Below are 57,554 nucleotides of genomic sequence, written 5' to 3' on the forward strand. Positions count from 1 at the left end.
TCGGTGATTCAACCGTCGGTGGTAATTTGGGTGTAACGGGTAATACTTCCCTGGCTGGTGATGCCGGTGTGGGCGGTAACCTGGGTGTTACCGGTGATTCAACCGTCGGTGGTGATTTGGGTGTAACGGGTAATACTTCCCTGGCTGGTGATGCCGGTGTGGGCGGTAACCTGGGTGTTACCGGTGATTCAAACGTCGGTGGTGATTTTGGCGTGGCGGGTAATACTTCCCTGGGCGGTAATTTGGGAGTCATTGGTAACGGCAATATTGGTGGAACACTGGATGTGGCTGGTCTTGCAACTTTTGCCAACTCAGTCCAGGCAGACAGCCTGACCGTAATTAACAGCGCCACTATTGGTGGTGATTTGGGTGTGATTGGTGACGTAACGGCAAATCGCCTTACTACCGGTGATACTGTTATGGATACCAATGGGGTTAAAGTTTATAGCGCAACTGGTGGTGTTACTGTACTGAATGGTAATGGCTTGTCGTTCCAGAATATAGCGGGGGCACAGGTTGGTCCAAGTATTTCTGCCAATGGTATTGATGCCGGTGGTCAGCGGATTACCAATGTAGCCGCTGGTGTTGCTGATACCGATGCGGTTAACATGGGTCAGCTGAACAGCGTGTCTAGCCGTATTGATTCAATACGCAGTGACATGAATCGTCTTGATAAAGATAACCGTGCGGGTTCTGCGGCTGCAGGTGCATTGGCTAGCTTGCCACAGGCTTCTACCCCAGGTAAAAGTGTAGTGAGTTTAGGTACGGCCGGTTACCGTGGTGAACAAGGTTATGCTGTCGGCTTGTCTACAAGGTCTACAAGTGGTGACTGGATATTTAAAGGTGGTGTCAGTGGTAACTCTCGTGGTCACTTTATGTATGGTGCCAGTGTTGGGTATGAGTGGTAATTGTTAAATGAGTAGCAGTGCCAGCCTGGTATCAGGTTGGTGCTGTTAAAGAAGCTTATACTTGCCACTTAAATAAAAACGCTGCATATTCAAAAGATATGCAGCGTTTTTTTATGGGCTACGCTATGGCAGTGGCATCACCAAACGCATTCCTGCGCGTGGGAACCGAATGCACGTGTCACTCCGCTTTTTTGCTTTTGTCTTCTTGCGGCATTTCAATTTTGACTTCAAGTACTTCAAGGGTATCTTTGCGATCCAGTTGAACCTTGATGTCATCAGCGTTGATTTTGATGTATTTGGAGATGACTTCAATCAGTTCCTTTTGCAAAGCGGGCAGGAAGTCGGGCTCGGTGCTGCCCGGGCTTCGTTCACGTGCAAGAATGATTTGCAGGCGGTCTTTCGCAACGCTGGCCGAGGACTTTTTTTCTCCAAGAAAAAACTTTAGGAATGACATATTATTTTCCTCCGAAGAGCCGTTTCAGCAAGCCCGGTTTTTCGTATTCGGTAAAGCGCAGGGGTTTTTCTTCGCCCAGGTAACGGGCGACGATATCCTGGTAGGCTTCAGCCACGTCGGTGTCTTTCAGGTGAATGGCTGGCATACCTGCATTGGATGCCTGAAGCACCGCTTCGGACTCTGGCACCACACCAATCAGCTTGATACGCAGGATGTCTTCAATGTCTTGCAGTGAAAGCATTTCGCCATCTTCGACACGTTTGGGGTTGTAGCGGGTAAGTACCAGGAATTCCTTGACGGGCTCTTGTGACTCTTCGGCACGTTTTGATTTGGAAGATAAAATGCCCAGAATACGGTCAGAGTCACGTACGGATGAGACTTCGGGGTTGGTAACAACCAGGGCGTCATCGGCAAAATAGGCGGACATCAATGCACCGGTTTCAATGCCGGCGGGAGAGTCGCACACAATGTATTCAAACCCCATTTTTGCCAGGTCTTCAAGCACTTTGCCTACGCCTTCTTTGGTAAGCGCGTCTTTGTCACGGGTTTGGGAGGCAGGAAGAATAAACAGATTTTCAAGCTGTTTGTCTTTGATGAGGGCCTGGTTGAGGGTAGCTTCTTCGTGAATGACATTGACGAAGTCGTAAACAACGCGGCGTTCGCAACCCATGATCAGGTCCAGGTTGCGCAGGCCGACGTCGAAATCGATCACAACGGTTTTGTGGCCACGCATGGCCAAGCCTGCAGAAAAACTGGCGCTGGTGGTGGTTTTGCCCACACCGCCTTTACCTGATGTAACGACAATAATACGTGCCATGAAAAGATATTCCTGTAATCTTTAAGTGGTCATTATCTTACCGCATAATGACCTTGTTCAACTGTAAAAAAAATTAAAATTTCCCGCTGTTACTTATGCTCATTGTTGACAATGAAGCTGAGTGATTCATTTTCCAGTTCTACGATAACCGATTGCCTGATCAGGTTCTGGTTGAAGTCGGCGTCAATAAGGCGGTAAATGCCTGCAATCGCCAACAGCTCTGCATCCAGATGGGTGGTGAAGATCCTGGCTTGCGTGTTTCCCCGGGCACCCGCGATGGCTTTGCCTCGTAAAGGGCCGTACACATGGATATTGCCATCGGCAATAATTTCGGCCCCCCGGCCAACGGCACCAATAACAATCAGGTCGCTGTTGCGGGCATACACGCGTTGTCCCGAGCGTAGCTGTCGCTTGATGACCAAGGCGGGTTCGGTTTGTGGAGCCTCCGGGGCCGGTTTGGGTTCAGGCTTTGCAGGTGCTGCTTGCGGTATGGGGGCTGGCGGTGGTTCGTCTGGCACGCGGTTGGCGTTGGAGGGGGTGGATAGCGTAACTGGCACCAGTCCGGCTTTGCGGGCGCTGTCCAGAACGGCGCCCTCGGCCATGACACCAATGACCGGCAAGTGGTTGGCCTGCAAGTGGGGGATCAGGGCGGCCCAGTCGGGGGCTTCGCTGATCCGGGTCGCATCAAGCACGACCGCCTCGTCCTTGAACAGGCTGCCGGCTTCTGTCATTTTCCGGCTAATGGCCTCTTTAAGGGTAGCAGTATCGCTGCTATTAAGCACAATGCGTAATGCAAACAGGGAAGCACTTTTGAAGATGAGTGCGTTAGTTGTATTGGCTTTGCTTGTCACAGTAATGCCTGTTTCGGAAAAAAGTTAAATCCATGAGTCACGCAGGGTTACGCTGCGGTTGATAACAGGTATTTCACCTGAGTCCGGATCTACGGTAAAGTAGCCCAGTCGCTCAAATTGCCAGTGCGCACCCGGTGTGGTTTGGGTGCCTGGCTCCAGCCAACCCTGCACGGTTTGCATCGAGTTGGGGTTGATGCACGCCAGGAAGTCCTTGTCGTGGCCGTCGGGATGGGCATCGGTAAACAGTCGGTCGTAGATGCGGAAGGTGGCAGGCTGGGCGAATTTGGCGCTGACCCAGGTAATATTGCCCTTGACTTTGACGCTATCTGCACCTGGGGTACCGCTTTTGGTGTCGGGCAGGTATTCGGCATGAACCTCGGTGATATTGCCTTGTTCATCTTTGACACAGCCGGTGCAGCGAACGACATAACCGTATTTCAGGCGTACCTGGTTGCCCGGGAACAGCCGGAAATATTTTTTGGGAGGCTCTTCCCTGAAATCATCGCGTTCAATCCAGAGTTCACGGGTAAACGGGAAAGAACGGCGACCCTGTTCCGGGTTGTGCGGGTTTTTAGGCGCACTGCATTCTTCCTGCTGGTTTTCAGGGTAATTGGTAATCACCAGTTTAAGCGGGTCGAGTACGGCTACGGCACGGTCGGCAACCGGATCAAGGCTGTCGCGCAGGGCCTGTTCAAGAACGCTGTAATCAATGCGTGAGTCTGATTTGGAAACACCGATGCGGTCACAGAACAAGCGCAGCGACTCTGGTGTGTAGCCACGGCGGCGCAGGCCAGCCAAAGTAGGCAGGCGTGGGTCATCCCAACCATTTACGTGATTTTCTTTAACCAGTTGCAGCAGTTTGCGTTTGCTGGTGACCACGTGGTTCAGGTTGAGGCGCGCAAATTCATATTGCCTTGGCAACGGCTCATTCAATTTACCCAGGGAAACCAGTTTTTCCAGGACCCATTCGTAGAAGGGGCGCTGGTCTTCGAATTCCAGGGTACAAATACTGTGGGTAATGGTTTCCAGCGCGTCTTCAATCGGATGGGCAAAAGTGTACATGGGGTAAATAGGCCACTGGTTGCCGGTGCGGTGGTGTTCAGCATGACGAATACGGTAAATAACCGGATCACGCATGTTGATATTGGGCGAAGCCATGTCTATTTTTGCCCTGAGGGCCATGCTGCCGTTGGGGTGCTTGCCTTCACGCATTTCAATAAACAGCTGCAGTGATTCTTCTGCGGGGCGGTCGCGCCATGGCGAGTTGGTGCCGGGCGAGGTCAGTGTGCCACGATTGGCCCGCATTTCCTCAGGGCTTTGCATGTCTATGTATGCGTAGCCGCCTTGTATGAGGGCTTGGGCAAAGTCATACATGTATTCAAAATAGTCGCTGGCGAAATACATGTTTTCCTGGCCGTTGTTGGTCCAGGAAAAACCCAGCCACTGCACGGTGTCCTTGATGGCATCAACGTATTCCTGTTCTTCTTTTTCGGGGTTGGTATCATCAAAGCGCAAATGGCAGATACCGCCATAATCCCGGGCCAGCCCGAAGTTAAGGCAGATGCTTTTGGCATGCCCAATGTGCAGGTAGCCGTTGGGTTCGGGCGGAAAACGGGTGCGGATTCTGGCGCTGTCTTTGGGCGCATTGGCCTGTACCGATGCAGGGCCGGGTACGCCTGCCCATTTTTTGGACTGGTAGCGTCCTGCACTCAGGTCATTTTCAATAATGGTTCGCAAAAAATTGGAAACGGGTACATCAGTTGAGAAATCAGTCATACAGAAATTTATCAATAAATCATGAAATAGCATACATTCTGCCACGTTCAGGGGTTAGACTCACGGTGAATAATCATAGTTAAACAAAATAGTTTGCGAATCGTTGCTTATGCTTGAAATTTCCCCGCTTCTGCTTGCTGAATGGCAGTTTTTTGGCTCTCTTGGGTTCTTGTCGGTATTTGTTGCCGTGCTGTTTGCTTCGGGCTGGATGTTGCTTTTTTTGAAGTTGACCTGGCACCGGACCGGGCAGGAAGCCTGGATAGGGGTTTACCGCTATTGGGTGCGGGTATTTGCCCTTGCCATGGTGGTCAGCGTGGCCGTTACCATTCCTTTGCTGATACAGGTTGGTACGCTATGGCCGGCACTGCTCATGAAAATAGCCGGTGTGGCCGGGCCATTGGCGTGTTTGGCTGTCTTGCTGGCTTTTGCCTGTAAATTGATTTTCCTTAACGGCATGCTTTACCACAAAGGAAAAATGAAAGAAGGGTGGCATACGGCATCAGTGTTGATGTCGGCATTGGGGGTGACTGCGATCATTTACCTGATGCTGGCCCTGCAGTCGTGGATGAATGCCCCTCAGGGAACCCTTAAGACAGAAAGCAATATGGTGGTCTATGACTGGACGGCCATTTTGTTGCACCATGAAATTGCCTGGCGGCTGCTGCTGGTTTTTGCCGGTTCTGGCCTGTGCCTGGGTTTCATGATGATGGGTGTCAGTGCGTGGCAAGCCCTTAAGCGGCCCCTGAGCCAGGCTGAAAACTTGAGTTTTCGGATTGGCTTGGTAATGGCTTTGTTTGGTTTGGGATGTGCTGTCCTGCCCGGATTTTTTGTTCAGGATAAGCTGTTTGTGCCTTTTGTGAACACCGGGTGGAGCAAGGTGTGGTGGGGCGTGATCCTGTTGCTAGGCCTTATGATGTCAGTGATGGCGGGTTCTTCTTTTTACCTGTGGTTCAAAAAACGGGAAATTGGCAAAACACCGGTTTTTTTCCAAAAATGGTGTTCCTGGATGACTTTTTCGGGGTGGCTGCTGGTCTTGTTAACAGGTGCCTTGACTTATTTTCGCAACTCGCCTTTTATTGTGCAGGGAGAAATTGCCCTGCAGGAAGTTTTCCGGCATTTAAGTGCCTACGCCTTGGTGCTGTCTTCATTGGCTTATCTGGCTGTTTACCTGGCGATTGCCGCCAGTTTTATACAAATGTTTTATCAGGCTGCCCGCTATGGTGTGGTACCCGTGCGTAAAACAATAGGGGCCGCCGCATGACTGAATTGGCGAATCTGTTAGGTCTAAGCACTTATGATCCGGTATTCTGGATGCCACTGGCCTGCATGGCGGCTTTTTTCCTGTTGGTACTTATGGGTGTTATTCTGGACGGCTTTGATCTGGGCGTTGCGTTGTTGTTGCCATTTGCCGGCGAGCACCGTAATCGCATGATTGGCTTGCTTGGTCCATGGCGTAACATCAATGAATTTTGGCTATTGCTGGGCATTGTGTTTTTCATGGCCATTTTTCCCAAAGCCTGGGCTTTTATTTTTGGTGTCCTGTATTGGCCAATGATAAGTATTGCGTTGGGCGTACTGGTGCGTAATATTGCTTACGAGTTTCGGCTGCGTTCAACCGGTTGGTTACGTCATTTCTGGACTTCCCTGTTTTTTACCGGTTCCTTATGCATGGTACTTGGGCAGGGCTGGATTGTAGGCAAATTCGCGGTTAATTTTCAGGAAGAACCCGGCTATGATTTGTTTGCGTTGGCTATCGCCCTGTGTGTTGTAGCCCTGTATGCCTTGTTGGGGTCGTTATGGCTGGTGATGCGGGTAAGTGCTTCGCAAGACTCCCTGCAGGCAATGGCCATTAAATGGGCACGTCGTACGGTCAGGCTGGGCGCAACCGGATTATTTGCCGTGATGGCTGCTCTTGGATTTAGTAATACTGGTATTTTTTATAAATGGGCGCTGTTTGATACGCTGGGTATTGTTTTACCGGGCTGGTTGCTGATATTAAGCTTGTTTGTGATGATTGAAATTCTGCTAAGACATGCACATAAAAATGATTGGTTGGGTCGCTTGCCATTTATATTGCTGGTGTTGGTGATCATGCTGGCGGTGGCGGGGTTTGCATACAGTTATTTCCCCTTCCTGGTTTATGATGAGTTAAGCCTGTGGGACAGTATCGATTCGGTCGCCACCATGCGTTTGCTGGTAGTGGGCATGGCCTTTGCCCTGCCGGTCATGTTGGTGTATTTTGGCTGGGTGTACGGGGATATTTTTGACAAGCTGCGTTAGTTGGTTTGAGTCAGGCATTTGCCAGGGGCAGGGTAATGTCTACCCGCAGTCCCCCCGTTTCACTGCTGCCTAGTTCCAGAAGTCCATGATGGGCTTTGGCTATCGTGTCAGCCAGTGCCAATCCCAGTCCCACACTGCCAGTTTTGGTGCGTGCCGAATCCAGCCGGGAAAATGCCCGCAGGGCTTCGGTACGGCGTTCAAGCGGAATTCCTTCACCATGGTCACAAACAGAGATCACCACATTTTTGTGATCGGTGCGTACATGCACTTCAACCGGGGGCTTGCCGTGTTTCAGGGCGTTGCTGATCAGGTTGTCCAGCAGGCGGCCCAATGCCAGGCCATCGGCATTGACAAAGATCTTGTGTGTTGGCATGGATTTCAGGAAAACGGGGCTACCTGCACCTTCCCAGGATGAAACCCGTTCGTCAATCCAGGTGTTCAGTTCAAGTTTGCTGAAAGTATACGTGCCAGGGTCCGAGCCCCGGACATAGCCAATGAACTGGTCTATCATGCGCTGCATGTCTTGCACGTCGTTGCGCATGCCTTCTTTCAGCGCCAGGTCGTCGGTCATTTCAAGCCTGAGCCACATGCGTGCCAGTGGACTTTTCAGGTCGTGCGGCAAGCCAGCCAGCAGTGTCTGCTGGACTAATTTTGATTCTTCAAGTGCATCAAGCATGGCATTGAAACGTTCGCCCAGCAAGCGGGTTTCGGTGGGGCCTGCCGGCGTTACCCTTTCCGGGTGGCCTTTGGCCAACTGGTCTGCGGCCCTGCTCAAGCGGGTGAGTGGACGGGTGATATGCCATGCAAAGCCGGCTGCCAGGGCAATCAGCAAAAGGTTAATGCTTAGCCATGCCATCATGATGGCCTGCATGTTGGGGGGTTCGATCCGGTCTAGCGGAATGACCAGCCATTCCCGAATCACGGTATTGTCAAATTCGTTTAGCTGGGGCATAAGCGAGATGTACATGCGTGGTTCTTCACCACGTGACAGACCTACCCGGGTGCCGTCATTCAGCTCACGGTTAAGGTGGGCAATCAGGTCGCGTAAGTTGTTGCGCAGGTCGCCTGAAGGGAAGTCGGTGGTTTTTTCCCTGCGAGGAAGGTTGGTGTCGTCCCGGCGTAAGGGTTGTGAAAACCGGGTATCCTGTGGCAGCTGGCGTGACCATAAACGCCATTTTTTTTGCGATGCCTCTTCAATAAAACTGGCCCTGTTTTCGACCGGGATCTGGGCAACTGCCGCCCTTAATGTGCGAATAGTGGTGGTAAGATAATTGACCACCACATCTTCTATGTAGCGTTCCCTAAGGTAATTGCCAACTGAAAGACTGCCGACCTGCACCAGAATGATCGTGCCCAGCATCATGAGAATCATTTGCAGTCGCAGGGAGCGGGGCCATAATTTGATTTTTTTCATGCATCAGGGGAAAACCGGTAGCCGATTCCCCATACCGTTTGGATCCAGCGTGGGTCTTTAGGGTCGTTCTCGATAGCCCGGCGCAAGCGCAGGATGGCAATGTCGATGGCGCGGTCATTGCGTTCACCTTCATCGTCATCGCGGGCCAATGCCAGCAGGCGTTCGCGGGACAGGGGTTTGCCCGGATTTTTTACCAGGGCCTCGAGCAGGTTGATTTCGCCGCCGGTAAGTTTAACGATAGCGTCATCCTTGAATAACTGGCGCCTTGCCGGATCAAAGGTAAATGGCCCAAAACTGATTGGCGTTTCCTTGACCAGTGCCGAAGGACCTTTTTTGCGGCGCAATACGGTTTCTATGCGGGCCAGCAATTCCCGTGGATCAAAGGGTTTGCCCAGGTAATCATCGGCCCCTGATTCAAGGCCAATAATGCGGTCAGCAGTTTCATCGCGGGCAGTCAGCAAAATAATCGGGATATCTTCATTCTGGCTGCGTAGCTTGCGGCAGGCATCAAGGCCATCTCCACCCGGTAGCATGCGATCAAGCACGATCAGGTCGGGTGAAAATTTGGTGATTCGCTGAGGCAAGTCTGTGGCATCCGGCGCCAGCAGGGTATCGTAGCCGTGCCGGTTAAGGTAATCGGCAAGCAATTGCCTAAGTGCCGGGTCGTCATCAACCACGAGAATTTTGATAAGCTGTTTTTCCATAATGTCCATATCTTGCCAAAATACCTGTCATTAGGCAAGCCTTGGAAATAAATTGAAATTGAAGGATGCCCGGAAATCAGCACCGCCCGCAAAATCAAGGGTTGAAATGGCTTACCTGATATTAAAAGTGCGGTTGGCCTGGGTTTTTTGATTGTCAGCACTGCGAACCCGGATCGTGACTTTTCTGGGTGTCAAGGTTGGCGGCAACTCGAGGCTGCCACTGACTTGCTGGAAGTTGGTGACGTTGATCTCGGTGGGGGGTATTTCAGCATAGCCGGTTTTGCCATTGCGGTATCTTCCCTCAACAATGAATTCCAGTTGTGCTTTGTAATCGGGCTCGGTGTCATCGCTTTTCATGATGAGCAGTTTGTAATCGAGCTTGCCCATTGTCGCTTCAAATTCGGCAGCACGGATGCCTAGCGGGTTGCCGCTTGGGTCGGCAGGAATGGCTTTTTTGATGAGTTCAAGATCGGCTGTTAGCTGCTGGATGCGTTCCTGGCTGCTTTGCAGGGTGTTGCCTTGGGCAGAATTGCTTTTTTTCAGGGCATCAAGATCCAGGGTGGTTTTTTCAAGTTCGGCTTGCAGGCGTTGCTTGTCCTGTGTCAGCAGGCTGATTTCATTGGTCAGGTTATTGGATTCTTCCACGCTAAGACGTTTGGGACCATAGTTGGTTTGCAGAAACCAGAACCCGCCTGCGCCAATAATTACACCAGTAAAAAGGATGACAAGCCAGCGTGGCATGCGTTTGCCGCGTCGGCTGCTACTGCTTTCATAAACAGATGGTTTGAAAACGGCTCTTTTTGAAGATCCAAACATTACTGAACTATCCTTTGGTTACGAAATGAAGTGAATTCATTAGGGTTGAATGGAGGCAGCGGGGGCTTTGTGATCACATTGTAACTGTTGGTCAAGCATTGCAAGCCTTTGGGGCGTTCCAACATCGATCCATTGCCCGGTATGCAGGGCGCCTTCAACAAGATGGCTTTGCATGGCCAAACGCAACAGAGGGGCCAGTGGCATTGACTGTTGTGGATTGACGCCCCTGAAAAAGGACGGATGATAAACGCCAATCCCGGCGAAAGTGTGGTTAAGGCCGGCCGCGATTTTATTGTGCAATAAACCCTGGTTATCCAGATGGAAATCCCCTTCTGGATGATGGGGAGGATTATCTACCATGAGCAACCAGGCTTGTGTTGATGCATTATGCAAATGGTTAACAACTGTAACAGCCTGCATGGGGTTCCAGTCACACCAGATGTCACCATTGATGACCAGGAAAGGCTGCTCGCCCAACAGGGGCAGGGCATTGGCAATGCCACCCGCTGTTTCCAGGCCTTTTGGGGCTTCAGGAGAGTATTCGATGGCAACCCCAAACTGGTTGCCATTGCCCAAAGCTGCTTCTATTTTGTGACCTAGCCAGGCATGGTTGATGACAATGTCGGTAATGCCAACACTGGCCAGGCGCTCTATGTGCCACAAAATAAGGGGCTTGCCGCCTACCGGTAGTAGCGGCTTGGGAAGGGTGTCGGTAAGCGGGCGCATGCGCTCGCCACGTCCGGCTGCCAGAATCATGGCCTGGATCAAAATGTATACCCCACTTTGTGTTCGATGTTGTCAAGCCGGTCTAGCAGCCGCAGCAGGGGCTTGAAAACAAGATAGCGGTTGGCAACCTGTCGTACATAGGCATTGACGCGGGGAATATGCTGCAGGTAGTGGTCTTTGCCATCGCGGATGGAAAGTCTGGAAAATACGCCGAGAATGCGTAAATTGCGTTGCAGGCCCATGAATTCGTAGTCGATGTGGAAATTGGCAAAATCATCGGGGACGGGCAGTTTTGCCTCTTGTGCCATTTGCCAGTAGCGAATGGCCCAGTCCAGTTGCTGGGGCTCTTCCCAGGTGGTGCGGGCATCCATGATCAAGGAAGCCAGGTCGTAGGAAATGGGGCCATTGACGGCATCTTGGAAATCAATGATGCCCGGATTGGGACCATAGATGTCCTGGTCACACACCAGCAAATTGGGCGAGTGGTAATCACGGTGCACGAACACGGATGGTTGCTTGGCATTGTGGGCGACCAACAGGCCGAAGGTTTTTTCAAGCGCGTTTTTTTCGTCATCGCTTAGCTGGCTTTGGCAATGGCGGTTTACGTACCATTCGGTAAACAGTTCCAGTTCATCGCGCAGTCGCTGCGCATCATAAAGAGGCAGGTCCTGAACACTGGCCTGCTGCATGCCTACCAGTGCTTTAAGGGCATCCCGGTAGAGTGATTGCAAGGTAGTGTCATCGACGCCTTTTTGAATGCGCTGGTAATAGGTGTCATTGCCCAGGTCTGAAAGCAGAAGCCAGCCGTTTTCGAGGTCTTTTTCAAGAATGGCCGGAACATTCAGGCCGGCTTTGGCCAGTTTTTCGGCAATATCAATAAATGGTATGCAGTTTTCGTGCTGTGGTGGCGCATCCATGATGATAAGGGGGGTCTTGTTGGTGTCCACGCGGAAATAGCGTCTGAAACTGGCATCGCTGGATGCCGGGCGAAGGCTTTCAAGCTGGATGTTATGGGCATTTGCAATGCTGGCCAGCCATTGTTGCAAGGCATCTTTGCGGGGATCTGCTGAAACGTTTAAGGGCATAATTATAAAATATGAGTATTTCGCGACAAATGGGTGACGAAACCTGATTCCTGAATGTAAAATCGGTTTAATTTCAGTGAAAGAATTAAAAATAACGATTTATATTAAAGAGCAACTACTATAATTGGTCGTTTCGACTTGGCAATTACTCTGGAAAAAACCTATTTTAAGCTTTTAACCGGTTTTTGTCTTTTCTGCATCAATAAAATAGTCTGCAAAAGCAATGTCATGCGTAGTCGTTTGCAACCGGGAGTAAAAATGTCTGTGTTCCATATAAATAAAATCTTGAATGGATTTGCTTTTTGTGCGTAAAGTTCGTGCTTTTACTCTGCTAATGCTTGTTTCGCTGGCCAATACCGGTCATGCGCTGGCTGCACCTGGGATGCGTATTGATAAATACCCGACTTTGCTCGATTCTGCCCTGTTGGAGGTAACTCCCCAGGATAAAAACAGTATTGTTACCTTCACTGATAGTGCCAAGGCTGATTACAACAATAATAGCAGTGATATTACCTTGCATGGTTTGGCCCAAGTAAGGCGTACCGACGCTATCCTGAAAAGTGATCAAATCCGTTTCAATAACGATACCGGTAATTTGATGGCAACCGGGAACACCCGTTTCTTCAAGAATGGTACCCTGATTACCGGCACGGGACTGCAATACAACATTAATACTGACAGCGGCAAATTCTTTGAACCGGTTTTTAATCTGGCGGGAGGCGGAAGCGGTACGGCCAGCGAGGCAGAAGCCCTTGATGAGAATCACATGAGATTGAGGGAAGTGATTTATTCTGGTTGTGATTGCCCCGAAAAATTCTGGACCATCGAGTCTCCGCAGGTTGATATTTATGATGATGAGAACGAAGGGATTGCCAAAAACGGCGTGCTTTATATCAAGGGCGTGCCTGTACTATGGTCCCCTTACCTGACGTTTCCTGTCAGGGAAGAAAAGAAAACGGGGTTTTTGACGCCTACCTACGGTTATACATCACGCGGTGGGTATGATTTGGCCGTCCCTTATTTTTTCAATCTGGCGCCCAATTATGATGCAACCATAACTCCCCGCTATCTCAGTAAGCGGGGCTTGTTAATGGGCGGTGAATTCCGCTATCTGATGCCCGGATACAAAGGTTCGCTTGCGGGTACCTACATTAACAAGGATATGGATACACGCGATAAACGCTGGTCGTACTCCATTTTGCATGATCATCGCCTTGGGCAGTTCATGGGTCTGAATTTCAATCTGGACCTGGACTGGAACGGGGCTTCTGACGATAACTATTTTCGTGACTTTACCACGATGGGCCTGAATGAGGCCGATCAGACCTATTTGTCAAAACGGGCTACTTTAAGCTGGTCGGGCTATCAATACTGGAGCGGCTACTTAACGCTGCAAAAGTATCAAACCTTGCAAGACGAAACATTAGGCCGCTTATATGGCCAATATGAAAAAGTGCCCGAATTCAAGGTGCGTGGCCGTCGATATAACTGGAACGGGTTTGATGTCGAAACAGACAATACCCTGACCCGTTTTGAGTTCCCCACTTATTTTGGTGATATTGTTGACCTGTCCAAGACAGACGGTCATCAGGCTCCCGATGGAACCCGCTTCTCATCTTATAACAGCATCAGTTACCCTATTGTCCGTCCAGGTTGGTATGTCACACCCAAGGCCGGTTTGCATGTTTCCCACTATAAGACTGACTGGTACAAGGAATTTGGACAGTATGCTTTCAGGAGCCAGGCTGGTACCCAGGATCGCTCCATAAGCCGAACTTTGCCTATTTTTTCGGTCGATAGCGGGATGACATTCGAACGCAGCACTACCTTGTTTGGAAAACCGTCCCTGCAAACCCTTGAGCCACGATTATATTATTTGTACATTCCGTATAAAGACCAGTCGGATATTCCCGTTTATGACACCGCCCTTAGCCAGTTTGGTTTTGGTACTGCTTACGCGGAAAACCGTTATAGTGGTGGCTGGGATCGTATTAACAGTGCCAATCAGTTGACGATGGGAATAACCAGTCGCTGGCTGGATGAAGACAGCGGATTCGAGCGCCTGTCTTTGCAACTGGCGCAACGGTTTTATTTTGAAGACCAGAGGGTTACCTTGCCAGGTGAAGAAGCCCGTAAACAGTCCAAGTCGGATTATTTGGCTGGCTTGAGTGCAGCGCTTACCGATACCTTGAACACCGAATTGGCGGTGCAGGTGGACTCCGCCGACCGTAATGTGGTGCAGTCGTATGCCTCTTTACGCTGGAAGCCCAAGCGCCTGACCAGTATTTCCATGTCTTACCGTTACCAGCAGGATCCCTTGCTGGATGCAATGGGCAATCCACTGCGTTACCAGTTGAAGGGCAAGGAAACCACGAGCTTGTCAGCACAATGGCCGTTCACCGAAAATATATCTGGCGTTGGCCGCATTGATTACTCACTTCAAGACAAGCGCGTTACACAATCCATTCTTGGTTTTGAATACAAAGGCAACTGTTGCTGGACCGGCCGCGTAGTCATGCAGCGTTACGCCGTTTCAAAAGAAAAGGCAAATTCTGCTATATTCTTACAATTGGAATTATCCGGTCTTGGATCACTGGGTAGTGATCCAATGAGTCTGTTAAGAGAAAATGTGCCGGGTTATGAATCAACAACCGTCCCGGTCCCAGTAAAATCTACATTTGAAAGGTATGAATAATGCGTAGACTAAAACGCGTACGCCAATTCGCATTTGCAACCATTCCCGTTTTCTGCCTTGCTTTGCCAGTGGTGGCGCAGGCAGCACCGGGTATTGCCGGAAAAACTGCGAAAACACAAGCTCAGTTTGGTGATGGCATAGCCGCGGTAGTCAATACTGAAATCATCACCATACGGGAGCTGGACAATCGGATGGCATCCTTGCGGATTAGCGGGCAGGGAGGCGCAAGCCGTGATCAGGTACTTCAGTCCATGATCGATGAAAAGCTGATGAAGCAGGATGCTGAGCGCATGGGTGTCACGGTTAGTGATGCCCAGATGAATCAGGTGCTGGCTACGATTGCCCAGCGCAATAACATCTCTGTCGATCGCCTGAAAGAAGAAGTTGGCCGTTCTGGCATGAAGTGGGATGAATATCTGCAAAACCTGCGCAGTGAAGTGATGATGGAGCAGTTGCGCAATCGTATTATTCAAAGTCGTATCAGTGTGACCGAGGCTGATGTTGATGCCTTTTTGAAGCAGCACCCTACCGGTGTGCTCCCTAAAAAAGAAGTTGAGTATATTGCCCCCCCACCCCAGAAACAGGTGGTGATAGAGCGCTCATTTGAGCCCAAGGCGGTTGCCTTGCAACACATATATATTCGTGTTCCCGACAATGCTTCTGAAGATGTGGTGGAAGCCGCCCGCAAGAAAGCCAATGAGGCGATGGGTAAAATCAGGCGTGGCACCAGTTTTGCTGCGGTTGCCAAAGAGTATTCCGATGCTCCCGAGGCAGGTAATGGCGGGCAATTGGGTATTCGCCTCTTTGAAGACTGGCCTTCATTGTTCGTGAACGCTACTCGTAACGTGGCAGACGGGCGTACTACTGGCGTATTCAAGGCGCCCAACGGTTTTCATATTTTGAAAGTGCTTGAACGCCGTGGCCTGGTTAAAGAAAACAAGCGTGTTGTCAATGTGCAGCCGCCACCACCACCCAGGCCGCAGCTTTCTCCCATGGAGGTTGCTGCCAAGCAGGCAGGGCCGGTTAATATAACCGAATCCAACGTTCGCCACATTCTGGTAAAAACCAGTCCGGTGGTTTCTGACAAGCAGGCTTACGAACGAATCCAAAGCTTGCATAACCGCTTAAGCAATGGTGAGTCGTTCGAAGACGTGGCACGTAAATTCTCACAAGATTCTTCTGCTCCCTTGGGTGGAGAGATTGGCTGGCTTGCCCCGGGTGTGGCTGATCCCGAGTTTGAAAAAGCGGTGGCCAATTTGCAACCCGGACAAATCAGCAATCCGGTGCGCTCCGCTTTTGGTTGGCATATTATCGAAGTGCTTGATCGTCGTTCCGGAGACAAACAGCCTGAAATCCGTCGTACACTGGCTCGCCAGACATTGTATGAGCAGCGGGCAGAGCCCATATTTACCGATTGGCTGCAGCAACTGCGCTCACAGTCATTTATTGACAATCGCCTGAGCGGCTCTATCTCGGCCAGAAACTAGAATATGACAGCACATCAGGCAAGAAAGCGGTTTGGCCAGCATTTTCTGGTGGATGAAAGCGTAACAGAAGCGATTGTCCGTGCAGTGAATCCTGGCCGTGGTGACAAGGTGGTGGAAATCGGACCGGGGCTGTCAGCCCTGACGGCTCCTTTGATGGCCTGCCTTGATCACCTTACAGTAGTGGAAATTGACCGTGATCTCGCACAGCGGTTACGCAATACCTATAGCCCTAAAAAAATAACTGTCCATGAGGCAGACGCATTGACGGTGGATTTTAGCCAGTTTGGCTCACCCTTGAGGGTGGTGGGTAATTTGCCCTACAATATTTCCAGTCCGTTGCTGTTTCATTTGATGGATTTTGCCGATCAGGTGCAGGATCAGCATTTTATGCTGCAAAAAGAGGTTATAGACCGGATGGTGGCAAAGCCGGGCTCATCCGATTATGGTCGCTTGTCAGTGATGTTGCAGTCCCGTTATAAGATCCATTGGCTTTTTGATGTGCCACCCGAAGCATTTGATCCCCCTCCGCGGGTGATGTCGGCCGTGGTGCGCATGATTCCTTTGCCTGAATCCCGTCCTGCACCCAAACAATGGCGGGTTTTTGAACAGGTGGTCGCGCGTTCTTTCTCTCAACGGCGTAAAATGCTGCGTCGCTCTTTATCCGACTGGGAAATAGACTGGGAGGCGGTTGGCATCAAGGAAACTGCCCGTGCCGAGTCGTTGAGCGTGGCTGATTTTATTCGCCTTTCAGATTATTTGCTGGATAGTGGCAAAATATCCGTTCCAATGCTAGAGCGTGGGAACAAGTCAAACGATTCATAGCGATAAAATTAAACTGGCTTGAACCAATTAAAAACCCCATAAACTTGAACTATTCAAGCTTATGGGGTTTTTAATTGGTTCAAGCCTATGTCTTTAAATGCCTTTATCTGAAAGGCTAGCAAGAAAAACCTGCATAATATCCCGGCTGCGATCCTGTAGGAGGCAGGATGCGTTTTGCATGGCCTCTTGCAGGCTCATGGGACCATTGCACAGACTGAAGGCTGCGGTAATTCCTTTGTTGTACAGCGCCTGATAATTGTTGCCCAGCGTTCCAGCAATCGCAATAACCGGTACGTTATGTTGTTGTGCCAGGGCAGCTATGCCGGCAAGGGTTTTGCCCTGAAGGGTCTGCTCGTCAAGTTTTCCTTCACCCGTAATAACCAGATCGGCATTTTCAATAAGCTGCGCCAACCCAGCAAACTCGGCAACAATTTCCACCCCGGGACGAAACTGGGCCTTCAGGAAGCTCAGGCATGCAAAACCAAGTCCTCCTGCAGCGCCTGCACCTTGTTCATGACGCATATCTTTGCCAAGTGTGGCGGCGGTAATATCGGCATAATTCGCCATGACCTGGTCAAGGAACAGAACCTGCTCTGGCGTGGCCCCTTTTTGTGGACCAAAAATCGCAGCGGCACCATGGGGTCCGCACAAAGGATTATTGACATCGGATGCCAGGGTAAAGCTAATCTGCGACAGGCGTTGATCCATGCCGGAAAGATCAATTTTTTCAAGCCGAACCATCTCTTTGGGGTGGGGTTTCAGTAATGTGTTGTTTTTACCCATGAATTGAATGCCCAGAGCGGCTGCCATGCCAGCTCCGCCATCGTTGGTGGCTGATCCGCCCAGACCAAGTATGATGTGCCTGGCCTGTTGATTTAACGCTTCAAGAATAAGCTGGCCAACCCCAAATGTATTGGCACACAGTACATCTCTGTTCTGGGGCTGGATTTGTTCAAGACCGGCCGCACTGGCCATTTCAATAATAGCCGTTTCGTTGTTGATCATGGCCCAGGTGGCTGTAACCGATTGGCCCATTGCATTTTGTACCGTGCTTTGGATGAGTCGGCAGCGGGTGCTTTGTGCAATGGCCAACACGGTTCCTTCTCCACCATCAGCCATAGGGACACAATGAATTTTTGCATTTGGCGTAGCCTGCTTTACGCCTTTGGCAATAGCGCTGGCCACTTTATGGGCAGGCAGGCTTTCTTTGAACGAGTCAGGGGCAATGATGATTTTCATGGTTTATGCATTCCCACGCGGGAGCGTTGGAATGAGTTCATTTCAGAGCGTGGTAACGGGTTAATTTTCATTTTTAATTTAGATTTAAATTAATCTACATAGATCATTTTCATGCTATTGGTGCCACATTCGGGGGCGTTAATGTCGCCGTTGGTCACAATGATCCAGTCACCGGTATTCAGGGTTTGGTGTTTTTTCAATTCATCCAGGGCAGCTTGCATTAGCATAGCAGGATCCAGGTGGCTGCAGTCAAAATTGACAGGATAAACCCCCCTGAAAAGGGCAACGCGGTTTTGGGTTTCTATATGGCGGGTAAAGCAATAAATGGGGGCGCCAGAGCGGATGCGTGACATGATCAGGGGAGTATGACCGCTTTCGCTAAGTGAAATAATCGCCTTGACGCCAGGAAAGTGATTGGCAGCATACATGGCGGAAAGGGCGATGGTTTCGTCACAGCGAGTAAAAACCTGCCCCAGCCGATGACCGGATTTATTTGAAGTAGGATGTTTTTCCGCACCCATGCAAATACGTGACATGGCCATGACGGCTTCTACCGGATAATTGCCTGAGGCACTTTCGGCTGACAGCATGACTGCATCGGTATAGTCTAGTACTGCATTGGCGACATCGGAAACTTCGGCACGCGTGGGGATCGGATTGGAAATCATGGATTCCATCATTTGAGTGGCGGTAATAACCACTTTATTCAGGGTGCGGGCATGCAGGATGATTTTTTTCTGTATGCCCACCAGCTCGGCATCGCCGACTTCGACACCCAGGTCGCCACGTGCCACCATGACGGCATCACTGGCCTTAATCAGCTCATCCAGTGCCAGGTCATCGACCACTGCTTCAGCGCGCTCTATTTTCGCAACAATCCAGGCATGGCTGCCAGCCTGTTGGGCAAGCTGCCTGGCCTGTTCAATATCGTTGCCATAGCGTGGAAACGAAACGGCAATGTAGTCGGCCTGGATCTCGGCGGCAAGCTTGATGTCTTCCTTGTCTTTGCTGGTAAGGCTTGGGGCAGAAAGGCCGCCTCCTTTGCGATTGATACCTTTGTTGTTGGAAAGTACACCACCTGCCAGAACACGGGTGTGCACTTCCTGGCCCTCAATACTGGTGATTTCCAGTACGATGCGGCCATCATCTAGCAGTAGCTCATCTCCCGCCTGGCAGTCGGTAAGCAGGGCAGGGTAGTCAATGCCGACAATATGTTCGGTGCCTGCATGGTGTGGATGTGTGTTGGATAAAATGAATGGCTGGCCAGTCTGCAGCATGACATGATTATTGAGAAAACGGGCAATACGGATTTTGGGGCCTTGCAAATCAACCATGATGGCAATATTTTTTTGCAGCTTGCATGCTATTGCCCTGATAGCGTTGGCTCTTTGGCGATGTTCATGATGGTTGCCATGGGAAAAATTTAATCGTGCGACGTTCATGCCTGCCAGTATCATTTTTTCAATTTGTTCTGGCGTTTGTGTTGCGGGTCCCAAAGTTGCGATAATTTTGGTACGTCTAAGGTTCATTTTGTTTTTTTCTCACTAGGTAAAAATTTTTTTGTTACAAAAAAGTAAGGAAATATCAATTTAGGTGTTGAAAACTTTTTTGATTCATGTAGAATTAATTTCAAGAAAAACAGGTATGCAGCAAATAAAGTGGTTCCGGCAAGTACTGGGCCATCATACATAAATTCTTATCTACTATCAGTAATTCAAAATCCTATAGCAGTACAAGTTTTAGAAAATAAAAATATATAAGTTTTAACTTTCACTGTTTCTGTAATTTATTCAGAACAAAAAAATCAATTCCCTTTGGTATTAGGGAGGAAGCAATTCGTTTCAAAAACGTAGCAAATCAAGGTTTCGGTTTCACTCCCTTAGTGTTTACCGAAGTGGATGGGATGGTTTGTTGTTCTTGAAGACATTATTGAATGTTAAGGATCAAGCAAATCATTTCAGCTTGCAGTACCCGTACCGGACGGCATCCGGTTCAAAAATGAATCCGTAAAGGAGCAGCAAAATGAAAAAACTACTACTTATCTCTGCATCAGTCTTGGCTTTGGCATCAGGCGGTGCTTATGCAGCAAGCGGTGGCATGGGTTTTGGTTCTTTTGGCGCGGGAGGAGGTGCGTCCAGCCAGTCTGGTGGAGGGTCAAGTACCTCTGGCATGCAAGGTTCAGGCGGTTTTTTTGGCGGTGGCGGTGTTTCTGGTAACCAGTCTACTGCAGCGAATGTTTCAGGTGCCAGTGCCACCGTGACCATGAGCCCAGGTGGAGTTGATACCTCTACAGGTGGCGGATCATTCTCTTCACAATCTGGTAATGGCTATTCTTTTGGAAATGCCGGTCAAAATTCTTCAAGTAGCGCAGGTGGTACTCATAGCGGTACAGCCGGTGGCTTTGGTGGTTTTGGTGGTTTCGGTATGATTGGTTGGTATAACCCCAACTAACCAAAATTAATAACCGCAATCAAAAATCATAAAATTATAATACGCTTATTACTCTTGGAGGGGGTCAGCCCCCCCTCCTAAAGGATTCGCCATGAAAAAAATATTTACTGTCATCGCTTTGTTGTTTGCTTCCACCCAGGTATCGGCGCAAATTAATGTTGGTTCTGACGCCAATTCTTCATCAGGAGCAACTGCGGGTTCAAGTTCGGGTTCCAGTTCAGTGGTTGATGCGGGATCTGCAGCCTTCGTCAATCTTAATTTTGAGGGATCAGAGCAAAGAAAGAGCCAGCGGATTCATACCACTCCCAACGTATATGCACCATCCAGCATGTTTGGCGGTGCTAATAATTGCGGACAATCCAATACCATTGGCGTTGGGTTTACCGGATTTGGTTTGGGTGGATCTGTAGCGGGGGAATCGGATGCTTGTAATGCCCGGGAGGATACCAGTATTGCCTATAAACTGGGTTACAAAGAGGTTGCTGATATGCGGTTTTTCTGTTTTGGGGAAGACGTGAACCGCATGGCTTATGAAGCAACCGGCCGACGTTGTCCCAGCACAGCAACCGCCAAGGGTTTACCTGATAATGCGGTGGTCAGTAATGTAGCGCCAAGAGTGGCGCCCGCTGCTTCTACGGTTAATGCAGTACCAGCAAGCACTGTTAGAGCAAATTCGCCAAGGCAAACCCAGGCTATTGCATCAGCTAATGAAGTTGATGCGCAGCGAATGCGTGCTTTTTATGGTAGCAATTAACCGGCTCGCCAAAAATGTACATAGGCCAGATAAGAGAAGATATTAACAGGTGATAGCCTAAAATCACCTGTTAATAAAAAAGGCCGGATTGAATTCTTCCTGATTAATATCAGTTTCAATTAATCCGTATACCGGAGAGCGGCCTGGTATGGTATGCATTTAGGCCGCATCAATGGCTTATTCAGCTTTTTGCTGTTTAGCTTCTTCTACTGGTTCATTCATTTGTTCTGCTGGTTCTTCTACCGTATCGTTTTCAAGGGCTTGAAAAAGCTCCTCCTCATTTAGCAGAGCAGGGGCAGCCGATGAACCTGTAAGGCCAAGCAGGGAGGATGCTGTCATGGCGAACTCGTTCAAGCCCATTTTTTTGCCATTAAAATCAATCTGACTGCCTTCTGGTTGGTCTGCATCATAGCTGACCGACGAGGTGGTTTTTCCATCTTTGTAAATCGCCATGCCGGATTGTTCTGCAATCATGCCCGCCATTCCTGAGATGACTTGTGCTTCCGCATCTGCAGTGGCTTTGTCAGCCCCTTCAGTTACCTGCATGATGCCTGAACCAAATTCCTTGATAAGGTTGTCATCAATGGAAAAAGAAAGATTGGCTTTGCGCAATGCTTGTGTGGCAAATAGTTCAATTGAATTCCTTGATGCGGAAGAGGCTTTTTCTCCGTTAAAAACAACGCCGAAATTCAGCAAGGCTTCACCGGTAGTTCCTTTTATATTTAAGGGATCAATGTGGAATTCAAATTTGGCATCAGCCAGTTTGAAAAACAGGTTTTCAAACTCTTTGTCCAGTGCTGCTTCCTCTTCCGGTGAGGCAGAGGCGAGATTCAGGTTGGCTGTGGCCCGGCTAAAATCATTCACGGCCTTCATGTCGACATTGTTAAACAACATTTTCATGCTGGTTGTGCCAAAATCAATTTTGTTGACATTGATTTTGTTCACGGAATAGGTAACGTCACCATTAAGCAGGCCATTAGGTGATTCCGTGGTACGGGCCGTCATGTCAATGTTGTCGATTAATATGGTTTGCGCAGGATCGACAATGTTGAATTTGCCAAATTTTAGGGCACTGTCACCGACATAGTTTTTGTTGGCGGTACGGGTTGTTTTGTTGCTAAGTTGAAAACCGTCTACAGAGAGGCTGGCCGTGCTTTTACCCTTTGCTTTAATGGCGCCACCGGTGGCTTCTGTATTGATAAAGGCATAATCAAGATTGGTGTGGGTAAGCGCCTGCATCGGCTCCACGGTTATCTCGCCATTCGTATCAACAAACTTCAGTGTTGCTGTTTTAATCGTGTTTTCTATTTCTTTGGCAAAAGAAAGTATGCTGCTGGATGTAAATGGTTCCTGTCCATTGGCAGCTTCAAACAGTTTTTTTGTATTGTCATTGTTAATAAGGGTGGTTTTGCTAATGGCCAAAGCGGGGGTAAAGCGACCTTCCTGAATTAACGGCAAGGGGCCATGATAAACCTTGTTCAGGAAGGTGATATTGGCAAGCTCTTCTGGTAAGTCGGGTATATCTATGTTCAGTTTATAGATGCCGGTTGAAGAAAGAAAACCTTTTTCATAACTGACTTCGCTCAGCCTGATATAGGGAGAGGCTTGTGCCAGAAAATCATTGACATTCCTAATGGACTGATCGATTTGGCCTTTGGACTGCTGGCCAATGTACCAGGTTGAGCCTCCCCATACGGCACCGGCCGCAACTAGCACGCCAATAACAATATTTGTTGTTTTCATAATGTACCCTTATAAATTTACGGATGTTTGACAGGATTTATTGCGAGTGCAAGCCAGTTCCTGCAGCCTGCATATCTTTGCGTTCGATCAGTTCGATTTTGTATCCATCGGGATCTTCAACGAAGGCAATGACGGTCGTGCCGCCCTTGACGGGACCGGCTTCACGGGTAACATTTCCACCTGCAGCCTTGACTGCCTCACAGGCGAGGTAGGCATCGGGAACGCCAATGGCAATATGGCCATAGGCAGTGCCCAGTTCATAGGAGTCAACCCCATGGTTATAGGTCAACTCAAGTTCCGCCTGTTGCGGGTTGGATTCAAATCCCAGGAATGCCAGGCTATATTTGTATTCGGGGTTTTCGGAGCGGCGCAAAAGTTTCATGCCGATCACGTTTGTATAAAATTCGATAGAGCGTTCTAGGTTACCGACGCGAAGCATGGTATGTAGAAATTGCATGATGACTCCTGGTGGAAATGGTTACAAGCGGATTATTTTAGCAAACCTGTCTTTGCAGAATGATGAGCGGAATGCATTTGAATGACGGTTGCTGCAACAAACATACAAAAGCATTATATAAGTGAAAATTTAATGTGTGTTACCGTTTTATGGGTTTCTTAAAGGAGGGGTAGTTCGCGCAGGCTGGTTTGTTTAAGCCTGGCTTTAGCCGCTTGGTAATCGGGCAGAATACGTCCAACTTCGGCCCAGAAGCGCGGGCTGTGGTTCATTTCCTTCAAATGGGCAAGTTCATGCGCAATCACATAATCAATCAGCTCAGGGCAAAGATGAATCAGGCGCCAGTTCAGTCGAATACTGCCATCTGAATTGCAGGAACCCCAACGGGTTGTTGCACGGGACAGGCCAAGGCGCACCGGTTTAGTACCGCTGCTGTGTTGAAAATGGTGCAGGCGGGTTTCAAACCAGGCCAGGGCACGCCCCTGAAACCAGTGGGTGCAGGCGGTTTTAATGGCCTGGGCACTGGCCGTGTAGGGCAGGTTGACAGAGAGAATATCGTTATCTTGCGCCAGGTTGTAATTGCCCTGGTAGCGACAGGAAGCAAGTTGTGGATCCAGTTGCACAATAATTTGCCGGCCCAGGTAGGGAAGCTGCATGCCGTCCTGCCAGTGGAGGACAGGGGTTGCATGTTGTTGCCACTGTAAAAGCTTGCTTTGTATCCAGGGTTTCTTTTCCTGGATGGCCTGGTTGATGATTTCCTGTGATACCCACTTGGGGGCGGTAATTCTGAGCCCTTCGGCATTAATCGTAAAGCCAATGCTTTTACGATTGGAGCGCCGAAGGGTGTAGGGGATCTTATCCATGGGCGGCTGGTGTTTTAAGATTGATGCATGGTTTACGTGCAACCGCTCTCAGGGAAATCAGGCCTGGTCGTTATAACGATGTGGGCTAAGTACACGCATTTCCCCTTCAATCCATGCTTCTACCTTGCGGTTGAGCTGGTCATGGGTAAGGCCTTCGGAAGAGATGGGAGGGCCGAACGAGAAGGTAACCAGGCCAGGTTTTTTAATGAAAGAATTGCGTGGCCAGACTTCTCCGGCATTGTGAGCTACCGGAACCACTGAAGCCCCGGCATGGACGGCCAGACGTGCGCCACCTGATTGGTAGCGGCCTTTTTGACCAACCGGAATCCGGGTTCCTTCAGGGAAAAGCACCGGACTATGTCCTGCGTGGAGGCGTTTGGCCCCAATCTCCAAGACCTGTTGCATGGCACCCTTGCGATCGGAACGGTTAATGGGGATATTGCGCAAACTGGCCAGACCCCAACCGAAAAACGGGATGTAATTCAGCTCTTTTTTGTAAATAAAGCAGGCTGGCCTAGGCGAAAACCAGGGGAAAAGCAGGGTTTCATAGGCAGACTGGTGTTTGCTTAGGAAAACAACCGCTGTTGCCGGAATGTTTTCCATTCCTTTGATTTCCCATTTGATGCCAAGAATATATTTGGCCCCCCACATAAGCAGGTGGGGCCAGCTTACCGTGAAACGGTAGCGCCACTTGAAGGGGAAAGGCAGCAGCAGGAAACATCCAAGTGCGATGGGAATCAAAGTAATGGTTTGAAAAACCAGGAATAGCAGGGCACGTAAAAAAAGCATAATGATTAATTTTCCCTTAACCATTCGTTGATAATCTCAGCCAGGCTGGCACGTATTTGCGTGCCGGGTGGCAGATTAGGGTCATTTTTTGTTTTCAGGCCGTTGCCGGTTTCCACCAGCCAGGTTTTCATGCCAACGGCATGGGCTGCCTGCAGGTCACGCAAGGAGTCGCCAATTGCAGGTACCTGGGTTGGGTCGATTTCGTAGCGACGAATGATGTCGTGAAAAAGGCCTGGCAAGGGCTTGCGGCAGGAGCAGCCTTCATCGGGGGTATGAGGGCAAATGAAAATGGCATCAATTTGCCCTCCCAGCAAAGTGAGCTCCTGGTGCATTTTGGAATGCATGGCGTTCAGGTCGCTTATGCTGAACAGTCCTCTGCCCAGGCCTGACTGGTTGCTGGCAATGACCACCTTCCAGCCGGCCCGGTACAGCCGGGCAATGGCTTCAAGGCTGCCGGGCAGGGGGATCCACTCGTCGGCCGATTTGACAAAGTCGGCACGATCTTCATTGATGACGCCATCTCGATCAATAATAACGAGCTTCATTTTGCCAGCCTGGAAATATCAGCAACCAGGTTCATGGCACCATGCAACTGTGAAAGCAAAGCCAGCCGATTATTGCGGATGGTTGGGTCTTCGGCCATGACCATCACATCGGTAAAGAAGGCATCAACGGCCTCCCGTGTGCTGGCAATGCTGCTGAGGCTTGCTTCAAATTCGCCTTTGTCAAAGTGATCAAGGGCAACCGGCTGGATTTTTTCAATGGTGTTGGCCAAGGCTTTTTCTGCCGGTTCAAGCAGTATCTCGGTATTGATGGCAGGCAGTGAGCCGTCAACTTTTTTCAGCAGATTGGCGATTCGCTTGTTGGCGGCAGCCAGGCTTTCAGCTTCGGGCAATTGTGCAAAGGCGGTAACGGCCTTGATCCGGTCGATAATCTCGTGCAGGGGTGGTGCCAAAGCAATAACGGCATCTACCACCGAGCGGTCATAATCGTTATTAAGCTGATTGCGGTAGCGTTCGTAAATGAACTCCTGCACTTCAGCCACGGTGTTTGGATTCAGGCTGATGTTTTCGAAGGTGCCTGCGGCAAAGTCAAGCAAAGTATTCAGCGTGAGTTTGGTTTGCAGGTTCAGGAAATGGCCGGCGGCCAACTGCTCGACGGCACTGATCAGGCCCAGGGCGGCACGGCGCAAGGCGTAGGGATCACGCTCTCCGGTAGGTACCAGACCAATGCCCCAAATGCCGACCAGGCTTTCAGTCCGCTCGGCAATAAATAAAATGACCGAGGTGAGTGTTTCCTGGCTGACCGGCTTGTCATAACGAACGCGGTACTGGTCTGCCAGGGCTGTCACGATGTCTTCGGGCTCGCCATCGGCTTTGGCGTAATAGGCGCCAATGATACCTTGCAGTTCGGGGAACTCGCCAACCATGTTGGAGCTTAAGTCGGCCTTGGCGAGCAATGCTGCCCGGTCTGCCAGGGCGACATTGGCACCGAGTTCCTGGGCAATGTAGGAAGCGATTTTACGGACCCGTTCAGAACGGTCGAGTTGCGTGCCGAGTTTATTGTGGTAAACGATACTGGCCAGTTGCTCAACCCGTGCGGCCAGCGGCATTTTACGGTCGGTTTCGAAGAAGAATTCGGCATCGGCCAGGCGTGGGCGGACAACCCGTTCGTTGCCTTCGATGATTTGTCGCGGATTCTCGATGTCCATGTTGCTGACAATCAGGAATCGGTGCGTCAGCTTGCCAGTGGCCGGGTCGAACAGGGGGAAGTACTTCTGGTTCAGGCGCATGGTCAGGATCAGGCACTCGGGTGGTACGGCCAGGAATTTTTCTTCGAACTGGCCGACATAGACAGCCGGGTATTCCACCAGTGAAGTAACCTCGTCCAGCAGGGCAGTTACTTCCGGATCATTGCCAATCGTGGCTCCCAGTGAGGCTGCCTTATTGGCCAGCAGGGTGCTGATCATATCGCGGCGATCTTCATAAGACGCAATCACCTTGCCTTCGTCGCGCAATTGCTGCTCGTAAGTGTCGGCATGGGTTAACTGAATGGGGCCATTGCTCAGGAAGCGGTGTCCTCGGGTAACGTGGCTGGATGAAATGCCCAGTATGCTCACTGGCAAGACATGGTCACCAAACAGGACAACCAGGCCATGCACGGGACGCACGAAACGTACGCTGGTTTGTCCGTCGGCCAGCTGATAGCGCATGACTTTGGGAATCGGCAGGCCGGCAATCGCTTCGTCGATGGCAGTTTGCAGGAAAGCGGCCAATTGTGCACCGGGAGCAGTGCCTTTGGCGATTAGATATTCCTGTTTGCCATCGGACTCGCGGGTAAGATCGGCGACGCCCAAGTGCTCAAGGCCTTTGGAGGCCAGTTTCTTTTGCAAGGCGGCACTGGCATTGCCGTTTTCATCAAGCCCGATTTTGACGGGCATGAGTTTTTCGGCAAATGCCTGTTCGGGCGCCTGCGCCAATACCTGGCTTAAGCGAACACCCAGGCGGCGAGGTGTAGCAAAAGATTCAAGCTTGCACTGTTCACCTAGCAGGTGTTGTTTGCTTAAAGATTCGTAAACGCCCTGGGCAAATGCCTTGCCCAGTTTTTGCAATGCCTTGGGTGGTAGTTCTTCGGTAAGTAATTCGATCAGTAAAGGATTCGTTGACATTTATGCAATCTCTTGTTTTTTCAGCATCGGGAAGCCAAGCTGTTCGCGGGAGTCGTAATAGCACTGGGCAACAGCACGGGACAGGTTGCGGATACGGCCAATATAGCTGGCCCGTTCGGTAACGCTAATGGCGCCCCGTGCATCCAGCATATTGAAGGTATGCGCGGCTTTCAGGACAACTTCGTAGGCAGGCAGTGCCAATGGAATCTCGACCAGTTTTTTGGCTTCAGCTTCATAGTCGTTGAAATGGGCAAACAGCATCTCGGTAGAGGCATGTTCAAAGTTGTAGGTGGACTGTTCAACTTCGTTCTGGTGAAAAACGTCGCGGTAGTAAACGGCATCGCCATTAGGCCGCCTGGTCCAGACAAGATCATAGACACTTTCCACGTTTTGCAGGTACATCGCCAGTCGCTCAAGGCCGTAGGTGATTTCACCGGTGGTCGCCGGGCAATCCAGGCCGCCCACCTGCTGGAAGTAGGTGAACTGGGTCACTTCCATGCCGTTAAGCCAGACTTCCCAGCCCAGGCCCCAGGCGCCCAGCGTGGGGTTTTCCCAGTCATCTTCAACAAAGCGGATGTCGTGCTCCTGGGGATTGATGCCCAGTGCTTGCAAGGAACCGATGTAAAGGTCAAGAATCTCGGGTGGTGCAGGCTTGAGCACAACCTGATACTGATAGTAGTGTTGCAGGCGATTGGGGTTTTCACCGTAGCGGCCATCTTTGGGCCTGCGTGACGGCTGCACATAAGCGGCATGCCAGGGCTCTGGGCCGATGGCGCGCAAGAAAGTGGCGGTGTGGGAAGTACCCGCGCCCACTTCCATGTCGTAAGGCTGGAGTAGCGCACAGCCTTGTGCGTCCCAGTATTCCTGAAGTTTTAAGATGATTTGCTGAAAAGTAAGCATGAATTCGACTCTAGCATCGGATGAATAACTAAACCTTGGATTTTAGGGTATTTGTCGTGGTTCTAGGGATAAATTGCCGCTTGAAGGGGTAAAATGCCCGAATTAACCTAGAACCGACAGGAGACAACCGTGACAGAATTGGTGAAATCAGAAATCATTGGCAGGGTATTGGTCATTACCATCAACCGGCCCGAGGCCCGCAACGCCCTAACTTACGATACGTCCTTTGCGCTGGCTGCCGCGCTTGACCAGCTGGATGCCAATAACGACCTGACCGTTGGTATCCTTACCGGTCAGGGCAATACGTTTTGTTCGGGCATGGATTTAAAAGAATTTGCCAAAACCCAGCGCCGTGCTGTGGTGCCGGGGCGTGGGCTGGGCGGGCTGTGTGAAGCACCACCGCAAAAACCCCTGATTGCCGCGATTGAAGGCTATGCGTTGGCGGGCGGCTGCGAACTGGCGTTGGCCTGCGATTTGATTGTGGCGGCCGAGAATGCCCAGTTTGGTTTGCCCGAGGTAAAACGTGGCTTGGTGCCGGGCTCTGGCGGCATGCTGCGCCTGCCGCAAAGGTTGCCCTATCACGTTGCGATGGAAATTTTATTAACCGGCGACATGATTCCCGCACAGCGTGCCCACCAGCTTGGTTTGGTCAATCAGCTGACGGAACCGGGCAAAGCCCTGGAAGCTGCGCTAAAATTGGCTGACAAGATTGCGGCCAATGGTCCCCTGGCCGTTCGTACGGTCAAACAGGTTGTCGTGCAGTCGCAAGACTGGCGCCAGGAAGACATGTTTGCCCTGCAACAGCCACGCATGGCACATATCTTTGCTTCTGAAGATGCCAAAGAAGGGGCAACCGCATTCGCCGAGAAACGGGCTCCGGTCTGGAAAGGCAAGTAATTCATTAAAGTTGTTAACCGTTAGTTTTTTGAAAAAAGTTGATCAAAGCATGACTACCATTATCAAAGAAAACGACCTGGTTCAGTCCATCGCGGATGCGATCCAGTTCATCAGTTTCTATCACCCGGCCGATTATATCCAGCACTTGGCCCGCGCTTACGAGCGTGAAGAAAGCCCGGCAGCAAAAGATGCAATCGCGCAAATCCTGACCAACTCCCGCATGTGCGCGGAAGGTCGCCGGCCCATTTGCCAGGATACCGGGATCGTGAACGTTTTCCTGAAAGTGGGCATGGATGTCCGGTTCGAGCTTAAAGGCACTTTGCAGGAAGCCTGCGATGAAGGGGTGCGTCGTGGTTATACCGATCCCGATAACAAGCTGCGCGCTTCCGTGCTGGATGACCCTATTTTTGAACGCAAGAACACCAAAGATAATACCCCCTGTATTTTGCATGTAGAGTTGGTTCCCGGCGACAAGGTTGATGTTCAGGTTGCGGCCAAAGGCGGTGGCTCTGAAAACAAAACCAAGTTTGCCATGTTGAATCCTAGCGACTCCATTATTGACTGGGTCCTGAAAACCGTTCCGCAAATGGGCGCCGGCTGGTGTCCTCCGGGCATGCTGGGTATTGGGGTGGGTGGTACTGCTGAAAAAGCCATGCTAATGGCCAAGCAGTCACTGATGGAAGACATCGATATGTACGAGTTGCTGGCCCGTGGCCCGCAAAACAAGCTCGAGGAAATGCGTATCGAACTGTATGAAAAAGTGAATGCGCTGGGGATTGGCGCGCAAGGCCTGGGTGGCTTGACAACCGTGCTTGATGTCAAAATCAAGACTTACCCCACTCATGCCGCTTCCAAACCCATTGCCATGATTCCAAACTGCGCGGCAACCCGCCATGCCCACTTTGTACTGGATGGCTCTGGCGTGGCCGTGTTAACACCTCCCTCTTTGTCAGACTGGCCGGAAGTTCACTGGGCCCCTGATTACAACAAGTCCAAGCAGGTTAACCTGGACACCCTCACCAAAGAGGAAGTGGCTAGCTGGAAACCCGGCCAAACCTTGTTATTGTCTGGCAAAATGCTTACCGGCCGTGACGCTGCACACAAGCGTATCCAGGATATGCTGGCCAAAGGTGAACCGTTGCCCGTTGATTTTACCAACCGTGTTATTTATTATGTGGGCCCGGTTGATCCGGTACGCGACGAAGTGGTTGGCCCTGCTGGCCCAACGACGGCCACCCGGATGGACAAATTCACCGACATGATGCTGGAAAAAACTGGCCTGATCTCCATGATTGGCAAGGCCGAGCGCGGTCCTGTCGCGATCGAGTCGATTCGTAAGCACAAATCTGCCTATTTAATGGCGGTGGGCGGTTCCGCCTATCTGGTTTCCAAAGCCATTCGTGGCGCCAAAGTGGTTGGTTTCGAAGACCTGGGCATGGAAGCCATTTACGAGTTTGATGTGAAAGATATGCCGGTAACCGTAGCGGTTGACTCCGAAGGGACTTCTGTACATAAAACAGGCCCAAGGGAATGGCAATCCAAAATCGGAAAAATTCCGGTAGCGGTCGAAGAACTGTAATTTTCAGTCCTGACGCTGTGAATCAACCCCGCAAAACCGCAGAAAATATTCGGTTTTGCGGGGTTTTTAATTAATGGCGAAAGCAGTTCAATGCTACGCTTGTTCCTACTCTCTGAAGTGCCCCCAAAATGTACGCTTGTTCCCACGCAGGAGCGTGGAAACGAGTACGCGGCGTTTTCACTTTTGCAACTGCCCGTATGTTTTCATAATGATAAATTTGGAACTTTGGGTTTAAAGTAATTTAATACCCTGATCTTTGCATTGTTCCAATAGTGTATTAAGAGGGCCTTGAGCAAGAACAAGCCCGGGTGCCAGCTCTTGCAGGGGCAATAGTACAAAGGCCCGTTGGTGCATGCGTGGGTGTGGCAGGGTAAGTTCGGCTGAATCGTTGGTTTCATCGTTGAACAGCAGGATATCCAGATCCAGGGTGCGGGGCGCATTTACATAAGGTCGCTCGCGACCGTAGCGGTTTTCAACCGATTGCAGGAAATGCAGCAAATCGAGTGATGACAGGCTTGTTTCAAGCTGGGCAGCCGCATTGACATAGTCTGGCCCCGAGGAATCAACCGGGCTGCTACGGTAAAAGCGGGAGCAGGCCAGTGTGTGAATGGCCGGATGCGCGCTAATGTCGGCCAATGCCTGTTGCAGGATATTCCGGCTTTCACCCAGATTGGAGCCTAGGCCGATATAGGCGGTGTTCATGCATTGTCCTGTTGGGGCAGGGCGGCTTTTTTGCGTGCAGGTGAACGACGCTTGCGGCGTTTACGCACGGTGGCAGCAGCGGGTGTGCCTTTCTGTTTTTGCGTCAGTTCTTCAATCATTTGGATTTTTCCTGCCGCATCGGTATCGGCAAGATCCATCCACCATTGTGCCTCGACACTGTCAAATTCACCGCAGGCCGCGCGTAATTGCAGGAAATCACAAGCCGCACGAAAACGGGGTTGCTCGGTCATTTTCCAGATCTGGCGGGGAACAGGGTGTTCAAAGCGTGGTTGCATGAACCAGATTTCACGCATATCGGTGGTATGACGTCGCTGGATAGCCAGTTTGTGAACCTGTTCTTCAAGCACTTGGTCTGCCGCATTGATAAGCGCCTGCATCGGGGGTTCTTTTTTGGCAATATTGCGTTTCCAGTAAACATCAACCAGGCGCCATAACAGGGAAGCGTACAAGAAACTGGGGCTGACCGATTTGCCCAGACGGACACGGTGATCGGTGCGCTCAAGGGTAAGTTCCACAAATTTCTGGCCACCGGGCTGCTTCAGGACCACATCCAGCAAGGGCAGCGTGCTTTCGTGCAAGCCTTCTGCGCGTAGCTGTTTCAGGCAGGACAGGGCATTGCCGCAGGTCATCAGCTTAAGGGTTTCATCAAACAGGCGGGAATCAGGCACATTGGAGATGAGCTCGGCCAACTGTTTGATGGGCGCCTGGGTATGCGGTTCGATGGTGCCGTTCAGTTTGGCTGCAAAGCGGACTGCACGCAGCATGCGGACAGGATCTTCACGATAGCGTGTTTCAGGATTGCCTATAATGCGTACGATATGCTTGCGAAGATCTGACAGGCCATTGTGGTAGTCGATCACTTCCTCGGTAAGCGGGTCGTAATACAGGGCGTTAAGGGTGAAGTCGCGTCGCGCGGCATCTTCTTCCTGGGTGCCGAAGACGTTGTCGTTCAGGATGCGGCCATGTTCGTCAGTCTTGTTCTGCCCATTGCTGTTGGCCCTGAATGTTGAGGTTTCAATGATTTCAGGCCCAAATACCACGTGTACCAGCTGAAAGCGCCGGCCAATAATGCGGGCACGGCGAAAGCTGGCACGCACCTCTTCGGGAGTGGCATTGGTGGCCACATCAAAATCCTTGGGCTCAAGGCCCAGGATAAGGTCACGAACGGCACCTCCGACGATATAGGCCTGGAAACCTTTCTGGTGTAACACCTCGCAAACCTTGATGGCGTTGCGCGAGACAAGCCGGCGATCGATGCCATGCTGTTCCTGGTGGTAAATCCTGGCTTTGGTTTTTTTGGTGTCGCTGGCCGGCGAGTTGAACAGGCGGTTGACGAAGCTTTTAATGGTGCTTTTGATCATATGAACAGGGTAAATAAAGATGTCGTTATTTTAATGCAAACAGATCAATAACAGGCCAGCCCTTGTCATTTGCCGTTTTACGCAGTACTTCATTGGGGTTGGTGGCAACCGGGTTACTCACGATTTCAAGCAGGGGCAGGTCATTTTGCGAATCGCTGTAAAAATAGCTTTCAGTGAAATCGCCCAGTTTTTTACCCATGGCGGACAGCCACATATTAACGCGGGTTACCTTGCCTTCCTTGTAGCTGGGGATGCCTTCCACTCGTCCGGTAAAGCGGCCATTGACATATTCGGGCAGGGTGCCAATCAGGTGCTCAATGCCAAAGGCACGGGCTACCGGGGTGGTTACAAAAGAGTTGGTGGCCGTGACGATACAGCACAAATCGCCGTTTTCGTGGTGCCGGCGAACCAGATCGATCGCGCTCGGATGGATGGCAGGCCGTACCACTTCACACATGAATTGTTCATGGAAGCGGGCCAGGTCATAAGGGCTGTGCATTTTCAGGAAACCCAGCATGAATTCGGCCGATTCTTCTATTTTCAGGATGCCGGCCGTGTATTTTTCCATGAGTTCATGGTTTTTTTTCTGGATGGCTTCAGGGTCGCCTGCCAGGTTGTTGCGTGCCAGGAAATCAACCCATTCACGATCGGTATCAATGGGAAGCAAAGTGTGGTCAAGATCAAAAAGGGCCAGATTGGTAGCAGTCATGATTTTGTTTTAATAAAAAAAGCCTTGAGTAAAGGTACGGTAATAGGGCGTCGGGTAGACAGTGAATAGGTGTCCAGGGCATCGAGCAGGTTGAAAAGGGCGGCGATATCACGCGAATAATGGGTGAAAATCCAGTGTGTGACTTCATGGCTTAATTGCAGGCCTTTTTCATGGGCACGGTTTTGCAAGGCAGTAAGGCGTTGCTCATCACTAAGCTGTTCGAGCCGGTACACCAGTTCCCAGCCAAGCCGGGTCCGCAGGTCTTCACGGATAGGCATGGCCAGTGCAGAAACATTACCTGACACCAGTAGGATGAAGGCATCGGATGTGTTTTTGCGCAGCTTCCATTCATTGTACAGGCTGAACAGTTCAGCCTGCTGGTCTTCGCTTAAAGATTCGATGTTATCGATGGCGACCAGCGGCGGTGTGTTCTGGAAGATAATAGACTCCAGGAAGGGTTGGCTTTCATGATTGAAATAGACCCCTTGGTGGCAGGCAGCCATTGCCTTGAGCAAATGGGTTTTGCCACAGCCATTGCTTCCCCACAGGTAAACCGCCTGCCCTGGCAGAATGTGACGTAGCGTGTTGATGGCTTCGGCATTTTGCCCCACAATGAAATTCTCAAGGGTGGGCTCGGGAATAGGGGATACTTCAAGCGTTAATTGTTCATTCATTTGTATAAAAAGTACTATTCAGGTATTGACCATAAACGCGACGGATCAATACCGACAGGGCTGCACTGGTCGGCAGGGCAAGCAGAACGCCAAAAAATCCAAAAATTTCGCCAAACACAAACAGGGCAAATATGATGACCAGAGGATGCAAGCCAATCCGGTCACCCATGATCTTGGGTGTTAAATATAAACTTTCAAAAACCTGGCCTATGCCGAAAACAATGGCAACGGCAATCAGGCCATAGTAACCATCGAATTGTAATAGAGCAGAGAGGATTGCGAGCAATAATCCCAGTCCGAAGCCTAAATAAGGGATAAAAACCAGTATGCCGGTAATGACGCCAATCGGAATGGCGCTGTCAAAGCTGGCAATCGACAGTCCGATACTGTAATAGATGGCCAGAATCATCATGACCAGGATTTGCCCGCGCAGGAAACTGGACAGCAGTTTGTCTATTTCATTGCCAATTTCAAGGGTAGGATGCAGGAAGCGGCGTGGAATGATTTCACTGAAGCGGTTAAGAAATGTATGCCAGTCGAATAGCAGGTAAACCAGGACAACTGGCGTAAGCATCGCGCTGGCGATATAGAAAACTAGTGTGCCACTGCTGGCTTTCAGGTAATTGATCGCAGTGGTGAAAAGGCTGTCGGTGCCGGTGACGGCATCTTGCAGCAGCTGGCGAATGTGAGTGATATCAAGTTTGCTGTCTACCCCAAGCCATTCATCAATGTTGGGTGCCAGCTGGGTATTGTATTGATGTATCCACAATGGCAATTGCTCCAGGACCAGGTTGATTTCCCTGCGCAGCAATGGAATGATGATGAGCATGAACCCCAAAATGATGGCGAACAGTAAAAATACCATGAAGAAGACAGCCAGCCAGCGCGGCATGTGTAAACGCACCAGCAATTCTACGCCAGGGGCTAAAATATAGGCCAGCGCCAGTGCCAGCATGAACGGGGTAAGCACCGGAGACAGGATATAAAGTAGAATGAGCAGGCAAATTCCAACTCCTGACCACAAAAGTGTCTGATTTCTACGTAAATTTTTCTCATTCATCGTAAAATTGCGTTTACTCCATTTGATTTATGACATTTTTACATATTTAGGCTCGTTTCTCATGACAAATTCAACAAAATCCTCTTTGACCTATCGTGATGCCGGTGTGGATATTGATGCTGGCGATGCATTGGTTGACCGCATTAAGCCATTGGCTGCCAAAACCATGCGCGAAGGCGTGATGGCCGGGATTGGCGGTTTTGGGGCTTTGTTTGAAGTACCAAAAAAATACAAGGAACCTGTTCTTGTTTCCGGCACTGATGGTGTAGGCACCAAATTACGTCTCGCTTTTGAGTGGAACCGTCATGATACGGTAGGTATCGACCTGGTAGCCATGAGTGTAAACGATATCCTGGTACAAGGGGCAGAGCCCCTGTTTTTCCTTGACTACTTTGCTTGCGGCAAACTGTCGGTGGATACCGCTGCCAGCGTGGTTGGCGGTATTGCCAAGGGTTGTGAACTTTCAGGATGTGCCCTTATTGGTGGTGAAACCGCTGAAATGCCAGGCATGTACCCTGACGGAGAATATGACCTGGCCGGTTTTGCCGTTGGTGCGGTAGAAAAATCCAGAATTATCAATGGCAAATCCATTCAGGCGGGTGACCGTATCCTGGGCCTGGCATCCAGTGGTGCGCATTCTAACGGTTTTTCGTTAATCCGCAAGATTATCGAACGTGCCGGTGCCCAGCCTAATGACGAATTCCATGGCCAGCCATTGGTCGACGTGGTCATGGCGCCTACCCGCATTTATGTTAAACAAGTATTGGCAGCGCTTGCCAAGCATGGTACAGACATTAAAGGCCTGGCCCACATAACAGGCGGTGGTTTGCTGGACAACGTGCCTCGTATTTTGCAGCCAGGCCTGTCCGCACGCCTAAGCAAAGATGCCTGGGAAATGCCCGAGTTGTTCAAGTGGCTCCAGAAAGAAGGTAATGTCGAGGACACCGAAATGCATCGTGTCTTTAATTGCGGGATTGGCATGGTTATTGTGGTTTCAGCCAGCCAGGCTGATGATATTGCCGCCACTTTGCAAGAGCAGGGTGAAACCGTTTACCAATTGGGTGAAATTGTGCCTCAGGAAGAGGGCATGGAACAAACCGTGGTTGTTTAACTGTCGTTGTTTAAGATAAAACGACGCAAAAAAGCAATATGGGGGCTTGCCGTGGCAAGCCCTTGTTTTATGGTTAGCTCATTGCCTGCAGGGAGGTTTCCATGTCATGGGCAATGGCGTCAATAACCTGTTTGGCTACATTATGGGCCATGCAATCAATCCGGATTCGGTCGGGTTGGGCTCGCAGCCAGGTAATCTGGCGCTTGGCCAGCTGGCGCGTGGCGGCAATGGCTTTTTCACGGGCCTCTGGCAAATCATACTCGCCATTCAAGTGTGCCCATATTTGCCGGTATCCCACGCAGCGAATGGATGGCAGGTCAGCATGCAGATCGGGGCGCCGTTTAAGCTGTTGGACTTCCTCAACAAACCCCTTTTCAAGCATCTGGTCAAATCGGGCGGCAATACGCTCGTGCAAGTCCAGACGGTTGGCAGGCTCAAGGCTGATGGTTTGGTATGGAAAATCACCGGCTTTTTCTGCCGGTTGCTCAAGCAGTACGGACATGGGCTTGCCTGAAATGCGATAAATTTCCATGGCACGTTGTACCCGCTGGCTGTCATTGGGGGCCAGGCGGGCAGCCGTAGCCGGGTCAACCTTGGCCAGTTCCGCGTGCAGGGCAGGCCAGCCATGCTGGCGGGCAAAATTTTCCAGTTCCTGGCGAATCTCGTCACAGGCTGCAGGCAGTTCATTCAGTCCTTCGCGCAGGGCCTTGTAATACATCATGGTACCACCGGCCAGGATTGGAATCCGGCCACGGGCCTGAATCGCCTTGATCAGTTTCGCGGCATCCCGGGTGAACTCGGCGGCACTATAGGTTTGTGCCGGATCCCGGATGTCCAGTAAATGCTGTGGGGTTTGCGCCTGTTCTTCTTTGGATGGCTTGGCGGTGCCAATATCCATGCTTTTGTAAATGGTGGCGGAATCCACATTAATGATTTCAATGGGCCAGCGTTGGGCAATGGCCAGCACACTGGCGCTTTTGCCTGATGCGGTGGGCCCTGCAATACAAATAATGGCTTGATGCCTGGTGTCCTGGGTTGGCATGGTGTCTGGTTGGGCGGCAAAGGCCTGCTAAAGAAATAAAAATGCAGAAATAAGAAAAGGCAGCTGTTTACTGCCTGATTTTTGGCTAGTTTAGCATTACCTTAATCTTGCTTGATGGAAAATGAATAGTTTATTGTCCGCGCATGAAGAGTTTATCCAGATCGTTCATGGTCCATTGAAACCAGGTGGGGCGACCGTGATTACACTGGTTTGCCCTTTCAGTTTGCTCCATTTGACGCAGCAAGGCATTCATTTCTTCTATGCTCAGGCGGCGATTGGCCCTGACGGAACCGTGGCAGGCCATGGTGGACAGCAATTCATTGCGTTGTTCGGTTAAATGTTTGGAAATGCCGGCCCGGCTTAAGTCTTTCAGCACATGAAGGACCAGCGATTCGATGTCACCATGAGCCAGCAATGCCGGAACCGAACGTACGGTAATTGCACGCGGGCCAGCGGCAGTTAAGTTAAGGCCGAGTGTTTGTAAAGCATCCCGGTGCTCTTCAAGTAAAGCCACTTCTTTTTCAGAGCAATGAAAAACGATTGGCACCAGCAAGTCTTGCCTTGGCATGCTGTGATTGTCCAGGGCGATTTTAAGCTTTTCGTAAACGACCCGTTCATGGGCAGCGTGCATGTCAACCAGTACCAGTCCTTTGGAGTTTTGGGCCAGAATATAAATGCCATGCAGTTGGCCCAGGGCCATGCCTAAAGGAAACGTATCCTGTTCGGGCAGTGAGGACAGTTGTGTTTTGCTTGAAGTGCTTGCGGTGTAAGCAGGCGCATGGAAGGTTGTGCTCCCTGCGGCAGTGGTGTCGGCCACCTGCGTATGTTCATTGAGTTGGGTTGAGGGGGTCTGGCTTGGGGGCGTGAGCGGGCTATAGGCCTGGATCCAGGCCTGTTGATGGTCTAGCCCCAGGGGTGCCTGTCGTTGATAGGGATTGAAACTTGCCGAAGGACGGCTGGCCGGCGCCTCATTGCCGGTAACCGGCAAGGTTGCTGGTGCAAGCCCGGCTGGCATCTGGGCAGGCAGCCGGTTCATGGCATCTTGCTGTCCGCCTACACTGGCCAGTGCCGATGCCACGGTTTGCGAGACAAAACGGTAAACCGCGCCGCTATCGCGAAAGCGCACTTCATGTTTGGCAGGGTGAACGTTCACATCGACCGTATTGGGATCGATGTTCAGGAACAATACATAGGCCGGCTGGCGATCACCGTGCAAGACATCGGCATAGGCCGTACGAATTGCATGTGACACCGTGCGGTCGCGTACATAGCGGCCATTAACGTACAGATATTGTTTATCGGCACGGCTGCGGGCCGCATTGGGTTGGGTAATCAAGCCATGCAGGCTGGCCAGGCCAACGTCGGCCTTGACGGGAATACCCGCTTCTATGAACTCGGCGCCCAAGACGTCGCGGATGCGTTGAAAATTGTCGGTGCTTATCCATTGGCGGTAGGCTTTATCATTATGGAACAGGCGAAAAGCCACCTCGGGAAAAGCCATGGCAATTCTTTCAAGGGCATCCAGGCAATGTCCCAGCTCTGTTGTTTCCGATTTCAGGAATTTGCGGCGGGCAGGAATTTGGTCAAATAGCTGGCGCATGTCGATGGTTGTGCCATAACCACCGGCAGCTGGGGTCACTTCGTTATGTGCGGCATCGATTTGCCAGGCATGCTCATCTGCCTGGGTACGTGATGTAATCACAAGCCGGGAAACCGAGGCAATCGAGGCGAGTGCTTCGCCACGGAAGCCCATGGAATTGACTGATTCCAGTTCTTCAAGAGAGGTGATTTTGCTGGTGGCATGGCGCATAAGCGCCAAAGGCAGTTCATCTTTGGGAATGCCGGTGCCATCATCGGTAATGCAAATGCGCTTGATTCCTCCGCCTTCAAGGCGGATTTCAATGGCTCGCGCCTGTGCATCAATGGCATTTTCAAGCAGTTCTTTTAATACAGAAGCGGGGCGCTCGATGACTTCGCCTGCGGCGATTTGGCTGATCAGTTGATCGGGAAGAGGGGAAATATGGCGTCTTGGCATTTTGCCTAAAAGAAAACTTCAGCTAAATGAAAAAAGGAGCCGAAAAAACGGCTCCGTAAAGGTACTGCAGCAAAATGCACGCGCTACTATCGCGTGCATTTCCATTCTGCCTTAAAAATAAAATCATGTCTACCCTATACGGGCAAGCGGTGGGTTTGTGGCAAAATAGCCTTTGACGCCGGACAGAATGGCGCTGGCAATTTGTTGCTGGTTGTTTGTATTTCTAAGGAAACGTTCTTCTTGCGGATTGGAAATAAAAGCGGTTTCAACCAGAATGGAAGGAATATCTGGCGCTCTTAAAACGGCAAAACCAGCCTGTTCCACACGCCGGCTTTGAATGCCATTGACTTGGGCCAAAGAGTTAAGTACGCGGTGGCCAATGTTCAGGGAGTCTTTGATTTGTGCGTTGGTAGACATGTCCAGTAACACGCTGGCCGTGTTTCTGTCATGGTCGCCAATATCGATGCCGCCAATAAGGTCGGCGGCGTTTTCTTTTTTGGCCAGCCAACGTGCAGCGGCACTGGAGGCTCCGCCACGCGAAAGGGCAAAGACCGATGTGCCTCGGGCCGATTTGTTAGTGAAGGCATCGGCGTGAATAGAAATGAAAAGGTCTGCCTTGACTCTACGGGCTTTTTGCACCCGTACATGCAGTGGCACAAAAAAATCGGCATCACGAGTCATGTAGGCACGCATATTAGGTTGTGCGTTGATAAGGTCACGCAGGCGTCGGCCAATGGCCAGGACGATATCTTTTTCTCTGGTGCCCATGCCGCCAATGGCGCCAGGATCTTCACCGCCATGACCAGGGTCGATGGCGATAAGAATGGGGCGGTTGGCCCCGTTACGGCTGCCGCCAGTGGCTGGAGTGCGTGGTTGTACCTGCCCTTCGACCGATGGGACGGGAGCGTTGCCACGATTTTTGGATAGTTTGTCTAATACGCTGGCCAAGGGGTCATCACCGGCCATGTTCGAGCCAAGTGCCATCAAGGGATCTTTGGCTACTTTGGGGTACAAGTCCAGGACCAGGCGATATTGGTAATCACCTACCGGCTTGAGGGTAAATACTTGTGGGGCAATGGCTTGCTTTAAATCCAGGACAATCCGAACCACGTCAGCCCGGTTTTGGGCAACCCGAACTGTAGAAATATAGGGATCATTGGGTTTGATCTTGGAGATGAGCGAGTTCAGGGCGCTGCTCATGCTAAGGCCCTGCAGGTCTACGACCAGGCGATTCGGGTTGGACAGGGTGAAATGCTCGGCCTTGAGGGGCGCATTCAATTCCAGGGTAACCCGGGTGTATTCATCGGCAGGCCATGTGCGTACAGCCAGGATTTGGCTGCTGGCGGCATTGGCCACTTTGGAAATGACGGGAAGTGACAACAGCGTTGCAGCTGTGGTCAGAATACGACGACGCGTCATTTGACGAGTGCTTGTATGTCCATTTGCTGTAGCTGTTTTATCCATGATTGACCCTTTTCCGTAAACGCTTGTATTTTTGCATCGCGACCAGAGGCAGCGTAGTTAAGTGACAGTTCAAGATCGGGGGGAGGCAGGCTTGTTCCTGCTTTTTCAGCCCACTCGATCAGTACGATGGCATCTTCAAGTAAATTCTCACGAAAGCCAGCGTCTTGCCATTCGTTTGAGTCACTAAATCTATAAAAATCAAAGTGATACAAGTATAAGCTAGAAACTTTATAGCTTTCAAGCAGGGTATACGTAGGGCTTTTGATGCGCCCGGTTACCCCTATTGCTCTTAAAAAAGCTCTTGCAAAACTTGTTTTTCCTGCTCCCAGGTCTCCTTTCAGGTGAATGCGTCCCCCTTTTTTTGTGGGGTGCTTGGGATCACAACTGTTTGATATTCCAGCGCTTATTAGGGCTGCAAGCTGTTGTGCCAGACGATCTGTAGCGTTTTCGTTTGGCAAATAAACAGTTATAAAATCGTCATCTTGGCTGGACATAAGACCTGAAAATGTGGTTTTTTTAATACTATTATTATAAATTCAGTTAAAGTAAATTCTAGAAAAAAACAAAAAAATGTGTAAAAACAACAATTTTTTGATGTTTCTTCATGCGTTTTCAAGTCCGGGTAGGCTGGCAAGGGTGTTTTTATGGATTGACAGGCGGTTTCCACTCCCCCCTCTTTTTTATTTAAAGGGGGGCGGAACGCTTGGTGTCTTAATGGAACAGTTGCTGGGTAACGAAGACCCAAAATGGAATGGTGATTACGCTAAGAATGGTGCCAGCTGAAATGGTAAAGGCTACCAGGCGGCCGTCACCTCCCATGCGGGTGGCAAGAATAAAGGCTGCCGAAGCGGTAGGCAAAGCGGCAAACAGCACGAACATTTGGGTTTCAATGACAGAGAACCCCAGCATGACGGCAATGGCCATGGCAAAAAGCGGCATCAGCCCCAGACGGATGGCCAGAATCCAGCCAACCAGCTTGCCGTCACGGCTGCCGCCCTGCAGCGAAAGGCTGGCCCCTACGCAAAGCAAGCCCAGTGGGATTGAACTGTTGCCCAGTTTGCCAAGCGTGGTGTCTAGTACGGAAGGAAGGGTAAGGCCGCTAAAATTCAATAAAAGGCCGGCAAAAGTTGCCAGGACCAGTGGGTTTTTCAGGATTTCCTTGAACAGATTGCTGCCTTGGTGGCTGGCCAGGGATTTGACGGCCAGAATGTTTACAAATGGAATGGCAAATCCCACAATCACGGCCATGCTGGCCAGACCGGCTTGGCCGGCCAGTGACGGCGCCAAAGACAATCCGATGTAGGTATTGAAACGGTAGGCGCATTGCCCAACCGATGCCAGGGCGATGGGTCGGGGCTTTAATACCGGTTTGGCCAGCCACACGCATAAACTGCCTAAAATGGCCAGGGCGATGGTTGCCAGCAGCAAATTACCAGTGGTGGCCAACGACATGGGGGTACTGGCAATTGAGCGAATCAGCAGGGCTGGAAATAAAATAAAATAAACCAGTTTTTCAAGCCCGGAAAAAAACTCTTTGGAAAAGTGCAGTTTGTTGTACAGTATCCAGCCTAGAATAACGATCAAACAATCGGGTAAAACAAGAAAGGCAATCTGCATACACTACACTTCAATGAAAAAGAGTTTAAGGGGTTTGTGCCATAAGGTATCACTACATATCATAGAACAGAATGGCGAGTAACGACTTTCGCATTGCAAACAGGTGTATTCAATAAACCTAAAGGCTGTATTAATAAAACATGAAACCGGCAGACATAGATGCATTTATCGATTCAATTTGGCTGGAGGACGGGCTTTCGGCCAATACGCTGGCGGCTTACCGTCGCGATTTAAATGGGTTTGACCGCTATCTGGGCAAGCAGGAGCCGCCCAAATTATTAATCGAAGCGCAGGGCAATGATATTCAGGAGTGGTTTGCAGGCAAGCATGACAGTAGCAAGGCAAGTACGGTAAACCGGCGTTTGGCTTCACTTAAACGGTATTTTGCCTGGGCCCTGAGGGCTGGCTTGATACAGAAAGACCCTTGCCTGAACCTGCAGTCTGCCAAACAGCCGCCACGCACCCCTAAAACCCTGACAGAAAACCAGGTCATGGATTTGCTGGAAGCGCCTGATATTGACACACCGGGTGGCTTGCGTGACAGGGCCATGCTGGAAACGCTTTATGCAACCGGTTTGCGGGTATCAGAGCTGGTTAGTCTTAAAGTGCTGCATTTAAGCCTGAACGAGGGTATTGTGCGGGTGGAAATGGGCAAGGGGGGCAAAGATCGCCTGGTGCCCTTGGGGGCGGAAGCCATGCATTGGCTTGAGGCCTACCTGAAAAACAGCCGGAACCTGTTGTTGGGCAACCGGCCATCTGATGACCTGTTTGTGACCCGCCGGGCGTGCGCCATGAGCAGACAGGCCTTTTGGCAATTAATCAAAAAATATGCCCTGCTGGCAGATATCAATGCCCCGCTTTCACCGCATGTGTTAAGGCATGCTTTTGCAACGCATCTGTTGAATCATGGTGCCGATTTGCGGGTGGTACAGCTGCTGTTGGGGCATTCAGACATTTCAACAACGCAAATTTATACGCATGTGGCCCGTGAGCGTCTTAAAACCCTGCATGCACAACATCATCCAAGAGCTTAATGGTTATGGCTAAAGCAAAACACGTATCTGAAACACCAGCGACCCAGTTCCTGAAAAAAAACAAAATTCCCCATGTTGGCCATGCCTATGAATATGTCGATCATGGTGGTACTGCAGAGTCGGCCAGGCAATTGCAGGTTGATGAACATGCCGTGATTAAAACCCTGATTATGGAAGATGAGCAGGCAAAGCCGCATGTGGTGCTGATGCACGGAGACCGGGAAGTGTCGCTAAAAAATCTTGCACGGCAAATCGGCACCAAAAAAATGCAGCCCTGCAAGCCAGATGTGGCCTCACGGCATTCAGGTTACCAGATAGGAGGTACTTCACCATTCGGTACCCGCAAGCAAATGCCGGTATGGCTGGAAGCCAGTATTCTGGACTTGCCATTAATTTATATTAACGGTGGAAGAAGAGGCTATCTGGTTGCAATTGAGCCACAGGTTTTGGTCAGTGCGTTGGGGGCGGTAGCCGTGAATGTAGGCAATGAGTGAGATTTTGCAAAATTGTTACTTTTGCGCTTATTTGCTTGTAATTTTGTTTAGTGGGCATCTAAAAAACAAAAACGCTAGAAAGTAGATCACGGTGTGTTTTCGAAATAACCTGTCTGGCGGTTTTTTTGTGGTTTTATAAACAAAAAATATATCGATAATTCAATTGTTTATAAGTGCTTGCTTGTAATTTTTTAGGGTTTACCCTATAATGTTTTCATATTCCATAATATGAAAAAGGAGTTTATTATGCGAAATTACAGCAATCAAATCGTATTGTCAGACGAAGTAAAGCGTGAATTAATGAAACAAGAAGCCCGTGAAGTCAGATTGGAAAATATTGTTGCTCCGTTTGCTGCGGTTGCGGTTTCGGTTTATTCGGCCGTTCGGTTTTTTGTTGAAATGTTTGGTGACACCAAAGAAAACATCGCCGAAGTTGAAGAAGCCAGCCAGCATGTGGGTGGTTACTGGCTGTAAAACAAAGTATTTGCAGTATCAGGGTAATGTGTCACATTAAATGATCGTTATGCCTGTTTATTGAACGGTAGATTGAGATCGCCTCAATCCTGTTTCTGGCATTCAGCAATTTGAAGATGGCTGAAGCCTGGTTCTTGACGGTTTGTACCGCCAGATTTTTTTGTACCGCTATTTCCTGGTTGGAATAGCCTTGGGCAATCATCGACAGCAATTCCAGCTGACGCGAAGAAAGCTCGCTTAATTGACCGGTGACCGCCGGTTTTTTGTTTTCGCCCAGTCCATACAGTACTGCAGGCGGAACATAGACACCCCCCGATAAAACCAGATTCAGTGCTGAGCCCAGCACATCGTTACTGGTTGATTTTGGAATGAATCCTGAAGCCCCAAACGATAAACATTGGCGGATAAGTCCGGGTTCCTCTGATGACGAAATCATGATCACACTCAGTTCTGGCCATTGCCTGCGAATCTCACGAAGTCCACTCAATCCTTCGACACCCGGTAGCTGAACATCCAGCATCAGCAAATCCATATCCGGTACGGTTTGCAATAATTTTTCTATCGAAGGCAGATCTTCGGCTTCATGGATTTGCCAGTCGGCATGCATTTGTTGAATCAGGCTGATCAGTCCGCAGCGGATCAGCGCATGGTCATCGGCTAATAAAAACTTCATGGTCCTACAGTAAAAATAAATCCAAGTACTAAAGTACTTCCCTAACATGACGTGCGTTTGACAAATAACCCAAATAATTCAAATAGATATGAAATCATCCGGATGCCGTCTTGCTTTTTTTCATGTAAAAACATCTGGCAGGTACCTGATAAGTACTTAACTTAATGATTTTCAAGTACAAATTTAAATAGGCCTGTCATTATCCCGTTTTAAGATGCAACCTTCATAGCACTCTTGCTCTTGTCAAGAGCTGAACTTAACGAAATTTACAGGTTGCAGGTTTATGGGATTAATCAAGGATCAGCTTCGTTCAGCCGATATCGTGCTGGTTGATTTGGATGGTTGCCTGATTGCCAGTGGAAAACCTTTGCCGGGGGCACAAAAGCTGATTCATGCGGCCGATGAAAAATTGGTTTTGTTGTCTAATAGCTCCAGAAATACGGCCCCCGAATTGTCAGCGCAATTATCTTCAATCGGCTTGCAGATTCCGGCATCTAATATTTTGCTGGCAGGTGAAATGACCATTTATCATGCGGCGACTGAATATGCCGGACAGCGGATTATGCTGATGGGATCGGATAGCTTGAAAACACTAGCGCTGTCGTTGGGATGCCAGTTAGTGGAGGATGAGCCGGATGTGGTGATCTTGACCCGGGATCCTTACCTGAGTTACGAATCATTGGCCGTGGCAATACGTGCGGCAGCCAGTGGTGTGCGGTTCCTGGTATCCAATCCGGACCTTACCCATCCGGATATTAATGGCCAGCCGGTGCCTGAAACGGGCATGTTGCTGGAAATGTTCAAAACGGCGGTACCTTCGTTGAACTACACGGTTTTTGGCAAGCCCGAAGCCTATATGTTTGTCCATGCTTTGGAAAAATTCAATGCACGAGCTACCCATACACTGATGATTGGCGACAATCCCAATACCGATGGAGAGGGAGCAAAAAGGCTGGGTATCACACCGCTGATCATTGGAACGTCGGCAGCTTCAGTGGCTATCAATCTGAATGCCCTGTTGGAAAAGCCTGCAATACCGATGCAGAAAGCCGATGATAAGGGGCAGCCGTCTTTGCAAATGCAGGCTTATGTTCCCGAAGTTTTGCAGGTCTTGAACAAGTCTGCCAGCTGGCTGCTGGATGTGATTGAAACCATGGCCGAAGCGTTTGTCTACTGGGATGCCAATGACCGGATGGTTTTATGTAATAGTAAATACCCGCAACGCTTTCGTGAGCCACACAAAGTGGTGCCTGGCGTACATTTTGCTGATGTGGTTGAGCATAATTTGCAGACACAGCGGGTTGAAATATTTGAAGATGTCAAGAATGTAGCCCTGACACCAGAAAGCTACCGAAAAAAACGGATGGATGCACACCGTGCCTGCCGGGGTTCTTTTGAAATGCTGAATTTTAATGGTCGCTGGGAGCAAGGCAGGGAGCGCCGGACCCGTGATGGTGGCACCGTTGCCATTTACACGGATATTACGGCCATCAAAGAAGCCGAACAGCGAGAACAGCAGGCCAGGCAGGCCGCAGAAAAAGCCAACGAGGCAAAGTCCCGCTTTCTGGCTGCAGCCAGTCATGATTTGCGCCAGCCCTTGCATGCCATTGGCATTCTGGCATCGGTACTGCGCAATCAGTTGCAGACCGATGAATCCAGGGAAACCCTTGCGAGCATCGAGTCCTGCCTGCAAACCATGAATAACTTGTTTGACTCTTTGCTGGATGTGTCCAGGCTGGATGCCGGTGTTATCAAGCCTGAACCCAGGCCCATGCTGCTGGCTGATCTGCTGGCATCGGTTTATCGGGAGTTTAGTCCTTATGCCCAATCAAAAGGGTTGAAATTCAAGGTCCGGGTCAGCCAATGCATGACGGTTAGCGATCCGGGCATGTTAGGCAGGATTCTTCGCAATCTGGTATCAAACGCCCTGAAATACACGCCTGGAGGCGGGGTGACGGTAGGCGTGCGCAAGCGCGGGACGGGCTTGCATATAGAAGTGTATGACACGGGTATCGGTTTTCATGCCTGCCAGCTTTCCGACATGTTTGCCGAGTTCAAGCAGCTTGACGTGGGCAGCTTCAAGCAGCAGGGCCTGGGGCTGGGTCTGTCCATTGCCAGCCGCCTTTCTGAAATGCTGGGACATTCGCTGACGGCCATTTCCACGCCAGGCAAAGGCTCCCGCTTTACGATCCAGGTGCCCTTGTACAAGGCTGCTCCCGGCCGTGTTAGCAATGACGTTGATGGATTCGAAGAAAAAAACTTCAGGAATAAATGTGTATGGGTGGTGGATGATGACCAGGATATTCTGGATGCGATGCATAAGTTGCTGGGCAGTTGGGGCTGCGAAGTAATCACGGCGGCCAGCCAGGAGCAGGTTCAGGCTTGTTCCAGCCTGCGTGCACCAGACCTGCTGTTGGTTGATTTTCATTTGACTGAATCGGTCAATGGGCTGGACATCATTAAGCAAATAGCCCGGATAACAGCCACTTCTTTTCCTGCGATTGTCATTACTGGGGATACCTCGCCGGTGTATCTTAAGGAAATCGAGCATCTTGGTTATTCCGTTTTACACAAGCCGCTTCATCCCATGAAAATACGTGCTGTCATGCAGCAGCATTTAAATATGATTCAGGTTTGAACTAAAAAATATTAAAGGACTGCAAAATGGCTTCGTTTATCTTGAATCGCCTGATACGCATGGTATTTACCGTTTGGTTCATTGTGACGCTGGTCTTCATTGCGACACGATTGTCCGGCAATGCGGTGGATTTCATTGCCGGTGAAGGTATTGGGATTGTTGAAAGGCAACAATTGATTGAATATTTCGGCCTGAATGATTCGCTGTGGGTGCAGTATTGGCGTTATCTGGCTTCCTTTTTTGAGGGTAATTTCGGGATCTCGCTGATTGAAAGGCGTCCGGTGGTGACGATTGTGGCCGAACGGATTATTCCTTCGTTGCAGCTTTTTTTTGGTGCGGTTTTCCTGACTTTGCTTCTTAGCATTCCAGCAGGTATTGTGGCCGCCATTTACCGCCAATCCTGGATTGGCTCTGTGGTCATGTCATTTGCCTTTATTGGGTATGCGGTGCCCAATTTCATTCTGGCCATTACCTGCGTTCTGGTGTTTTCGTTCTGGTTAGGCTGGCTGCCCAGTACTGGCAATGGCAGTTGGCTGCATTTCATTATGCCAGTGAGCACGCTTTCCGTTTTCTATATTGCCACCTTAACCCGTTTTACCCGTAACGCGATGCTGGATGTTTTGAATCAGGACTATTTGCGTACGGCCCGGGCCAAGGGCTTGAAAGAACGGGCGGTGATTATCAAGCACGCCCTTCGCAATGCCTTGATACCCGTGCTTTCTGTCGTGGGATTGCAAATGGCTGGCCTGATTGCGGCCGGGAATGTGGTGATTGAAACTGTATTTTCCTGGCGGGGTATGGGGGACTTGCTGGTCACCTCAGCCCTCAAGCGGGATTATCCGGTACTGCAGTTTGGCGTGCTGTCGGTGGCGATTGCGGTGGTGCTGATTAATTTCCTTATTGACATTGCTTATAGCAAGGCGGATCCGAGAATTCGTCTTGGATCGACCGCTTGAAGCGGGTAAAGGTGAGATACAAATGAATCAAACATTGGAACTGACGGTCCCTGTCACAGAAAGCAAGCGCCAGGTGTTTGCGGCAAAATTCAGGGCATTCTGGGCCCAGCTTGATCCGGTGATACGGGGCACGATTGTACTGGGCGTTTTATTGTTGCTGACCGCCGTTTTTGGAGCATGGATCGCACCGCATGATCCCAATGCACAAAGCCTGCTGGCCCGCCTGAGGCCACCGATGGGTTTTGAGCGCGCCATGGATGGCTACTGGCTGGGTACTGACCAGTTGGGCAGGGATATTCTTTCCCGCTGCATCCACGGCTTGCAGCTGACCTTGGGCATTGCGTTTATGGGCGCGATGATTGGCATGATTTTGGGGTCAACACTGGGTTTGGTGGCTGGGCTCAAGGGCGGGGTCATTGACAACTTCATTATGGCGGTGGTGGATATACAGATTGCCATTCCTTTCACTTTACTGGCCTTGCTGGCAGTGGCCCTGTTTGGCGGTGACTTGCAGGTGCTGGTAATTGTGCTTGGCATTGCCTACTGGGAACAATATGCGCGGATTATCCGGGGAGAGGTCTTGCGATTGCGTGAGATGCCATTCATTGAGGCGGCGGTCGCTTCGGGGTCTTCGGTAGGCCGCATTGCCCGTGTACATATCCTGCCCAATCTGGTGTCCCCGCTGGTGGTGATGTTCACCATTAATTTTTCCAACATTGTCCTGCTTGAGTCAACCCTGTCATTTCTGGGGTTGGGTTTGCGCCCGCCAACCGCTACCCTTGGTTCCATGGTGGGGATGGGAAGGGATTTCATGCCCAATGCCCCATGGATTGTGCTGGCACCGGCGGTGCTGATTGTCATGGTGACTTTTGTTCTGCAAATGTTGGGTGACTGGTTGCGTGACCATACGGATGTAAGGCTGCGTGGCAAGTAGGCCTGAAAGTTCAAGTTAATACTAATTTTTCAACTGTTTTTTGCTATTTTTGCGTAATGCAACGGAGAGTTTTACATGTTCGTCAAAAAAGTGCTTTTTTCTGTTCTGGCTTCAGCCCTGTGTGTTTCGGCGGTCAGTGCAGCCAGCCTGAAAGTGGGTTCTGCCAATATGCCACCGTTTCTTGATCCGGGCCGGGACCACTCTAACGTTGGCCAGCAATTCTATTACAACACCTTTGATACCCTTATCGACAAGGATTACAACAAGTCCAACCCCGAATTTGTGCCAGGGCTGGCCGTTTCATGGGAATTGGTTGAGCCTAAAGTCATGGAGCTGAAACTGCGCAAAGGCGTCAAGTTTCACAATGGTGATGAAATGACGGCGGATGATGTGGTGTTTTCTTATGACCGCTTGTTTAATGCCTCGTTTACGCCTTATGTGGTTCGTGCCAAAGATCGCATGAACAACTTCGACAAGGTGGAAAAGGTTGATGACTACACCGTGCGCGTTACCGTTAAACAGGAAGAGCCGTTGTGGGAAACCTTGCTTAATATGCAACAATTGATGATTATCCCGGCTGCTTATACCAAGGCTTTGTCGGGAGACCCCAAAGTTGCAGAAGATTCGGATTACGAGGCTTTTGCGCTGGCACCGGTAGGAACCGGCCCTTACAAAATTGCCGAGTTCATTCCAGGTGAGCGCCTGGTGTGGGAAAGATTTGACGGTTTCTGGGGTGAAAAGGCACCCTTGGATAAAGTCAGCATGAGCAAAATCGCTGAAATGTCCAGCCGCCTGACCGCCCTGAAAAACAACGAGGTTGATCTGATTACCAATGTCTCGCCAGACCAGCTGGATGTGATAGAGGCCGATAGCAAGCTGAAAGTGGCCAGTGCTGTCACACCATTATTTCACTTGGTGATTTACAACACGCAGAACCCCTTGATGGATGATCCCAAATTGCGTCGTGCCCTGAACATGGCCATTAACCGTGATTTGCTCAACGAGGCGCTGTGGTTTGGCAAAGCCATTGTGCCACCCACACACACGTTCTCGCAGTTTGGCGATTTATACATGCCTGAACTTAAAACCTTTGAATACAACCTGGACGAAGCCAAGAAACTGTTGGCTGAATCGGATTACAAGGGTGAAGAGATTCGTTTTGATACATCGGCTACTTATTACACTAACGGCTTCCTGGCCGCGCAGGCCATTCAGGAAATGTGGGCCGCCCTTGGTGTAAAAACCAAAATCAATGTGGATGACAAATGGTCGGGCAGTGATCCTACCATGAATGCCCGTAACTGGTCGAATCCCTTGTATTTTGCCGATCCGTTTGGTTCCTTTGGCGTCATGTGGGCGCCCGGTGGCCCGGCGGAAAGTGAAGGCCGTTTCAAGCCAACAGCAGAATATGCCAAGGTATGGCAGGAGTTCCGTTTCTCCAAGGACCTGGAGCAGCGCAAGGCTGCTTATGCCAAGCTGATGGATTTCATCAAGAATGACCCGCCGTTCCTGGTCTTGTACCAGCCGTTTGAGTCATGGGGCATGAATAAAAAAGTGGATTGGGCACCCAAACCCGGGCATATCCCGTATGTGCTTGACTTCCGTGCCGGCTCCATCAAGGTAGCCGAATAAGCAGTCATTCGTTAGTGGCCGGGGTTTTATGCAGGCCCCGGTTTTATCCAATTATTCTGAAGTATTAATATGAGCACAATTCGACTTTGTCTGGTAACGGATATTCATCACGGTGACAATCATGTCACCAAAAAAGGCCAGTCAGCCTTGCCTTTGCTGGAACAATTCACGCATTTCGTCAAAACCAATAAACCGGATGCGGTGATTGATCTGGGCGATCGTATTTCCGATGTCGATCACGATACCGATTACCGTCTTGAGCAGGAAGTGGCGCAGGTTTTTTCCCTGATTGATGAGCCGGTCTTTCATATTTGCGGCAATCATGACCGGGATCATCTAACGGTGGCAGAAAATGAAACCATATTTTCCCAGCCCTTGGGGCACCGCGTGATTGATATGGGAGCATGGAATCTGGTTTTGTGGTGTGCCGATTCGCGCATTCATCGTCCTGGCGGCTTCATTCTGCCTGAAGCAGACCTGATCTGGCTGGCGGGCATTATTAATACGGCCACCAAGCCGCTGGCTATTTTCAGCCATGTTCCGCTTTCCGAGCATTCGGTGGTTGGGAATTATTATTTTGAGCGTAACCCGGCGGTGGCCACCTATCCTGGCTCGATTGCCCGCATCAAGGCGGTGCTGGCCACTGCCAACGTCCCGGTAGCCTGCGTTGCCGGACATGTGCACTGGAATACCCTGACCATGGTAGGTGGGCAGGCCCATTTCACCCTGCAGTCGTTAACCGAAAGCTTTACCACTTATCCGGAACCGGCCGGCTCTTATGGCATGCTGGAACTAAATGACCGGGTGACCTGGACCGTACATGGCAAGGACAGTTTTCATGCCAGCCTGAAAACTGCTGATTTACGCAGGAACTGGCTGACACCCATGCCACCCTTTCATAAAATGCCTGAAAACCGCCACAGGCATCCCGAGCTTGTAGGAGAGTAAACATGCACAAGCAAGCCACCCCTTTGCTGGAAGTTAAAAACCTGTCGGTGGGTTTTAAAAATCGCCACTCAATCAGGCACGTTACCCGGAACGTTTCTTTTCAAGTCATGCCAGGCGAAACCCTGGCCATTGTAGGAGAGTCGGGTTCGGGCAAGTCGGTGACGGCACTGGCGATCATGCGCCTGATTGAAAAAGAGGGAGGCTTGATTGAAAACGGCCAGTTACTGTTTACCTGCAAGGATCAGACCCACATTGATCTGGTTACCGCCAGTACCGAACAATTGCGGCAAATTCGGGGCAATGATGTTTCCATGATTTTTCAGGAACCCATGACTTCGCTTAATCCGGTGCTGACGGTGGGTGAGCAATTGATGGAGGTATTCATGCTGCACCGGGGCAGCACCCGGGCACAGGCAAGTGAACAGGCTTTGGAAATGCTGAAGAAAGTGCAGATGACCGACCCGGAAAAAAGACTGACCCAGTATCCGCATGAGCTGTCAGGTGGCATGCGCCAGCGCGTCATGATTGCCATGGCGTTGGCCTGCAACCCGAAACTGTTGATTGCCGATGAGCCAACAACGGCCCTGGACGTGACGATTCAGGCAGAAATCCTGTCGCTGATCGCCGAGTTGCAAAAAGAAACGGGTACTGCCGTGATTTTTATTACGCATGACATGGGGGTGGTTGCGCAGATTGCCGATCGGGTGGTTGTCATGCGAGCCGGCCAAGTGGTGGAAGTCGCGGAAACCAGACAGCTTTTTGCCAGTCCGGCTACCGCTTATGCGCGTCAATTGCTGGCATCGGTTCCTCGGCTGGGTAGCGGTTCTCCGGTTTATGCGGTACAGCCCAAAAACAGAGAGCAGGAACCGGATAGTATCAGTAAGGCGGGCAATGTGCTTGAAGTGGAAAACCTGGTGATACGCTTTCCCGTTTATAAGGGCATGCTGAAAAAGAAAGTGGCCAATGTACATGCCGTTGAAAATGTCAGTTTTCATCTTAAGCCAGGTGAAACGCTGGGTCTGGTGGGGGAGTCGGGTTCGGGTAAGTCGACTATTGGCCGCAGTGTGATGAAACTGGTTCAGGCAACAGAAGGCACCATACGCTTTGGCAGTAATGATGTTTCCGGGCTCCAGGAGTCGGCTATGAGGCCACACCGCAAAAATATCCAGATGGTTTTCCAGGACCCTTATGCCAGTCTTAATCCGCGTTTGTCGATAAGTGAATTGATTACCGAGCCCTTGGCTATTCACCATGACTATAACAAGCAAGAACGCAGGGATATTGCTGCCAGCTTGCTGGAGCGGGTCAGCCTGCCTCTGGAGGCGCTAGATCGTTATCCGCACCAGTTTTCCGGTGGACAGCGTCAGCGTATTTGCATTGCCCGGGCTTTATCCAGCAAACCACGGATAATTGTGGCCGATGAATGCGTGTCTGCCCTGGATGTCTCGGTGCAGGCACAGGTGCTTGATTTGATGCAGGAGTTGCAGCAGCAGGAGCAGATTGCCTATTTGTTTATTTCCCATGATTTGTCGGTGGTGGAACAGATTAGCCATCGTGTTGCAGTGCTGGACCAGGGGAAAATTGTGGAAACCGGTAACACGGCTGACGTATTGCATAATCCGCGTCACAAATATACGCAACATCTACTGAATGCCGTACCGGTGGCTGACCCTGCGCATCGTGGCAAGAAAGTGCTGTCTATTGACAGGGGTGAAAAAAAATCACCGATAAAGCCGATAGGCTATCAACCTGAAAAGCAGGAATACCGGAATTTTGGTAGGGGACATATTATATTGGATTAAGCATGAGATGCAAAAGGAATGATTTTTGTGTGTCTTTAGGGCGTTTTTTATAAAACTGTTACTTATTCATTTAAACAAAACGTGTATATTGTTTTTTAGTTTTGTTGCTGATAAAAGTAAAGTTTATTACCCATAAGGACAATTTATGCGTGTATCTCATGTTGTAAAATCAGTGCTTTTGTCGCTTGCAACTATTACTGCTACGCCTATTATGGCAGCAGGTTTGCAAGTGACTCCTATCATGCTTGAAATCGGCAAATCGCAACCTTCTGATGGTTTATGGTTGACTAATACGGGTAACAATCCCTTACACGCGCAAGTCAGAGTGTTTGAATGGACCCAGCAAAACAACAAAGATGTGTTGCAAAAAACTCAAAGTTTTGTGGCTAGCCCCCCGCTTATTCAAATAGAAGCTGGGCAAAAGCAGTTTGTGCGATTAGTACGAACAGGACAGCAGCAAAATCAGCATGAAACTGCTTATCGCATTGTCGTTGATGAGTTGCCACTTGAAAGCGAAACTCGTAAAGGCATTACCTTTGTGTTGCGTTATTCAGTGCCTGTTTTTATTCAGGGTAGCCAAGAAAAGCAGGAGGCTGCCCTCAACTGGAAAATAACGAGTAATAACAGCAAGGCAGCGGTTCTTTCTGTAACAAATACCGGTAATACCCGTGCCCAGTTAAGTGACCTGAGTTTTACACCCGCTAAAGGCAAAAAAGTATCTTTAAATAAAGGTCTGGTGGGCTATGTGCTGGGTAATAACAGCATGGAATGGGTCATTTCCCCTAAAGCACAGTTGTTTGCCGCAGGCGGCACACTAAATGTGGTTGTTAATGGCAAGCTACAAACAATTTCAATCAATGGTTTGAACCGTTAGTTTTTTGTGAAGTAAACAAAGAATCAAGTTTAATTTTATTGCTTATTTTTGAAGTGATTTTTTTGATTTTAAATTAAAAATAATAATATAAATCAATGACTTAATTATATTTTTATTTTAAAATAAAAATATATGAAAAAATTAAATAAACGTAGTTGTTGTGTTTATTGAATGCTTGAGACAAGATTTTTTATTAGGAGTGTGTGATGCGCATTATAAATAAATGCTTTTTAAGTGGTTTATGTGTTGCTTTGGGGTTTACGTCGCCATTGCATGCCGCAACTGATACAACTACGTTTGATGTGACAATTACCATAACGGCGGCATGTGATATTAGCACTGGTACCAATGGGATAGCTACTTTGGCTTTTGGTTCTAAGGATCCTTTCCAGGCTAATGTAGCTGGGCAGACCGATTTAAAAGTGACCTGTACCAAGGGTGCTCCCTATGATATCGGACTGGATGCTGGTTTGAACGAGTCAACGAGTGACGATGTCTCTACGCGACGAATGAAAGGTATAACTTCAACACCGGTTGACAATACAGGCGAATACGTTCCTTATAATCTATTTCAAGATGCCGTTCATTCTACTGTTTGGGGAAATACCATTGATAACGATACAGTAGAAAGTACCGGTACGGGTGCCCAACAGACTTTTACCATCTATGGATTAGTGCCTAGCACCAATTACACTGTAGGTGATTACAAGGATACAGTCACGGCAACCGTAACGTTCTGATTGGATTTCTTGTATAAATGCCCATAGATTGCGTTTATTATCCAAAAGACATATGGATTGTCTTGTCAGAAAGTATGCGCTGATTGTTTTTTTGGGGGGCCTGACATTGGCAGGCCTGTTTCATCGTGCCTTGCTGGCACAAATCATTCCGCCTCCCATAAGTTTGGGGGAGTATCAATCTTCTTTGCAGGCGAGTCCCGAGCTAAGTACTGTTTATCTTGTGGTTACACTGAATGATAACCGCTTGACCGAGCTTGTTCCTTTTACGGTAAAAGACCGTCAATTGTATGCCAGTCCAGCTGTTTTACGGGGCCTTGGGTTTAGGGGGCTGGACAATAATCAAACCTTGATTTCCTTGGGTGATATACCCCATCTGCAACAAGACTATCATCAAAGCACGCAGGCCGTAACATTAAGCATTCCCATTGCCGAGTTGGATCTGGAGCGGGTCATTTACACTAATGACGCATCAGCCGACGTTGAGGTATCAAAGGGGACTGGCTTGTTGTTGAACTACGATTTATATGGCTGGCATTCAAGCGATAAATATAAATCCCTTAGCGCTTTTACCGAATGGCGGTTTTTCAATCCCTATGGCGTATTAAGCAATACTTCCATTTACAAAGCCACCCGGTCACCCTTGCAGCCTGGATGGAAAAACGAAACGGTAAGGCTTGACACGCAATGGGAAACATCCTGGCCGGGTAGTGCCATTAGTTTACGGCTGGGTGATACCCTTACCGCTTCTCTACCATGGAGCCGTTCTCTTCGTATTGGTGGGGTTCAGCTAAGCCGGAATTTTTCCCTTCAGCCTTATTTTTCCACTGCTCCTCTGTCTTCTTTTTTAGGCGAAGCGGCCTTGCCATCCACTGCCGAGCTATATATTAATGGCATAAAGCAGTTTGAACAAAAAGTGCCTTCGGGGCCTTTTGAAATCCAGTCAATGCCGTATATCAATGGGGCAGGCAACGCAACGTTGGTCTTGACAGATACGCAAGGCAGGCAGCAAAGTGTTGAATTACCGTTTTACAGTACCAGTATGTTGCTAAGGCAAGGTTTGGCTGACTGGTCGGTAGAGGCAGGCTATGTCCGGAAAAATTACGGTATCCAGTCAAATAAATATGCAAAAGACCCGGTTTTTTCAGGTGCATTGCGTTATGGCTTGACTGATGCCGTGACAGGAGAAGCGCATGCTGAGGTTACCCGTGGCCTGGTCAATTATGGCGTAGCTGCCAATATCCGGTTGGGCCAATTAGGGGTAATCACGGGTTCTTATGCCGGTAGCCGTCATAATGACGTACCGGGTGATGTGCGTGGCAATATGCATGCTGTCGGATATCAATGGCAAGGCAAGTATTTTCATGTAAACGCCCGCATGCAAAAGGCA

52 protein-coding genes (1 of these 52 running past the window's edge) are annotated in these 57,554 nt (G+C 50.0%); 23 read left to right on the plus strand and 29 right to left on the minus strand.

Annotated elements, in window-relative coordinates; genetic code table 11:
• Positions 1-908: YadA family autotransporter adhesin (locus ACM5Q9_RS11085; protein WP_418144805.1), on the plus strand; the 908-nt coding region annotated here is incomplete at its 5' end.
• A 178-nt stretch (positions 909-1,086) separates the two neighbouring features.
• On the opposite strand, the gene minE is transcribed toward ACM5Q9_RS11085, so the two are convergent.
• From minE to ACM5Q9_RS11105, 4 genes are all read right to left on the minus strand, one after another.
• A complete protein-coding gene (gene minE, locus ACM5Q9_RS11090) occupies positions 1,087-1,362 on the minus strand; it encodes a cell division topological specificity factor MinE (RefSeq protein ID WP_418144806.1) in 276 nt (91 codons plus the stop codon).
• 1 nt (position 1,363) lies between these two features.
• Positions 1,364-2,179 carry a septum site-determining protein MinD gene (minD, locus tag ACM5Q9_RS11095; RefSeq protein WP_418144807.1) on the minus strand — a complete coding sequence of 272 codons (816 nt, stop codon included), beginning with the start codon at positions 2,177-2,179 and terminating at the stop codon, positions 1,364-1,366.
• Between the two features lie 89 nt (positions 2,180-2,268).
• Positions 2,269-3,030, minus strand: coding sequence for a septum site-determining protein MinC (minC, locus tag ACM5Q9_RS11100; RefSeq protein WP_418144808.1), 762 nt, complete (start codon positions 3,028-3,030; stop codon positions 2,269-2,271).
• A gap of 24 nt (positions 3,031-3,054) precedes the next feature.
• Positions 3,055-4,806, minus strand: a complete 1,752-nt coding sequence (locus ACM5Q9_RS11105) for a glutamine--tRNA ligase/YqeY domain fusion protein (RefSeq protein ID WP_418144809.1) — start codon at positions 4,804-4,806, stop codon at positions 3,055-3,057.
• A gap of 109 nt (positions 4,807-4,915) precedes the next feature.
• Here ACM5Q9_RS11105 and ACM5Q9_RS11110 point away from each other — a divergent pair, with 109 nt between their 5' ends.
• Together ACM5Q9_RS11110 and ACM5Q9_RS11115 are read left to right on the plus strand one after the other, a co-directional pair.
• The gene (locus tag ACM5Q9_RS11110; RefSeq protein ID WP_418144810.1) at positions 4,916-6,067 is read left to right on the plus strand and encodes a cytochrome ubiquinol oxidase subunit I; all 1,152 of its coding nucleotides are present in this window, start codon (positions 4,916-4,918) and stop codon (positions 6,065-6,067) included.
• Positions 6,064-7,086 (plus strand): cytochrome d ubiquinol oxidase subunit II, encoded by a 1,023-nt coding sequence (locus tag ACM5Q9_RS11115; protein WP_418144811.1) that lies wholly within the window; start codon positions 6,064-6,066, stop codon positions 7,084-7,086. The genes ACM5Q9_RS11110 and ACM5Q9_RS11115 overlap by 4 nt, the downstream gene beginning before the upstream one ends.
• A gap of 10 nt (positions 7,087-7,096) precedes the next feature.
• On the opposite strand, the gene ACM5Q9_RS11120 is transcribed toward ACM5Q9_RS11115, so the two are convergent.
• From ACM5Q9_RS11120 to ACM5Q9_RS11140, 5 genes are all read right to left on the minus strand, one after another.
• Complete coding sequence (locus ACM5Q9_RS11120) at positions 7,097-8,500, minus strand: ATP-binding protein (protein ID WP_418144812.1); 1,404 nt, start codon at positions 8,498-8,500, stop codon at positions 7,097-7,099.
• The gene (locus ACM5Q9_RS11125; protein ID WP_418144813.1) at positions 8,497-9,204 is read right to left on the minus strand and encodes a response regulator; all 708 of its coding nucleotides are present in this window, start codon (positions 9,202-9,204) and stop codon (positions 8,497-8,499) included. Before ACM5Q9_RS11125 ends, ACM5Q9_RS11120 begins: the two co-directional genes overlap by 4 nt.
• A 111-nt stretch (positions 9,205-9,315) precedes the next feature.
• Complete coding sequence (locus tag ACM5Q9_RS11130) at positions 9,316-10,020, minus strand: DUF6776 family protein (protein WP_418144814.1); 705 nt, start codon at positions 10,018-10,020, stop codon at positions 9,316-9,318.
• Positions 10,021-10,059: 39 nt separating this feature from the next.
• Positions 10,060-10,785 (minus strand): N-acetylmuramate alpha-1-phosphate uridylyltransferase MurU, encoded by a 726-nt coding sequence (gene murU / locus ACM5Q9_RS11135; protein WP_418144929.1) that lies wholly within the window; start codon positions 10,783-10,785, stop codon positions 10,060-10,062.
• Positions 10,785-11,831: an aminoglycoside phosphotransferase family protein gene (locus tag ACM5Q9_RS11140; protein WP_418144815.1), complete on the minus strand. Its 1,047-nt coding sequence runs from the start codon at positions 11,829-11,831 to the stop codon at positions 10,785-10,787. The genes murU and ACM5Q9_RS11140 overlap by 1 nt, the downstream gene beginning before the upstream one ends.
• Before the next feature lie 304 nt (positions 11,832-12,135).
• On the opposite strand from ACM5Q9_RS11140, the gene ACM5Q9_RS11145 reads away from it, so the two are divergent.
• The 3 genes from ACM5Q9_RS11145 to rsmA are packed head-to-tail and all read left to right on the plus strand — an operon-like array spanning position 12,136 to position 16,835.
• Positions 12,136-14,526: an LPS-assembly protein LptD gene (locus ACM5Q9_RS11145; protein ID WP_418144816.1), complete on the plus strand. Its 2,391-nt coding sequence runs from the start codon at positions 12,136-12,138 to the stop codon at positions 14,524-14,526.
• Positions 14,526-16,013: a peptidylprolyl isomerase gene (locus ACM5Q9_RS11150; RefSeq protein ID WP_418144817.1), complete on the plus strand. Its 1,488-nt coding sequence runs from the start codon at positions 14,526-14,528 to the stop codon at positions 16,011-16,013. The genes ACM5Q9_RS11145 and ACM5Q9_RS11150 overlap by 1 nt, the downstream gene beginning before the upstream one ends.
• Positions 16,014-16,016: 3 nt before the next feature.
• Positions 16,017-16,835 (plus strand): 16S rRNA (adenine(1518)-N(6)/adenine(1519)-N(6))-dimethyltransferase RsmA, encoded by an 819-nt coding sequence (rsmA, locus tag ACM5Q9_RS11155; RefSeq protein ID WP_418144818.1) that lies wholly within the window; start codon positions 16,017-16,019, stop codon positions 16,833-16,835.
• Between the two features lie 93 nt (positions 16,836-16,928).
• Here rsmA and ACM5Q9_RS11160 read toward each other — a convergent pair whose 3' ends face one another.
• Positions 16,929-18,074: a glycerate kinase gene (locus ACM5Q9_RS11160; protein ID WP_418144819.1), complete on the minus strand. Its 1,146-nt coding sequence runs from the start codon at positions 18,072-18,074 to the stop codon at positions 16,929-16,931.
• 89 nt (positions 18,075-18,163) lie between these two features.
• Entirely contained in the window at positions 18,164-19,603 is a 1,440-nt protein-coding gene (pyk, locus tag ACM5Q9_RS11165; RefSeq protein ID WP_418144820.1) for a pyruvate kinase, read from the minus strand.
• Between the two features lie 493 nt (positions 19,604-20,096).
• On the opposite strand from pyk, the gene ACM5Q9_RS11170 reads away from it, so the two are divergent.
• Together ACM5Q9_RS11170 and ACM5Q9_RS11175 are read left to right on the plus strand one after the other, a co-directional pair.
• The gene (locus ACM5Q9_RS11170; RefSeq protein WP_418144821.1) at positions 20,097-20,525 is read left to right on the plus strand and encodes a hypothetical protein; all 429 of its coding nucleotides are present in this window, start codon (positions 20,097-20,099) and stop codon (positions 20,523-20,525) included.
• Positions 20,526-20,616: 91 nt separating this feature from the next.
• Positions 20,617-21,279 carry a hypothetical protein gene (locus ACM5Q9_RS11175; protein WP_418144822.1) on the plus strand — a complete coding sequence of 221 codons (663 nt, stop codon included), beginning with the start codon at positions 20,617-20,619 and terminating at the stop codon, positions 21,277-21,279.
• A gap of 177 nt (positions 21,280-21,456) precedes the next feature.
• Here the strand turns inward: ACM5Q9_RS11175 and ACM5Q9_RS11180 are convergent, their stop codons facing one another.
• The 7 genes from ACM5Q9_RS11180 to glyQ form a co-directional block, all read right to left on the minus strand.
• The gene (locus ACM5Q9_RS11180) at positions 21,457-23,022 is read right to left on the minus strand and encodes a YdgA family protein (protein WP_418144823.1); all 1,566 of its coding nucleotides are present in this window, start codon (positions 23,020-23,022) and stop codon (positions 21,457-21,459) included.
• A gap of 37 nt (positions 23,023-23,059) precedes the next feature.
• Positions 23,060-23,479 (minus strand): lactoylglutathione lyase, encoded by a 420-nt coding sequence (gene gloA / locus ACM5Q9_RS11185; protein ID WP_418144824.1) that lies wholly within the window; start codon positions 23,477-23,479, stop codon positions 23,060-23,062.
• Positions 23,480-23,637: 158 nt separating this feature from the next.
• Positions 23,638-24,339 (minus strand): M48 family metallopeptidase, encoded by a 702-nt coding sequence (locus ACM5Q9_RS11190; RefSeq protein ID WP_418144825.1) that lies wholly within the window; start codon positions 24,337-24,339, stop codon positions 23,638-23,640.
• 57 nt (positions 24,340-24,396) lie between these two features.
• Positions 24,397-25,128, minus strand: coding sequence for a lysophospholipid acyltransferase family protein (locus ACM5Q9_RS11195; RefSeq protein ID WP_418144826.1), 732 nt, complete (start codon positions 25,126-25,128; stop codon positions 24,397-24,399).
• Positions 25,129-25,133: 5 nt separating this feature from the next.
• Positions 25,134-25,673, minus strand: a complete 540-nt coding sequence (gene gmhB, locus ACM5Q9_RS11200; RefSeq protein WP_418144827.1) for a D-glycero-beta-D-manno-heptose 1,7-bisphosphate 7-phosphatase — start codon at positions 25,671-25,673, stop codon at positions 25,134-25,136.
• On the minus strand, positions 25,670-27,796 hold the full coding sequence (gene glyS / locus ACM5Q9_RS11205) for a glycine--tRNA ligase subunit beta (RefSeq protein ID WP_418144828.1): 2,127 nt from the start codon (positions 27,794-27,796) through the stop codon (positions 25,670-25,672). The genes gmhB and glyS overlap by 4 nt, the downstream gene beginning before the upstream one ends.
• Positions 27,797-28,696 carry a glycine--tRNA ligase subunit alpha gene (gene glyQ, locus ACM5Q9_RS11210; protein ID WP_418144829.1) on the minus strand — a complete coding sequence of 300 codons (900 nt, stop codon included), beginning with the start codon at positions 28,694-28,696 and terminating at the stop codon, positions 27,797-27,799. It lies immediately after the preceding gene.
• 129 nt (positions 28,697-28,825) lie between these two features.
• Here glyQ and ACM5Q9_RS11215 point away from each other — a divergent pair, with 129 nt between their 5' ends.
• Together ACM5Q9_RS11215 and ACM5Q9_RS11220 are read left to right on the plus strand one after the other, a co-directional pair.
• The gene (locus ACM5Q9_RS11215) at positions 28,826-29,593 is read left to right on the plus strand and encodes a crotonase/enoyl-CoA hydratase family protein (protein WP_418144830.1); all 768 of its coding nucleotides are present in this window, start codon (positions 28,826-28,828) and stop codon (positions 29,591-29,593) included.
• 49 nt (positions 29,594-29,642) lie between these two features.
• Complete coding sequence (locus tag ACM5Q9_RS11220) at positions 29,643-31,172, plus strand: fumarate hydratase (RefSeq protein ID WP_418144831.1); 1,530 nt, start codon at positions 29,643-29,645, stop codon at positions 31,170-31,172.
• A 231-nt stretch (positions 31,173-31,403) separates the two neighbouring features.
• Here ACM5Q9_RS11220 and folK read toward each other — a convergent pair whose 3' ends face one another.
• The 5 genes from folK to ACM5Q9_RS11245 are packed head-to-tail and all read right to left on the minus strand — an operon-like array spanning position 31,404 to position 35,699.
• Entirely contained in the window at positions 31,404-31,874 is a 471-nt protein-coding gene (gene folK, locus ACM5Q9_RS11225; RefSeq protein WP_418144832.1) for a 2-amino-4-hydroxy-6-hydroxymethyldihydropteridine diphosphokinase, read from the minus strand.
• Positions 31,871-33,256 carry a polynucleotide adenylyltransferase PcnB gene (gene pcnB, locus ACM5Q9_RS11230; RefSeq protein ID WP_418144833.1) on the minus strand — a complete coding sequence of 462 codons (1,386 nt, stop codon included), beginning with the start codon at positions 33,254-33,256 and terminating at the stop codon, positions 31,871-31,873. The genes folK and pcnB overlap by 4 nt, the downstream gene beginning before the upstream one ends.
• Positions 33,257-33,281: 25 nt before the next feature.
• Positions 33,282-33,965 carry an HAD family hydrolase gene (locus ACM5Q9_RS11235; RefSeq protein ID WP_418144834.1) on the minus strand — a complete coding sequence of 228 codons (684 nt, stop codon included), beginning with the start codon at positions 33,963-33,965 and terminating at the stop codon, positions 33,282-33,284.
• A complete protein-coding gene (hda, locus tag ACM5Q9_RS11240) occupies positions 33,962-34,639 on the minus strand; it encodes a DnaA regulatory inactivator Hda (protein ID WP_418144835.1) in 678 nt (225 codons plus the stop codon). The genes ACM5Q9_RS11235 and hda overlap by 4 nt, the downstream gene beginning before the upstream one ends.
• Positions 34,632-35,699, minus strand: coding sequence for an AI-2E family transporter (locus tag ACM5Q9_RS11245; RefSeq protein WP_418144836.1), 1,068 nt, complete (start codon positions 35,697-35,699; stop codon positions 34,632-34,634). The genes hda and ACM5Q9_RS11245 overlap by 8 nt, the downstream gene beginning before the upstream one ends.
• 61 nt (positions 35,700-35,760) lie before the next feature.
• Here ACM5Q9_RS11245 and purM point away from each other — a divergent pair, with 61 nt between their 5' ends.
• A complete protein-coding gene (gene purM, locus ACM5Q9_RS11250; protein WP_418144837.1) occupies positions 35,761-36,810 on the plus strand; it encodes a phosphoribosylformylglycinamidine cyclo-ligase in 1,050 nt (349 codons plus the stop codon).
• A 73-nt stretch (positions 36,811-36,883) separates the two neighbouring features.
• On the opposite strand, the gene miaA is transcribed toward purM, so the two are convergent.
• The 5 genes from miaA to ACM5Q9_RS11275 form a co-directional block, all read right to left on the minus strand.
• Complete coding sequence (miaA, locus tag ACM5Q9_RS11255) at positions 36,884-37,852, minus strand: tRNA (adenosine(37)-N6)-dimethylallyltransferase MiaA (protein ID WP_418144838.1); 969 nt, start codon at positions 37,850-37,852, stop codon at positions 36,884-36,886.
• A gap of 130 nt (positions 37,853-37,982) precedes the next feature.
• Entirely contained in the window at positions 37,983-39,887 is a 1,905-nt protein-coding gene (gene mutL / locus ACM5Q9_RS11260; RefSeq protein ID WP_418144839.1) for a DNA mismatch repair endonuclease MutL, read from the minus strand.
• Positions 39,888-40,016: 129 nt separating this feature from the next.
• A complete protein-coding gene (locus ACM5Q9_RS11265; protein ID WP_418144840.1) occupies positions 40,017-41,351 on the minus strand; it encodes an N-acetylmuramoyl-L-alanine amidase in 1,335 nt (444 codons plus the stop codon).
• Positions 41,303-41,845 carry a tRNA (adenosine(37)-N6)-threonylcarbamoyltransferase complex ATPase subunit type 1 TsaE gene (gene tsaE / locus ACM5Q9_RS11270; RefSeq protein ID WP_418144841.1) on the minus strand — a complete coding sequence of 181 codons (543 nt, stop codon included), beginning with the start codon at positions 41,843-41,845 and terminating at the stop codon, positions 41,303-41,305. The genes ACM5Q9_RS11265 and tsaE overlap by 49 nt, the downstream gene beginning before the upstream one ends.
• Before the next feature lie 217 nt (positions 41,846-42,062).
• Positions 42,063-42,968: an AEC family transporter gene (locus ACM5Q9_RS11275; protein WP_418144842.1), complete on the minus strand. Its 906-nt coding sequence runs from the start codon at positions 42,966-42,968 to the stop codon at positions 42,063-42,065.
• A gap of 140 nt (positions 42,969-43,108) precedes the next feature.
• Between ACM5Q9_RS11275 and xerD the strand changes: the two genes are divergently transcribed.
• From xerD to ACM5Q9_RS11290, 3 genes are all read left to right on the plus strand, one after another.
• Positions 43,109-44,002 carry a site-specific tyrosine recombinase XerD gene (xerD, locus tag ACM5Q9_RS11280; RefSeq protein WP_418144843.1) on the plus strand — a complete coding sequence of 298 codons (894 nt, stop codon included), beginning with the start codon at positions 43,109-43,111 and terminating at the stop codon, positions 44,000-44,002.
• A gap of 5 nt (positions 44,003-44,007) precedes the next feature.
• The gene (gene ybaK / locus ACM5Q9_RS11285) at positions 44,008-44,496 is read left to right on the plus strand and encodes a Cys-tRNA(Pro) deacylase (protein ID WP_418144844.1); all 489 of its coding nucleotides are present in this window, start codon (positions 44,008-44,010) and stop codon (positions 44,494-44,496) included.
• Positions 44,497-44,742: 246 nt separating this feature from the next.
• A complete protein-coding gene (locus tag ACM5Q9_RS11290) occupies positions 44,743-44,970 on the plus strand; it encodes a hypothetical protein (RefSeq protein ID WP_418144845.1) in 228 nt (75 codons plus the stop codon).
• Positions 44,971-45,001: 31 nt separating this feature from the next.
• Here the strand turns inward: ACM5Q9_RS11290 and ACM5Q9_RS11295 are convergent, their stop codons facing one another.
• Positions 45,002-45,643, minus strand: coding sequence for a response regulator transcription factor (locus tag ACM5Q9_RS11295; RefSeq protein WP_418144846.1), 642 nt, complete (start codon positions 45,641-45,643; stop codon positions 45,002-45,004).
• Positions 45,644-45,926: 283 nt separating this feature from the next.
• Between ACM5Q9_RS11295 and ACM5Q9_RS11300 the strand changes: the two genes are divergently transcribed.
• From ACM5Q9_RS11300 to ACM5Q9_RS11340, 9 genes are all read left to right on the plus strand, one after another.
• A complete protein-coding gene (locus ACM5Q9_RS11300) occupies positions 45,927-48,281 on the plus strand; it encodes an HAD-IIA family hydrolase (RefSeq protein WP_418144847.1) in 2,355 nt (784 codons plus the stop codon).
• Between the two features lie 26 nt (positions 48,282-48,307).
• Positions 48,308-49,237: an ABC transporter permease gene (locus tag ACM5Q9_RS11305; protein ID WP_418144848.1), complete on the plus strand. Its 930-nt coding sequence runs from the start codon at positions 48,308-48,310 to the stop codon at positions 49,235-49,237.
• 22 nt (positions 49,238-49,259) lie between these two features.
• Complete coding sequence (locus tag ACM5Q9_RS11310) at positions 49,260-50,171, plus strand: ABC transporter permease (RefSeq protein WP_418144849.1); 912 nt, start codon at positions 49,260-49,262, stop codon at positions 50,169-50,171.
• 75 nt (positions 50,172-50,246) lie between these two features.
• Complete coding sequence (locus ACM5Q9_RS11315; protein WP_418144850.1) at positions 50,247-51,803, plus strand: ABC transporter substrate-binding protein; 1,557 nt, start codon at positions 50,247-50,249, stop codon at positions 51,801-51,803.
• Between the two features lie 69 nt (positions 51,804-51,872).
• The gene (locus ACM5Q9_RS11320; RefSeq protein ID WP_418144851.1) at positions 51,873-52,751 is read left to right on the plus strand and encodes a metallophosphoesterase family protein; all 879 of its coding nucleotides are present in this window, start codon (positions 51,873-51,875) and stop codon (positions 52,749-52,751) included.
• A 2-nt stretch (positions 52,752-52,753) separates the two neighbouring features.
• A complete protein-coding gene (locus ACM5Q9_RS11325) occupies positions 52,754-54,553 on the plus strand; it encodes an ABC transporter ATP-binding protein (RefSeq protein ID WP_418144852.1) in 1,800 nt (599 codons plus the stop codon).
• 145 nt (positions 54,554-54,698) lie between these two features.
• Positions 54,699-55,427 carry a molecular chaperone gene (locus ACM5Q9_RS11330; protein ID WP_418144853.1) on the plus strand — a complete coding sequence of 243 codons (729 nt, stop codon included), beginning with the start codon at positions 54,699-54,701 and terminating at the stop codon, positions 55,425-55,427.
• 206 nt (positions 55,428-55,633) lie between these two features.
• A complete protein-coding gene (locus ACM5Q9_RS11335) occupies positions 55,634-56,167 on the plus strand; it encodes a spore coat U domain-containing protein (RefSeq protein ID WP_418144854.1) in 534 nt (177 codons plus the stop codon).
• A gap of 52 nt (positions 56,168-56,219) precedes the next feature.
• A protein-coding gene (locus ACM5Q9_RS11340; protein ID WP_418144855.1) for a fimbria/pilus outer membrane usher protein crosses the window boundary here: on the plus strand, positions 56,220-57,554 show its 5' portion. The gene runs 1,044 nt beyond the window's last position; the window shows 1,335 of its 2,379 coding nt (coding positions 1-1,335); the start codon lies at positions 56,220-56,222; its stop codon lies beyond the right edge, outside the window.

This window comes from Advenella sp. RU8, from assembly GCF_048381675.1.
Lineage (GTDB): Bacteria > Pseudomonadota > Gammaproteobacteria > Burkholderiales > Burkholderiaceae_B > Advenella.

Excerpts from the sequence above, each read along its gene's own strand:
- minE (WP_418144806.1), bottom strand. The coding sequence starts at position 1,362 with ATGTCATTCCTAAAGTTTTTTCTTGGAGAAAAAAAGTCCTCGGCCAGC.
- minD (WP_418144807.1), bottom strand. The coding sequence starts at position 2,179 with ATGGCACGTATTATTGTCGTTACATCAGGTAAAGGCGGTGTGGGCAAA.
- ACM5Q9_RS11105 (WP_418144809.1), bottom strand. The coding sequence starts at position 4,806 with ATGACTGATTTCTCAACTGATGTACCCGTTTCCAATTTTTTGCGAACC.
- ACM5Q9_RS11110 (WP_418144810.1), top strand. The coding sequence starts at position 4,916 with ATGCTTGAAATTTCCCCGCTTCTGCTTGCTGAATGGCAGTTTTTTGGC.
- ACM5Q9_RS11115 (WP_418144811.1), top strand. The coding sequence starts at position 6,064 with ATGACTGAATTGGCGAATCTGTTAGGTCTAAGCACTTATGATCCGGTA.
- ACM5Q9_RS11120 (WP_418144812.1), bottom strand. The coding sequence starts at position 8,500 with ATGAAAAAAATCAAATTATGGCCCCGCTCCCTGCGACTGCAAATGATT.
- ACM5Q9_RS11125 (WP_418144813.1), bottom strand. The coding sequence starts at position 9,204 with ATGGAAAAACAGCTTATCAAAATTCTCGTGGTTGATGACGACCCGGCA.
- ACM5Q9_RS11130 (WP_418144814.1), bottom strand. The coding sequence starts at position 10,020 with ATGTTTGGATCTTCAAAAAGAGCCGTTTTCAAACCATCTGTTTATGAA.
- ACM5Q9_RS11140 (WP_418144815.1), bottom strand. The coding sequence starts at position 11,831 with ATGCCCTTAAACGTTTCAGCAGATCCCCGCAAAGATGCCTTGCAACAA.
- ACM5Q9_RS11150 (WP_418144817.1), top strand. The coding sequence starts at position 14,526 with ATGCGTAGACTAAAACGCGTACGCCAATTCGCATTTGCAACCATTCCC.
- rsmA (WP_418144818.1), top strand. The coding sequence starts at position 16,017 with ATGACAGCACATCAGGCAAGAAAGCGGTTTGGCCAGCATTTTCTGGTG.
- ACM5Q9_RS11160 (WP_418144819.1), bottom strand. The coding sequence starts at position 18,074 with ATGAAAATCATCATTGCCCCTGACTCGTTCAAAGAAAGCCTGCCTGCC.
- pyk (WP_418144820.1), bottom strand. The coding sequence starts at position 19,603 with ATGAACCTTAGACGTACCAAAATTATCGCAACTTTGGGACCCGCAACA.
- ACM5Q9_RS11170 (WP_418144821.1), top strand. The coding sequence starts at position 20,097 with ATGAAAAAACTACTACTTATCTCTGCATCAGTCTTGGCTTTGGCATCA.
- ACM5Q9_RS11175 (WP_418144822.1), top strand. The coding sequence starts at position 20,617 with ATGAAAAAAATATTTACTGTCATCGCTTTGTTGTTTGCTTCCACCCAG.
- ACM5Q9_RS11180 (WP_418144823.1), bottom strand. The coding sequence starts at position 23,022 with ATGAAAACAACAAATATTGTTATTGGCGTGCTAGTTGCGGCCGGTGCC.
- gloA (WP_418144824.1), bottom strand. The coding sequence starts at position 23,479 with ATGCAATTTCTACATACCATGCTTCGCGTCGGTAACCTAGAACGCTCT.
- ACM5Q9_RS11190 (WP_418144825.1), bottom strand. The coding sequence starts at position 24,339 with ATGGATAAGATCCCCTACACCCTTCGGCGCTCCAATCGTAAAAGCATT.
- ACM5Q9_RS11195 (WP_418144826.1), bottom strand. The coding sequence starts at position 25,128 with ATGCTTTTTTTACGTGCCCTGCTATTCCTGGTTTTTCAAACCATTACT.
- gmhB (WP_418144827.1), bottom strand. The coding sequence starts at position 25,673 with ATGAAGCTCGTTATTATTGATCGAGATGGCGTCATCAATGAAGATCGT.
- glyS (WP_418144828.1), bottom strand. The coding sequence starts at position 27,796 with ATGTCAACGAATCCTTTACTGATCGAATTACTTACCGAAGAACTACCA.
- glyQ (WP_418144829.1), bottom strand. The coding sequence starts at position 28,696 with ATGCTTACTTTTCAGCAAATCATCTTAAAACTTCAGGAATACTGGGAC.
- ACM5Q9_RS11220 (WP_418144831.1), top strand. The coding sequence starts at position 29,643 with ATGACTACCATTATCAAAGAAAACGACCTGGTTCAGTCCATCGCGGAT.
- folK (WP_418144832.1), bottom strand. The coding sequence starts at position 31,874 with ATGAACACCGCCTATATCGGCCTAGGCTCCAATCTGGGTGAAAGCCGG.
- pcnB (WP_418144833.1), bottom strand. The coding sequence starts at position 33,256 with ATGATCAAAAGCACCATTAAAAGCTTCGTCAACCGCCTGTTCAACTCG.
- ACM5Q9_RS11235 (WP_418144834.1), bottom strand. The coding sequence starts at position 33,965 with ATGACTGCTACCAATCTGGCCCTTTTTGATCTTGACCACACTTTGCTT.
- hda (WP_418144835.1), bottom strand. The coding sequence starts at position 34,639 with ATGAATGAACAATTAACGCTTGAAGTATCCCCTATTCCCGAGCCCACC.
- ACM5Q9_RS11245 (WP_418144836.1), bottom strand. The coding sequence starts at position 35,699 with ATGAATGAGAAAAATTTACGTAGAAATCAGACACTTTTGTGGTCAGGA.
- purM (WP_418144837.1), top strand. The coding sequence starts at position 35,761 with ATGACAAATTCAACAAAATCCTCTTTGACCTATCGTGATGCCGGTGTG.
- miaA (WP_418144838.1), bottom strand. The coding sequence starts at position 37,852 with ATGCCAACCCAGGACACCAGGCATCAAGCCATTATTTGTATTGCAGGG.
- mutL (WP_418144839.1), bottom strand. The coding sequence starts at position 39,887 with ATGCCAAGACGCCATATTTCCCCTCTTCCCGATCAACTGATCAGCCAA.
- ACM5Q9_RS11265 (WP_418144840.1), bottom strand. The coding sequence starts at position 41,351 with ATGGATAAAACAGCTACAGCAAATGGACATACAAGCACTCGTCAAATG.
- tsaE (WP_418144841.1), bottom strand. The coding sequence starts at position 41,845 with ATGTCCAGCCAAGATGACGATTTTATAACTGTTTATTTGCCAAACGAA.
- ACM5Q9_RS11275 (WP_418144842.1), bottom strand. The coding sequence starts at position 42,968 with ATGCAGATTGCCTTTCTTGTTTTACCCGATTGTTTGATCGTTATTCTA.
- xerD (WP_418144843.1), top strand. The coding sequence starts at position 43,109 with ATGAAACCGGCAGACATAGATGCATTTATCGATTCAATTTGGCTGGAG.
- ybaK (WP_418144844.1), top strand. The coding sequence starts at position 44,008 with ATGGCTAAAGCAAAACACGTATCTGAAACACCAGCGACCCAGTTCCTG.
- ACM5Q9_RS11290 (WP_418144845.1), top strand. The coding sequence starts at position 44,743 with ATGCGAAATTACAGCAATCAAATCGTATTGTCAGACGAAGTAAAGCGT.
- ACM5Q9_RS11295 (WP_418144846.1), bottom strand. The coding sequence starts at position 45,643 with ATGAAGTTTTTATTAGCCGATGACCATGCGCTGATCCGCTGCGGACTG.
- ACM5Q9_RS11300 (WP_418144847.1), top strand. The coding sequence starts at position 45,927 with ATGGGATTAATCAAGGATCAGCTTCGTTCAGCCGATATCGTGCTGGTT.
- ACM5Q9_RS11305 (WP_418144848.1), top strand. The coding sequence starts at position 48,308 with ATGGCTTCGTTTATCTTGAATCGCCTGATACGCATGGTATTTACCGTT.
- ACM5Q9_RS11310 (WP_418144849.1), top strand. The coding sequence starts at position 49,260 with ATGAATCAAACATTGGAACTGACGGTCCCTGTCACAGAAAGCAAGCGC.
- ACM5Q9_RS11315 (WP_418144850.1), top strand. The coding sequence starts at position 50,247 with ATGTTCGTCAAAAAAGTGCTTTTTTCTGTTCTGGCTTCAGCCCTGTGT.
- ACM5Q9_RS11320 (WP_418144851.1), top strand. The coding sequence starts at position 51,873 with ATGAGCACAATTCGACTTTGTCTGGTAACGGATATTCATCACGGTGAC.
- ACM5Q9_RS11325 (WP_418144852.1), top strand. The coding sequence starts at position 52,754 with ATGCACAAGCAAGCCACCCCTTTGCTGGAAGTTAAAAACCTGTCGGTG.
- ACM5Q9_RS11330 (WP_418144853.1), top strand. The coding sequence starts at position 54,699 with ATGCGTGTATCTCATGTTGTAAAATCAGTGCTTTTGTCGCTTGCAACT.
- ACM5Q9_RS11335 (WP_418144854.1), top strand. The coding sequence starts at position 55,634 with ATGCGCATTATAAATAAATGCTTTTTAAGTGGTTTATGTGTTGCTTTG.